Source organism: Klebsiella sp. AqSCr (genome assembly GCF_008452795.1).
GTDB lineage: Bacteria > Pseudomonadota > Gammaproteobacteria > Enterobacterales > Enterobacteriaceae > Klebsiella > Klebsiella pneumoniae.
Map to the genome: position 1 here is coordinate 1 of NZ_MJDM01000002.1, position 57,671 is coordinate 57,671.

A 57,671-nucleotide genomic window follows, 5' to 3' on the forward strand; every position below is an offset into this window, starting at 1 on the left:
GGGGCGGCGGCGACTGGCCGCCCCCTGTGCGCTCCCTGCGCCATAAGAGACAGAACGCAGACGATTAACCGGGAGCGCAATGTGCGCTGAAATCACATGCGACAAACGCTTTACCCGGATTAATAGAGTTGCATACCAATAACATTATCTCCGGCACCCCGCAGGCGCATATACCCCAGGCCCGGCAAGCGCAGCGCCGCCGGGGAGGAACCTCCGGCACTGTACCCGTCTTGTGCCGGATGGCGCTACGCTTATCCGGCCTACGGCATCCTCCCGTAAGCCTATACTGCGCCGCCGAGTAACAAACGCCAGGCAGCCTATCTCACGCCTTCTGCTTGGCCTCGGACTCCTGGCTGCTGTTCAGCGCCAGCGAGACCGCCAGCGTCTGGGCCAGACACAGGGAAGCAACCTGCGAGCGGAAGCCATCCACCTGCGCTTCACGCACCACAAAGCAGACATCGCTGAAGGCCGCCAGCGGGCTGACCTGGCTGTCGGTAATGGCGATCTGCCGCGCTTTGCGCTGCGCGCCCAGCTCCACCAGCTCGACCACTTCCCGGGCGTACGGCGAGAAGCTCACCGCCACCACCACGTCTTTCGGGCCGACCAGACTCAGCTGCTCGGTGAACATGCCGCCGAGGCCGTCGATCAGAAAGGCTTTGCGATCGAGGTGACGCAGCGCATAGGTCAGATAGGAGGCGACGCTAAACGACCGGCGCAGACCAATGACGTAAATATTTTCCGCCTCGCCCAGCAGGGCCACCGCGCGCTCCAGATCATCGCTGGAGGTCTGCATCGCCAGCTGCTGCAGCGCCTGGTTGTTCACCATCGTGAACATATTGAGGATTTCCGTCGGCGTTTCCGGCGGGCTGGACTCATCGCTGGTGGTCTGGCGGAAAAGACGGGCGCGCTCGGTATAGTTGGCGGTCTCTTCCATCAAATGTTGCTTGAACATCTGTTTCATTTCGTTAAAGCCGCTGAAGCCGAAGGCGTTGGCAAAACGAATCAACGTGGAAGGGGGAACATCCGCCTGTTGCGCAATGGAGGCCACGGTATCGAAAGCCACGCTATTGCTGTTATCAAGGATATAGCGGGCGACCTGTTTCAGGCGTTTGCTTAACGTATCGTAGCGACGCCTGATTTCATCCTGCAGGATGGTCAGCTGTGTTGGGTTATTGGCCATAAAGTGCGCTCTGAGAAAATGGAAGGAATATGGCTTCCAGTGTACCAAATGAAGCGAATTTTTCATTTATTGCGACGAAATACGCGATTCATTTCACGAAGAAACAGAAAAACGCCCGCTCCGCAAGGTGACGGAGACGGGCGTCGGGGGATCAGCGGCGGGCTTCGCGCCATTAGCCAATAAGCGTCAGGTAGTTGCGTTTCACTTCCTCTATCAGGGCCTCATCGCTGAGCTCACCCTGCATCCAGCGCCGCGACGGCTGGCCAAAGATGGTGCGCCCGACGGCGAAACCTTTGATCATCGGGTGTGCGGCCGCCTCGGCGAAACCGGCGCGCAGTTTGTCGGAAGGCGCGTCAAGCCCGAGGATCAGGATCCCGCGGCTCCACGGATCTTCACGCTCGATAAGCGCGGTGATCTGCTGCCAGCTGGCGCTGGAGAGCGGCGGCAGCTTCCACCAGTCCGGCTTGATCCCCAGCTGATAGAAGTGTTCCAGCATAGTGTGGTAATGGCGCTCGTCTTTGTCCGGGCCATTTTCCGGCAGGATCACCTCCAGCAGCAGTTCATGGCCTGACTTGTTACAGGCCTGCCAGACCTCGAGCAGCAGGGCATCCTGCTCTGCACGCAGCGCCGCCGGGTCGTCCGGGTGATAGAAGACCAGGCATTTGACGACATGCTCCAGCGGCCAGTCGATCAGCTGCGAGCCGATGTTGCCATGCTCCAGACGCAGCGGTCGCGAGCTGGGCAGTTCGATAGGGCGCCCGATCCACCAGCCCTTGCCGGTAATGGCGTTGAGCGCACGCTGGCCGTAGGTACCGTCGGCCAGAATGCCGCTGCGCTGATCGAGACCTGCCTCCTGCGCCGCCGCTTCGGCCGCGGCCAACAACAGCAGCTTGAGCTGCGGAATGCAGGCTTCGTCGCGCCCGGTCTCCCGCGCCAGATCGGCCAGCTGTTTACGATGGTCAAAGGCGAAAATGCACAGCTCCGGCCACTGCTGACGGCGGCTGGTGACCCGGTGCAGGTGGTTGAGGCGCTCGTCGACGTCCGGGCGCGGCACCGATTCGGCGCGCTGCAGGTAGTCATCGAGTTCGACTTTGGTCGGCATCGCCGGCGCGCAGCCGTGGCGGGAGACCACCAGCGCCCCGCAGGCGTTGGCGTAACGGCAAGCCTGCTCCCAGCCTTCGTCGTTGAGCCAGCCGCGCAGCAGACCCGACATAAAGGCATCCCCGGCGCCCAGCACGTTGAGAACCTCCACGCGCACGCCCTGCTGTAGCGGCACCTGGTCCCAGCTGTCCGGGATGTCGCCTTCCAGCACCACGCAGCCCATCGGCCCGCGCTTGCAGACGAGAGTGGCTTTGGTGGCATTGCGCACATTTTTCAGCGCGGTCAGGGTATCGGTGCTGCCCCCGGCAATATGAAACTCTTCTTCGGTTCCCACCACCAAATCGAACAGATGCAGCACTTCCTGCAGCTGGCTGGTGACCGGTCCGGACTCAATGAAACGGGTTTCGCCATCGCCGAGCGAGGTGAGCCCCCACAGCACCGGACGGTAATCGATATCCAGCGCGGTGCGCAGGCCGTGACGGCGGGCGTACTCCAGCGCCTTCAGCACCGCGGCGCGGGTGTTGGCGTGCGACAGGTGGGTGCCAGTCACCGCCAGCGCCCGGGAGGAGGCAATATACTCCTCGCTAATGTCGTCAGGCGTTAAGGCCATATCGGCGCAGTTATCGCGGTAGAAAATCAGGGGGAAGGTCTCCTGATCCTTAATCCCCAGCATCACCAGCGCGGTCAGGCGAGATTTGTCGGTAATCAGATACTCGGTATCCACCCCGGCGCGGTTGAGCGTTTCGCGCAGGAAACGGCCGTTGTGTTCATCGCCAACGCGCGCCAGCATGGCCGATTTCAGCCCCTGAATCGCGGTGCCAAAGGCCACGTTGCCGGAGGAGCCGCCGAGATATTTCGCGAAACTGGCAACGTCTTCTAGCCGCGAACCAATCTGCTGGGCATAGAGGTCGACGGCCACCCGACCTATACAGATGACGTCGAGCCGCTTTACTGCTGCATTCATAGCTAGGATTTCCTTTTTGGTGTCTGCTGCCTGGAAGGGTCGGGATCCCGACGTCGACTCCGTGAACAGCCTGAGGGTTATTGGTTACCCTTAGTTTGAGAAATAAATATTTCATTTGCAAACTCGTTCGAAATTAAAAAACCAAAAGTGTGAGGGATCTACCACTCTGCCGCACTGAGCCTCGCGCGAGCGCGGATCGCCCCCTCTGTCGACCCGGGGGAAAATGAAACGCCAAATGTCATCCATTTACCTATGATTTTTAAGGGGATGTTGCCGTCTGGTGCGGCAAAAAAGGGCCCGAAAACGTGTCTGGAATGTAAGTGAAACGTATGAAATGGGTAGAGAGTTTGATCCTTCTCGCAAAATGAAATATTTCTTCTGTATTTGTATTTAATGAAAAAAATGTTTGCCTATAATCCACAGGTATTCCAGTGACGTGAACGACGGCCCCGGCGGCATCGGCGCGACGCCACACACAAATACTGAACAATAAGGATTGTGCATCATGGGCAAACTGAGACTGACAACGGCGCAGGCGCTGGTGAAGTTCCTCGATAACCAGTACCTGGAAGTGGATGGCGTAGAGCTGAAGTTCGTGAAAGGCATTTTCGCGATTTTCGGCCATGGCAACGTCCTGGGGCTGGGGCAGGCGCTGGAGCAGGACAGCGGCGATATGCGCGTCTATCAGGGGCGCAACGAGCAGGGGATGGCCCACGCGGCCACCGGTTTTGCCCGCCAGGCCCTGCGCCGGCAGATTATCGCCTGCACCTCCTCCATCGGTCCGGGAGCGGCCAACATGATCACCGCCGCCGGCACCGCCAGCGCCAACCGCATCCCACTGCTGCTGCTGCCGGGCGATGTCTTCGCCACCCGCCAGCCGGATCCGGTGCTCCAGCAGATTGAACAGAGCTACGATCTCAGCATCAGCACCAATGACGCTTTCCGCGCAGTCAGCAAATACTGGGACCGCATTACCCGCCCGGAACAGCTGATGAGCGCCTGCATCAACGCCATGCGCGTCCTGACCGACCCGGCGGAAACCGGCGCGGTAACGCTGTGCCTGCCGCAGGACGTGCAGGGCGAAGCCTGGGATTACCCGGAATCCTTCTTTGCGCGCCGCGTGCACCGTCTCGACCGCCGCCCGGCCAGCGCCGCGCAGCTGGCGGACGCCGTGGCGGCCATCAAAGGCAGCCGTAAACCGCTGATCGTCTGCGGCGGCGGGGTGAAATACTCCGGCGCGGGCGAAGCGCTGTCCCGTTTCGCCGAGCGCTACGGGGTGCCCTTCGCCGAAACCCAGGCCGGGAAGGGGACGGTGGTCTCGTCTCACCCCCTGAACGTCGGCGGCGTCGGCGAGACGGGCTGTCTGGCGGCGAACCTGCTGGCGAAAGAGGCCGACCTGGTGATCGGCGTCGGCACCCGCTTCAGCGATTTTACCACCGCCTCGAAATGGATTTTCCAGCACCCGGAGGTCCGTTTCCTGAATATTAACGTCAGCAACTTCGACGCCTGGAAGCTGGACGGCATTGCCATGCTGGCGGACGCCCGGGAAGCGATGACCGCTCTCGACGCGGCGCTGGCGGACAGCGGCTGGCAGGCCGGCTGGGGCGCGCAGATCGAGAGCGTGCAGAGCCGTCAGTTAAAAGAGACCCAGCGCGTCTACCAGGCGGTGTGGCAGGAGAAATCCTTTGTGCCGGAGATCGACGATCATCTCGATCGTGAATCGGTGTATCGCGAGTTCCGCCAGATCACCGACTCCACCCTGACCCAGAGCAGCGTTCTTGGGGTACTGAATGAAACGCTGCCGGCCGAGGCGGTGATCGTCGCGGCGGCGGGCAGCCTGCCAGGCGATCTGCAGCGCGTCTGGCGCAACCGCGCGGAAAACACCTACCACGTGGAGTACGGCTACTCCTGCATGGGATACGAAGTCAACGCGGCGCTGGGCGTGAAGCTGGCGCAGCCGCAGAGCGAAGTCTACTCCCTGGTCGGCGATGGCTCGTTCATGATGCTGCACTCTGAGCTGGTCACCTCCCTGCAGGAGCGGGCGAAGATCAACGTCGTGCTGTTCGACAACATGGCCAACGGCTGCATCAACAACCTGCAGATGGAGCACGGGATGGACAGCTTCGGCACCGAGTTCCGCTACCGCCAGCCGGAAACCGGCCAGCTGCAGGGCGGCCTGGTGCCGGTGGACTTCGCCACCATCGCCGCCGGCTACGGCTGCAAAACCTGGCGCGTCACCACCCTGGACGAACTGCGCCACGCGCTGGACGCCGCCCGTCGCGAAACGGTCAGCACCCTGATTGATATTAAAGTGCTGCCGAAGACCATGGTGCACAAATACGGCAGCTGGTGGAACGTCGGGGTCGCCCAGACGGCGCTCTCTGAGCGGATCCGCAAAGTGGCGCAAATGATTAATGAAAAGCGCGCCCAGGCGCGTGATTACTAAAACGAACATCCACTCTGAATCCTACAGACTTACGGAGAAAACCATTATGTCGCTCAAATTAGGTGTCATCGGCGCTGGCGCTATCGGTAAAGAACACATCCGTCGCTGCACCCAGGTTCTGCAGGGGGCCACCGTTGTGGCGGTGTCTGATATCAATGCCGACAACGCCCGCGCGGCGGTCGCGCTGCCGGGCGTGCAGGCGGAAGTCTACGCCGACGGCCACGACGTGATTAACGCCAGCGATGTCGATGCCATCCTGGTCACCTCCTGGGACCCGACCCACGAAGAGTACACCCTGGCCGCCATCGCCGCCGGTAAGCCGGTATTCTGCGAAAAACCGCTGGCGATGACCGCGGAAGGCTGCCGCCGCATCGTCGATGCCGAAATGAAGGCCGGCCGTCGTCTGGTGCAGGTTGGCTTTATGCGCCCGTACGACGAAGGCTATCTGGCGCTGAAAAAAGTGATCGACGATGGCGATATCGGCGCGCCGCTGATGCTGCGCTGCGCCCACCGCAACCAGTCGGTCGGCGAGAACTACACCACCGATATGGCGATCACCAACACCCTGATCCACGAGCTGGACGTGCTGCGCTGGGTGCTGAACGATGACTACCGTTCCGTGCAGGTGCGCTTCCCGCGCTCCACCTCGCACACCCATGCGCGCCTGAAAGATCCGCAGATCGTCTCCTTTGAAACCAAAAAAGGCACCCTGATCGACGTCGAAGTGTTCGTGAACTGCCAGTACGGGTATGACATCCAGTGCGAAGTGGTCGGCGAAACCGGGATTGCCCGTCTGCCGGAGCCGTCGGCCGTCCAGATGCGCAAGTCCGCCAGCCTGTCGACCGCCATTCTCACCGACTGGAAAGACCGCTTTATCAAAGCCTACGACGTCGAGCTGCAGGCCTTTATCAACGACGTCAAAGCCGGCCAGCTGCACGGCCCGTCGGCCTGGGACGGCTACGCGGCGTCGGTGGCGGCGGACGCCTGCATTAAAGCGCAGGGAACCAGCGAGCCGGTTGAAGTGACGCTGCCTGAGTGCCCGGCATTCTACAAACGTTAAGCGCGTTTTGCTGACGGAACTTCTTTGCACAGGTAACGACGATGAAAATTGCCTTTGATGTGGATGTCATTAAGGACCTCGGGATCACCCGCATGGTCCATCAGGTAGCGGAGTGGGGCTACAAGTACATTGAACAGTCGCCGCACCCGCAGATTAACCCGTTCTACAAGCACCCGCGCGCCAGCCGGGAGATCATGGCGGAGTACAAGCAGGCGCTGCGCGATACCGGCCTTGAGCTGTCGTCGTTTATCTGCGTCTACCGCTGGTCCGGCCCGGACGAACTGCGCCGTCAGGCGGCGGTGAAAAACTGGAAACGGCTGGTGGAAATCGCGGTGGAGATGGACGTTCAGGTGATCAACACCGAGTTCTCCGGCGATCCGAATCAGCCTGAGATCTGCGATGAAATGTTCTATCGCTCAATGGAAGAGCTGTTGCCGATTTTTGAGCGGGAAGGCATCCGCGTGGAGATCCAGGCGCATCCCTGGGATTTCTGCGAAGAGAACAATGAAACCGTCGATATCGTGAAGTCGTTCCGCAGCGATAACGTGAAGTACGTCTACAGCGTGCCGCACACCTTTTTCTACGACAAAGGCGTCGGCGACGTGGCGAGCATGCTGCGCTATGCCGGGAGCGATCTCTCCCATGTCCTGATTGCGGACACCCGCAACCATACGAAACATTGCCGCTATATCGTTAACCCGCCGGGCGTGGATGCCGTGGTGCACCAGCACGTAGGCGTCGGGGAAGGGGATGTGGATTTCGACGCGCTATTCCGCACCCTGCGCGAAATGAAATTCGCCGAGCAGACCTTCAAGGTCGGCGGGGAGCCGATTGTCGCCACCTCGCTGTTTGGCTACCCGGAAAAATTGAAATACCAGGCAGTGGAAACCCGTGAACTTATTGAACGTGAATTGCTGCGCCAGTAAGGCGCAGCGGCAGGAGCCCTACTATGAACAAAGATAACGTCAAACTGGCTATCGCCCCGATCGGCTGGACTAACGATGATATGCCGGAGCTCGGCAGCGAAAACACTTTCCAGCAGATCGTCAGCGAAATGGCGCTGGCCGGCTTTACCGGCAGCGAAGTCGGCAGCAAATATCCGCGCGACCCGGCGGTTCTCAAGCCGATGCTGGACATCCGCGGCATTCAGATCTGCAACGCCTGGTTCAGTACCTTTTTCGCCAACGGCCAGCGGGAAAAAACCATTGATGAATTCGTCAATCACATGAACTTCCTTCATGCGATGGGGGCGAAAGTGATTGGCTGCTCCGAGCAGAGCGGCAGCATCCAGGGGCTGGATAAACCGATCCTCGGCGATGCGAAGCCGTGCTTCAGCGACGAAGAGTGGCAGCGGGTGGCGGAAGGCTATAACACCCTCGGCCGCCTGGCGGCGGAGAAGGGGATGCAGGTCTGTCTGCACCACCACATGGGCACCGGCATTCAGACCACCGCGGAAATCGACAAATTTATGTCGCTGGTGGACGAGCGCGTCTTCCTGCTGTTCGACACCGGCCACGCCTGGTATTCCGAAGGCGGCGAAGCGCCGATGCTGGCGATCCTCAAAAAGTATCTGCCGCGCATCAACCACGTTCACCTGAAAGACGTCCGTCCGCCGGTGATCGACCAGGTGCGCCGCGACGGCCTGTCGTTCCTCGACGGCGTGAAAAAAGGCACCTTCACCGTCCCGGGCGACGGGGTGATCGATTTCCGTCCGGTGTTCAAGCTGCTGGACGATTTTGGCTATAAAGGCTGGATGGTGGTGGAAGCCGAGCAGGATCCTGCCCTGGCCAATCCTTTCGAATACGCCGTCAAAGCGCGCAAATATATCCGCGAAACGGCAGGGATCTAATCGTTGTGACATTTTCAGGCCATACCGGGTATGGCCTGCTTTTTTCCTTTCTCAACCGGACCCAGGGCTTAACCACAGCGCCGGACAGTTCCCTCTCCCTCAGGGAGAGGGCCGGGGTGAGGATGACGATGACGGGTAACGCGTCACTTCACTTCCGCCAGCGCGGTCTTATCCACATACGGTTTCATCAGCGCGTCGGCTTCCTTCTGCGCCGCCTGCACCGCCGCTTCCGGCGTCACTTTGGCATCATTGACCACCGCCGCCAGCTGGTTCTCCATCGCCTTACGCACCGCCACGGTCTCCCAGGTGGAGTACCATGGATGGGCGTACTTCAGCTGCTCAAGGGCGATCGCCGCCCGCGGATCCTGCTGCAGATAGGCCTTCATCTCCGGCGTATCGTATGACGCCTTGCGCGGCGAGAAGTAGCCGGTGAAGCGGCTCCACGCGCCGTTCACCTCGGGGCTCACCAGATAGGTCAGGAACTGATACGCCGCTTTCTTCTGCGCCTCGTTGATGCCTTTAAAGCTCACCAGGCTGGCGCCGCCGATCGGCACCGCACGCTGCTCTTTGGCCGGCAGCATCGCTACCCCAAGCTCAAAATCTTTGCTGTTCTCGCGCATAAAGCCCAGCGCGCCGGTGCTGAGCATCGCCATCCCGAGCTTGCCGGAGAAGAACGCGGCGCTGATCTGCTTCGAGTTCAAGACCCCGGACGGCATCACCTTGTCCTTGTAGATCAGATCCTGCCAGAAGCGCAGGGCGCCGATGGCGGTCGGCGAGTTGTAATAGACCTCGCCCGGATAGTCTTCGTTAAAGTATTTCCCGCCGTTGGCGCGCACCAGCGCCGAGAAGATCCAGCCGCCGTAGTCGTCGTTGGTCGACGGCAGCATGATCCCCCACTGGCCTTTGCTTTCGTCGGTCAGCTTTTTGGCATCGGCCAGCAGCTCGGCCCAGGTCTGCGGCGGCTGTTTGATCCCGGCCCGATCGAACATCGTCTTGTTGTAGTAGAGGATCGGCGTCGAGTTATGGAACGGGATCGCATAGGTGGTGCCCATCACCTGGGCATTCTTATGCATCGCGGGCCAGAATTCCTTGTGCAGAAAATCGCCGGCCTTTTGATCGCCATATTTAAACAGCTCATCCATCGGCAGGATCTCATCCTTCAGCGCCAGATCGGTGGTGAAGTTGGCGGACATGATCACCAGCGCCGGCGGCTGGCCGGCCTTCTGCGCCGATTCGGCTTTGATCTTGGTGGTGTCGTAGTTGCCGGTGAAGATCCCGCGCACTTCGACATCCTGCTGCGAGTCGTTGAATTGCTTAATGACGCGGGTCATCTCCATGGTTAGCTTGCCGTCCACCGGCGCCGGGAACATGAAGTCTATTTTCTCTTTCGCCAGCGCCGCGCCGCTCAGGGCGAGGCTGAGCCCAACCGCGACTAGCGTGAGGGGTTTAAACATGATCTGTCTCCATCAGTAAGCACCTGTCCACAGGCTATTTTATTTGCCAGTTTGGCCCTGGGCAGTGCTCAGAATCCTCACGTACTACGTGTACGCTCCGGTTCTTCCGCGCTGTCCGCGTCCAAACTGACTGCAACAATTACGCCTGATGTACCGGCGCTAAATTATGCTGGGTCTCAGCATGAAAAAGATGCACATCGGCAGGCGAAAAGCCGATCGGTAGCGACTCGCCTTTCTCCGGCACCGTGCCGCGGTGGCGGCGGCTAAAGCGCAGGGTGCCGATCGGGGTGCTGACGTGGAGCAGATAATCGGCCCCCATCAGTTCTCGTTGCAGAACGGTGGCCGGCAGGCGCAGATGGCCCTCCTCCACGCGGTCGGTAATATGTTCCGGGCGAACGCCCAGCCAGATGCGGGTCTGATCCCGGTGGCGCGGCGGCAGCGGATGGCGCTGTTCTCCCAACAGTACTTCACCGTTGGCGCAGGGCAGCGACAGGAGGTTCATCGCCGGCGAACCGATAAACCCGGCGACGAACAGATTGGCCGGATTGGCATACAGATACTCCGGGCGCCCGACCTGCTGTACGTGGCCGCCGTTCATCACCACGATGCGGTCGGCCATCGACATCGCCTCGGTCTGATCGTGGGTCACATAGATGGTGCTGGTTTTCAGCTGCTGGTGGAGCGCCATAATGCTGTCGCGCACTTCGCTGCGCAGGCGGGCGTCGAGGTTGGAGAGCGGCTCGTCCATCAGGAACAGCCGCGGATTGCGCACAATCGCCCGGGCCATCGCCACCCGCTGGCGCTGGCCGCCGGAGAGCTTCGCCGGTTTGCGGTCAAGCAGCGCCTCCAGCTGCAGCATCTGCGCCACTTTATCCACCCGCGGCTGCCAGCTGCTTTTCTCTTCCTTGCGCACCTTCATGCCGAAGGTGATGTTGTCGCGCACCGACAGATGGGGGAACAGGGCATAGTTCTGGAAGATCATCGCGAAGTTGCGCTCGCGCGGCGTGGCGGCGGTGATGTTCTCATCATGCAGCCAGATTTGGCCTTCGCTGACCGGTTCCAGCCCGGCGAGCAGGCGTAGCAGGGTGCTTTTCCCGCAGCCCGACGGGCCGACCAGCACCACGAATTCGCCTTCGTGAATATCCAGCGACAGGGCGCTGAGCGCCGGTTTGCCGTCGAAACGTTTACTGATGTTTTGCAGACTGAGCATGGCGGTTAGCGCTCTTCCGTTGGGCAACTGATGTTTTCGTCGTACAGCCACGGCCCGGCGTAGTGGGCCAGCGAGTGCTGGTAGCTCACCCACTGCTCGCCGACCTGACGGTGCATCAGGCACGAGGCCGGGGAGAGGTCGTAATAGGGCCGGGTGTCTTCGTGGCAGTACGGCACCTGATGGACGGTGCCGGGAATGGTGGAGATCAGCGCCTGGCGATACTGGGTCATGGTCAGGCTGTGGTTGTGGCCGCAGAAGATGCGCGTCAGTGACGGGAAACGCTCCACCAGCGCCAGCAGACGGTGGCCGTTTTCGCAGGCGATCGGGTCCATCTGCGCATTGCCCAGCGGCAGCGGCGGGTGGTGCATAAAGATCGTTGCCGGTTTGTCGCCGCCCTCGAACAGTTGCGCCTCCAGCCAGCTGATGGTCTCGTCGGTCAGCCAGCCTTTTGACGTGCCGGCATGACTGGAGTCGATAAACAGCAGGCGGGTGGCGAAGTCATCCACCGCATAGCGCATATTTTGCGGATCGTTGCCCAGCTGCGGGCACAGCGGGTGAAGATGCTCAAGAAAATGGGCTTTGTCGTCGTGGTTGCCGGGGATCAGATACAGCGGATAGTTCAGGCTGCCGAGGATCTGGCGGGCCACCTGATACTCCTCCGGGCGGCCGCAGTTGACGATATCCCCGCTCACCACCACCGCGTCCGGGCGCTCGCGCAGCGCGTTAAGCTGGGAGACCACGTCGGCGTTGGCGGCATTGACGTCGATAAAGCCGTACAGCTTCTCGCCGCGGCTGCGGAAATGGGTATCGGAAATGTGCGCTAACAGCATGAATCACTCCTTATTTGATCCCGGAGAAGCCGAAGCTCCGCAGGAACTGTTTCTGAAAAAGGATGAACGCCAGCATCAGCGGCAGGCAGACCATCAGCGTCCCGGCGCCGATGGTGCCCCACTGGCCGCCGGATTCGGCGCCCATGGCGAAGGAGACCAGCCCGACGGTCAGCACCTGCTTATCGGGATCGTTGAGCATCATCAGCGGCCACAGGTACTCGTTCCAGTGGTAGGTAATGCTGACGGTGGCGAAGGCCAGCACCGACGGCCAGGACATCGGCAGCAGTACGCGGAACAGCACCTGCCACCAGCGGCAGCCCTCCATCAGCGCCGCCTCCTCCAGCTCTTTCGGGATGGCGAGGAACGCCTGACGCATCAGGAACACGCCGAACGCCGAGGTGAAGTAGGGCATCATCACCCCGGTAAGGGTGTTGAGCAGGCCGAAAGTTTTCAGGGTCAGCATGTTCGGCACCATCATCACCACCGGCATGATCATCAGCTGCACCAGGAACAGGAGAAACAGCGTCTGCTTGCCGCGAAACTCGTGGCAGGCGAAGACGTACCCGGCGGTGGTGATGGTCAACAGTTGCACGCAGAAGGTGCCGAAGGTGAAGATAAGGGTGTTGGCGTACAGGCTCAGCCAGTCGGCGCTCTGCCAGGCGTCGCGGAAGTTATCGAGGGTCAGCGGCAGGCGCGGCAGCAGCGACGCCATATCGTCGCCGAAGGTGGTGGCGCTGAACGAGGTCGCCAGCATCCAGATAAACGGGCTGACCCACAGCAGCGCCAGGCAGCACATTAATACTGTGAGCGTAAAGGGCGACGAGCGGCGCAGGCGCAGCCACAGCGGACGGGCGGCGGCGGGCGTGCGGACCAGCAGCGGCGAGATTTCAGCGCTCATAGTGGGCTCCTTTCTCCAGCAGTTTCAGGTTAATCAGCGAGAAGGCGAACAGCCCGGCCAGCGTCAGGAAGGTGGCGGCGGAGGCTTTACCGAGGTCGTGGGTATCCCAGGCGAGATTCTGGATGTAATAGAGCAGCACGGTGGTGGCGTTGTCCGGCCCGCCGCGGGTCATCACCGCCACGTGGTCGATCTGGGTGATGGAGTAGATCAGCGCGGTGGTGATCACAAAGCTCAGGGTCGGGCGCAGCAGCGGTAGCGTGACCTTAAAAAAGACCTGCGTGCGGGTAGCCCCCTCCATCAGCGCCGCTTCCCGCGTCGAGGCCGGAATGCTCTGCAGCCCGGCGAGGAAAAACAGCATGTAGTAGCCGGCGAACTTCCACACGCCGATCAACGCCAGGGCCAGCAGCGCGCTGTTGCTGCGTCCCAGCCAGTTGTTGTTCATTGGGCCAAACAGCTTCGCCAGATAGTGGTCGAGCAGGCCGAGGCCGGGCATAAAGATAAACAGCCACAGCGCGGCGGCGCTGACCATCGGGATAATCATCGGGAAGAAAAAGGCGGTGCGCAGCCAGCGGTTGACGCGATGGTTCTCGCTCAGGGCGACCGCCAGCAGCAGGGCGAGGGTCACCCCAGGCACCACCGTCAGCAGGATATAGAGCAGATTATTGACCAGCGACTGCCAGAAAACGCCGTCGGCAAACAGGCGGGCGAAGTTATCCAGCCCGACGTACTGCGCGCCGTCGCTGGCCATGCGGGTATCAAACAGGCTGTCATACACCGAACGCCCCAGCGGGAACCAGGTAAACAGCAGTAAAAACAGCAGGGAAGGCGACAGGATCAGCCAGGGAAGCCAGGTCTTTCTCATGGTGACGCGCATCTCGTTCAGCCATTTATCGAAGCCCGGATTGTGGGAAGAAATAACTACAGAGGCATGGCGGGGAGATGACGGTTTGATGAAGCGACGGGGAAAACGCCGGGCGAACGGGCTGCCCGGCGGGAGAGAACCATCAGAAGTCGGCTTTCAGCACCGCGCGGTAGCGGGCTTTGCCTTCGCGAACGTGCTTCAGCGCTTCGTTAATTTGCGACATCGGGAACAGCTCGGTGGTCGGGGCCACTTTGCTGCGCCCGGCAAACTTCATCAGCGTGCGCAGTTCGGACGGATTACCGGTCGCCGAGCCGGAGATGCTGCGGTCGCCGCCGATCAGGGTAAAGGCCGGCACCGGGAACGGCTTCATCACCGCGCCGACGGTGTGGAAATTGCCGCCGTAAGCCAGCGCCTCGAAGTACGGCTGCCAGTCGAGGTCCACCGCCACGGTGTTGATGATCAGGTCAAACTGACCGGCCAGCGCTTTTAAGGCTTCAGGATCGCGGCTGTTGACCACGCGATCGGCGCCCATCGCCAGCACTTCCTGCTCTTTGGCCGGGTTGGAGCTGAAGGCGGTCACTTCCGCACCCATCGCCCGCAGCAGCTTAATAGCGATATGGCCGAGGCCGCCGATGCCGATCACCCCGACGCGGCTGGTGGCGGTGACGTGGTGGGTCAGCAGCGGTTTAAAGACGGTGATGCCGCCGCACAGCATCGGGCCGGCGGACGCCAGATCGATGCTCTCCGGCAGGGGGATCACCCACTGCCAGTCGGCGCGCAGCTTATTGGCGAAGCCGCCGCGGTTGAGAATGGTCGGCACCGAGCCTTCCAGACAGTTGATCTGGTTGCCGCTGATGCAGGCGTCGCAATGGCCGCAGCTGCGCGCCGTCCAGCCGATGCCGACCTTCTGGCCAATCTTCAGCCCTTTATCCTGCGCCGCGCTGCCCAGCGCCGCCACCCGGCCAATCACTTCGTGACCGGCCACCAGCGGGTAGCTCGACATCCCCCATTCGTTGTCGATCATCGACAGGTCCGAATGGCAGATCCCGCAGTATTCCACTTCAACTTCGACATCTTCCGGCTGCAGCTCGCCGGCATCGTATTCCCACAGCGACAGATCGGCGCCCGCTTCTTTGGCGGCGTAGCTTTTAATGATGCTCATGTTCATTTCCTTGGGGTTGGCGTGATAACCCAGAAAGTGTAGAGCATGGTATTCCCCGGCGCTTGGCAATCGGAGGGGTCGCGAAGCGGGCGGGCCAGCCGCCCGTTAAGGTCAGCGGCTGGTGAGCGGCCACTGATTAAGGCGGATGCCGCGCTGCGGGGCGTTCTCGGCAAAATCATCCAGCACTGCGCGCACGTCCGGGTCGAGGTAGCCGACGCTATCGTGCTCGACGATCACCACGCTCTTTTCCGGAATTTTCGCCAGCAGGGCCAGCAGATGCGGATTGTGCATAAAGGTCAGATTCTGCTGGATGCGCAGCACGTAGTGGTCATCGTAGCGCGCCAGCTGCAGCGAGTGGCGATGGCTGCGCCAGAGGCTGAATGCCATCTGGGTGGCAAGGCCAATCCCGATCCCCGCCAGCATGCCGAAGGCGATAATCCCGCCGATGGTGGCGAGGAACGGGACGTACTGCGCCGCCCCCTGGCGGAACTGCTCGATGAACAGCCGCGGGGTCGCCAGCTTATAGCCGGTATACAGCAGCACGGCGGCGAGACTGGCGAGCGGGATTAAGGTTAGCAGGCCGCTGAACCACAGGCCGCAGATCAACAGCAGTACGCCGTGGATAAAGATCGACAGTTTGCTCTGCGCGCCATTGCTGACGTTCACCGAGCTGCGGACGATCACCGCGGTGATCGGCATCGCCCCCAGCACGCCGGAGAGCAGATTGCCCACGCCCTGGGCGACCATTTCGCGGTTCGGCGAAGGCGGCGGATTTTGCGGACGCAGCTTTTTCAGCGCCTCCTGGCTCAGCAGGGTTTCGAGGCTGGCGACCAGCGCCAGGGTTACCGCCACCACCCACACCGACGGGTTGCGCCACGCGCTCCACGCCGGAGATTCCAGCTCGCCCAGCAGGTCGCCGAGGCTGCCGAACGCCGGCAGGGTAATACGCGGCAGAGCGGCCAGCTGCTGCGGCGCAAAATGGGTCAGCAGCAGGGTGGTCACGCAGCCGAGCAGGACGGCGATCAGCGGCCCGGGGATCCAGCGCAGGCTCTTCACCCGGCGGATAAGCGGCGAGCCCCACAGCCAGAGCACCAGCAGGCCGCCCGCGGCGACGGCGATAGCACTGAGGGAGAAGGTGGCGTTACCCTTCACGATATCAACGAGCCCGGTCTCTTCTGCGCTGCCGAGCGCAACGGGGATCTGCTGCATAATCAGCAGGATGCCGATCGCCGCCAGCATGCCTTTGATGACGCTGGCGGGAACCAGCGAGATAAAGCGCCCGGCCCGCAAGATGCCGAACAGCAGCTGCAGCACGCCGGCCAGCACCAGCGCCATCAGGAAGAGGGAGAAGGAACCCAGGGATTCAATGGCGGCGACGACGATGGTGACCAGTCCGGCGGCGGGGCCGCTGACGGCGAAGCGGGAGGGGCTGAGGGCGGTGACGACCAGGCCGCCGATGATGCCGGTCAGCAGGCCGACGAAAGGCGGTAAGCCGCTGGCCTGGGCGATGCCGAGGCACAGCGGCAGGGCGACAAGGAAGACGACGATGCCGGCGAGAGAGTCCTGACGAAGCGTGTTCATGGGGCGTGCTCCTGCGGTGAGAGGTGTTCGACGAGGGTGGTTAAATGGCCGGAAGCCAGATCGTAGACGCAGCCGTGCAGGCTGAGCGGCCGCCCGCTGGCGAGCACCGTCTGCACCGGCTTACTCTCCAGCAGACGGGTGAACTGGGCGCGAACGTTGGCTTCCACCAGGGCGTCCAGCGCATGGCGAGAGGGCTCCGCGTCGGTGCTGGCGCCGGCGCCGGGGGAAGCCTCAACACCACACCCATCGGCAATCTGCGCAATTTCTTGATGCAGGGTGCGGCGCAACTGGCCGATGCGGCGAGCCAGCGCCGAGGACTCCTGCGCCAGCGGCAGGGTGGGCAGGGAGAGCGCCGCCTGCACACCGCCGCAGCCGTAGTGGCCGCAAAGCACCACCCGCTCCACCTCAAGGTAGTGGAGGGCATACTGCAGGACGCTCATGACGTTGTCGTCGGCGGGGTCGAGCATGTTGGCGATATTGCGGTGGACAAAGAGCTCGCCGGGCTGACTGCCGGTGAGCACCTCGGCGGGCACGCGGCTGTCGGAGCAGCCGATCCACAGCGAGTGGGGCCGCTGCCCGTCGACCCATTTTTCGAAATAATCCGGATCATGCTGACACTTCTGCAGCGCCCAGCTGCGGTTGCGGGCCAGCAAAGGTTTTAACGTCGTCACAAGTATTCTCCTGAGTTAATTCATCGAATGAATATGTCCATCAAGACTCGTACAGCGACTAGTAAAATTAGTGTTTACCGGAACCCTTCACGCCTGAGGAAAATCCTGGAATAAACGGCAAAAAGAAAACTTTTCATTAATGTAAAGTTATAAAAATATTGATGAAATTAATATTTTGCTGCGAGGCGGATGAATAACTAAAAGGCATTGGCTAAAACTTTCTGGAATATATGGGAATGGTGGAGGTTGGGATTGTGGGAATAGTTGGGGAGTGGATATTGGGCATTTGTTTGAGGAGAGATGGATTGTGATGGGGATGCGGGTGAGAGTGGGGTGAGAATAATTTGAGATGAATTTGAGTGGGATTTGGGAGTGCTGGGGGAGAAGGGGAAACGGCTGGCAGGTGGAGTTGGATTTGCGGGAGGGTGAGAGGAGGGGGCTGGTGGCAGTCGCGCTATGGAACGGCAGCAAAAGGTGACGCCGCGCAGGATAGCGCTGTTTTTTTCAACACTTAGCGTAATGACGGCACGCTGTCGCTTGCATGACCGCCGCCGACAGGTATAATCCAGAACGTTTCCGCATCCCCTTCAGTGCCGAAGTGGCGAAATCGGTAGACGCAGTTGATTCAAAATCAACCGTAGAAATACGTGCCGGTTCGAGTCCGGCCTTCGGCACCATCGGAACATCAATAGACGTCGACGGACGTCTTTTTTGTGCCTGAAATCCGCGCTACGCAAGGCTTTTCGCGATTCTCCTTTCAACAGAAGTCAATTTGAGTCAACCTGTAAGCATCCCGGTAAACCGGACCATTCACATTTAGAGATCTTCCGGCATACTGAATATATCCTTGGAGGAGATCGCCATACGCAAAGCCCGATTCACCGAACACCAGATCATCGCCGTTCTGAAGTCCGTCGAAGCCGGACGCACCGTCAAAGATGTGTGCCGCGAAGCCGGGATTTCTGAGGCCTCGTACTACAACTGGAAAGCGAAGTTCGGCGGTATGGAAGCCTCTGATATCAAAAAGATGAAGGACCTCGAAGATGAAAACCGCCGGTTGAAACAGATGTTTGCGGACCTGAGCCTCGAGTGCCGCGCATTGAAAGACGTTATTGAAAAAAAGCTTTAAAACCAGCGATAAAGCGTGAGTTGGTCAGCTATCTGACCGCGCAGTTTGCCATGAGCTTACGTCAGGCATGCAGGATATTGTCGCTGAGCAGGACGGTATTTCGTTATCAGCCGGATACGCAACGTGATGAGCCAGTCATTATGGCGCTGACCGTGGCGGCTGAACGCTATCCGCGATACGGATATAAAAGGTTTTTTCAGGTCCTTCGCAGGCAGGGCAACGCCTGGAACCATAAGCGCGTTCACCGGATTTACTTCCTGCTGAAACTGAATTTTCGCCGTAAGGGAAAACAGCACCTGCCGGTGCGCAATCCGGCTCCGCTGGCAACGCCAGAGGCGATGAACCAGAGCTGGTCCATCGATTTTATGCACGATGCGCTGGTGTGCGGCAGACGTTTCAGAACCTTCAACGTGGTGGATGGTTATAACCGGGAAGCGCTGGCGATCGAAATTGACCTGAATATCCCGGCGCAGCGGGTTGTCAGAGTGCTGGGCAGGATCGTGGCAAACCGCGGATATCCGCTGAAGATGCGGATGGATAACGGTCCGGAGCTGGTCTTGCTGACGCTGGCACAATGGGCAGAAGAGCATGGTGTGATGCTGGAGTTTATCAGGCCCGGCAAGCCAACGCAGAATGCCTTTATCGAACGGTTCAACCGGACATACAGAACAGAAATACTGGATTTTTATCTGTTCAGAACACTGAATGAAGCACGGGAAATTACAGAGCGCTGGCTGGCTGAATATAACGGCGAGCGCCCCCACGAATCCCTGAATAACCTGACGCCGGAAGAATACCGGCTGATGGCTGAAACCCCGGAAATCTCAAAAAGTGCGTGGAACTAAAACGGGTGCGCTTACATTCTGACTCTCACCATTTTATCTTTTATATTGCCCATTTATAGGTATGAATACATTTCTGTTTGAGAATATTTTATATTATATACAGCTATTGTGGATATGTTCCTTTACTTTATTGCTTTTTGGAGAATGATACCATGCCCTGTGGAATGTAAATTACTAAGTAAGATACTACAGGCTCAATATAATGATTTATCTGAGCGATTTATTGATAACAGGGCGCTCAAAATATGCTTTTGAACGCCCGTTTCTAATAAGGTTCATGGTTTATCTGATTGGAGAGTGTTTTGCACAGCCTAATGCTGCAGCCTCTGCCAGCCAATTCAACCCTTCATCGTTTATGCGCTTCATGATTTCTTCTAATTTTGCATTATTAGGATTTTCGAATGCTTGTAGCATCATGGAGTAAAGCTGTGCAGAGCATAGAAGGCACATCCTACTTAATTCTGATGCAATATTAATACTGTTAAAGGATTCATCTTCAGTGCGAAATTGTTCACCATGTACTAAAGCCGAACGAGTTTTGTATAGTTCTAGAGCTTTAGTGTAAACATGATGCTCTTCATCACAATTGAAAGCTTTCAACACATCCCTAACCCGACCGGCAAACAATTTTGTACGCCCTGCTTCGAATTTACCGAAGAACAACCGCTCAATTGCAGATACGTATTTTACGATACTCGAATGTACATTTGAATCTGTAACCGCGTCCCCAAACCAATTGATAGCGTCAATAAGGCGCTGGTGAAGGTGAGTAGTTTCTACTGGATTGACTATGGATATCAAAGCAGAACCGAGGATGTCTAATTCTAAATTTGCCCTTATCAATGCTTCATGCCAGTTTATTACACCAACCGGTTCTAAAGAATCAGCGCAGAGACTTGCGTGAATCACACCATGTACATCAGCGTGCAAATGTGCCGAGCGCAGAGCTCCGCTGCGTGACCATGCTAGCCTAATTTCCCTTGTCGGTTTAGCTCCCAAGAGGATACGGATGATGTGAAGCGCCATCTCTGTAGCTTGGAGCGCTCGTTCTTTAGAGATTGCTTCATCACAATCACTCACTTTCACACAAGCAATCCATGGATAGTCTTTGTAGGCTTTGACTGCTCGGGACTGTAATTTACGCACTAGTTGTCTTGATTCATCTTTAGTGTGCGTGCGTTCTTGTGGGAAACCTTGAGCAATCGCTTCCTTTACGCACTGAATATGCGCCTTCGTGTTAACATGAATACTATGTTTTAGTACTGATTTTTTATCATCGAAGAACTTGGAGCGACGGACGAATGTGACAGGACCAACGCTGAATTCAGTAGGTGTATCCCCAGGGAAAAGCACACACGGTAGGTAGTGTTCGATAACTACAAGCTTTTCTCTCAAAATCGTTAAAGCGTCTTTAAGAAGCAGCATTGCGGTTTCCTGATCAACTCCACGTGCCTCCTGTAATACTCTTTTAACAAAAGCATTTATTACGGCTTCCTTTGCGAGTTTGCGGCCTACTCGTCGCCCAAGACCGTGATCCAATTCGATAGTGAGGTCTACAAGCTCATTCAGCTTGTTCCAGGCAAGAGAACCACAATGGATATGTCCATTTCCTTTCGGATGGGGAATATTACAAAAGGCATCTTTGGGATTCTTTCGTAAGTAAGCCATAAGCTCAACGGGTGTCATTTTTGCAAAGCGCGAGAGCTGTCGACAAATAAATTCAATGGCTTTCAGTGCTCGTTTAGCTATTTTTTCCTCAGGTAAGCTCATTTAATGAATATCCACTCCGCTGAAAATAATTTGAGTAACTTATTAGATAAAACGAACAGCCATTATATCTTGTTAGGAGTCAAATTGTATTGATTTTACTACAAAAACATATGCTTTTGACCAGCGTGTTAATTAGTCGATTTTTTCACAAAAAAAACAATTATCAACGGCCAGTGCTTTGGTATTATCAGTCTTGAGTTTATGGCTGGGTGAATAAGTACTATCTAGGTTGCATTACAAATGCTTTTTGAATGCTCCCGTCGCTACTGAACCCGCGAGCCCACTCAGCATCACTCCAGGTATTACAATATATCTTGATTCCAGAAAAACTGGCACCGCCAGCCACGCCAGCCACGCCAGCCACGCCAGCCCCGTTGCCGCGAGGCTGGAGCCGATCATACGCCTTGCATGATGATAAACAAACCCGGACTCATGGCCTGCGCCGAATCGCCGTAAGTCGCGGCGTACCAGCCCGTCAATCAGCCCTATAACAATGATCAGCACAAACTGTGGTAGCGCCTGCAATAAAATAGCCAGCGCAGCAGAAAGGTAAGGGTAACTTACTCGCAGACAGTAACGCACAGCGGATCACCGTAGTGATGGTTTCCGTCCAGAACAACCCGCTTTGCCCGTTGAGCGAATGAACCAGCGCCGCAATCCCTTGCTGCAACGTATCGCTGACAATCGCGAGGTCTTCTACTAACCACATCGGTGCGCCAGCAGAGCTTTTCCACCACTGCCATGTCACCTGCAATACCTGCTCACTGTGACTGGCACAGGTGTTCCGCCAGAAAAACGCCTCGCCCAGCCACTCCAGCGTTATCGCCAGCATCCACGCGCCGAGGCAAAAGCCGACCAGCACGCCGGGAAGTAATGCTATCCAGCCGAGCAGTCCGGGGCGACGCACGGGGCCTGGTGGCGCATGTTCGGGCATCAGTGCAGCGGCAGAGTAATGTAGCGGCAGAGGAACCGTGCCTCGTGTGCCTCATCCAGTCGTATCTGAAAAATGTCGTGTTCGCCTTGCGGCGATGTAGCTTCGCGCCATGCCTGAAAGCCCTGCAAATTCATGCGAGCGATAATCTGGTCGGGCGTTTCTCCCTGCGTCAGCGCTTCCACCGCCTGTTGCAGGGGAAGAGGCAGTGTTTGTGCAGGCCACATCACTTCAACGCTCACGAGCTGGCGGTGTGTCCGGGGTATCATCGGTCTGTTTCTCCGTGGTTTCGCTGTCATTCAGCCATAAAATAGGGTCATTTTTCGCCGTTACAACTGTCTCCGGGCGGTCCCACCATATGGGCGTGCTGTCGTACTGTTTTTCCATATAGTGGGCTATGTGTGTGATGCTTTCCGGCATCAGCGGATCGTGTGCTGCGTCCGGTAATGGGATGCGTAGCTTCCAGAGCTGACCACCTTCCAGCAGAGCGAACGCCTGCCCTTTGGGAAGCTGTACCAGTGAGGCGGGTTCCAGTAACGGCACCTGTATGCTGCTCATCCGATCCTGGGTGTTGCTGGAAAAACCGATGTTGCCCTGTGCGTCGGCGCTGTCGGCAACGCCGGAACTGATGCTGTTGCTGAGCACATCCACCTGCGGCAGTTGCTTCGTCAACAATTCGACGGTGGCAGATTCCCGCACCCGCATCATGATCCGATTGTTGAAGTTGCCGACGACCTGGTCCGCTTTGGCGCGGTCGCCGATGCGGGCTTCGATATCGGAGAGCGTCTGGGTGTAGGCCGTAACCTCTACACCTGCGCCGCCGCCTTTATTTATTAGCGGAATAAATTCATCGCCCATCAGTTCACTGAACTCATCGCAGTGCAGGTTGATGGCCGGGTTCTCTTCCGTCTGCGGCAGGCCATCCATCACGCCGTGCTTGTAGATATGTCCGGCGACGCTGACCAAATCGGCGAACATTGAGTTGCCGACAGCGGCGGCAATTTCTGCGTCAGACAATGCATCCAGCCCGACATAAATGTAAGCGTACAGCGTGAACCGTCTGGTCATAATCTGAAGCATCCGACAAAGTGGTGTCCACCAAATAAGTAGTGGGAACCAAAGTGTTAGATATGCAGAAAAATATGACTCCCGGCAGGCGTAAAGGCTGCCCTAATTATTCTCCTGAGTTTAAACAGCAACTCGTTGCTGCCTCCTGCGAACCCGGGATATCCATCTCAAAACTGGCGCTTGAAAATGGCATTAATGCCAATCTGCTCTTTAAATGGCGCCAGCAGTGGCGCGAGGGAAAGCTGCTATTACCTTCCTCTGAGAGTCCTCAGTTACTTCCTGTGACTCTCGATGCCACCGCCGTACAACCAGAACCGCCCGCTGAGGACTCAGAGCTCAGCATCTGCTGTGAGGTAACGTTCCGGCACGGGACACTCCGCCTCAACGGCACTGTCAGCGAAAAGCTTCTGACTCTGCTGATACAGGAACTGAAGCGATGATCCCGCTACCAACAGGCACCAAAATCTGGCTGGTTGCCGGTATTACCGATATGAGAAACGGCTTCAACGGGCTGGCTGCAAAAGTGCAGACGGCGCTGAAAGACGAACCGATGTCCGGCCATGTCTTCATCTTCCGGGGCCGCAGCGGCAGTCAGGTTAAACTTCTGTGGTCCACCGGCGACGGGCTGTGCCTGCTGACCAAACGGCTGGAGCGCGGGCGCTTCGCCTGGCCGTCAGCTCGCGATGGCAAAGTGTTCCTGACCCCGGCGCAGCTGGCAATGCTGCTGGAAGGCATCGACTGGCGACAGCCGAAGCGGTTGCTGACCTCCCTGACCATGCTGTAGGCTTCTTTATCCTGGTTGTCGCAGAATAAGCCTGGTAAAATGCTGGCTTATGAATGACATCTCTTCTGACGACATCCTTCTGCTGAAACAGCGCCTTGCCGAACAGGAAGCGCTGAACCGTGCCCTGCTGGAAAAGCTGGCAGACCGGGAGCGCGAAATAGACCATCTGCAGGCGCAGCTGGATAAACTTCGCCGGATGAACTTCGGCAGCCGTTCCGAAAAAGTCTCCCGCCGTATCGCACAAATGGAAGCCGATCTGAACCGGCTTCAGAAAGAGAGCGATACGCTGACCGGTCGGGTGGATGACCCGGCAGTACAGCGCACTCTGCGTCAGACCCGCACCCGCAAACCGTTCCCCGAATCACTCCCCCGCGATGAAAAACGCCTGCGGCCAGCGGGTTCCTGCTGCCCGGAGTGTGGTGGTGCGCTGAGTTACCTGGGTGAGGATGCCGCTGAACAGCTGGAGCTGATGCGCAGCGCCTTCCGGGTGATCCGGACCGTACGGGAAAAACATGCCTGCACAAAATGTGATGCCATCGTGCAGGCCCCCGCGCCTTCGCGCCCCATTGAGCGGGGTATCGCCGGACCGGGGCTGATGGCCCGCGTGCTGACCTCAAAGTATGCAGAGCACACACCGCTGTATCGTCAGTCTGAAATATACGGTCGCCAGGGCGTGGAACTGAGCCGTTCACTGCTGTCGGGCTGGGTGGATGCATGCTGCCGGCTGCTGTCCCCGCTGGAGGAGGCGCTTCAGGACTATGTCCTGACTGACGGTAAACTCCATGCCGATGATACCCCGGTCCAGGTGCTGTTGCCGGGCAATAAGAAGACGAAGACCGGGCGGTTGTGGACGTATGTTCGTGATGACCGCAACGCCGGGTCAGCGCTGGCACCGGCGGTGTGGTTCGCCTACAGCCCCGACAGAAAAGGCATCCATCCGCAGACCCATCTTGCGGGGTTCAGCGGTGTGCTACAGGCGGATGCGTACGCCGGGTTCAACGAGCTGTACCGCGATGGCCGGATAACGGAAGCCGCCTGCTGGGCTCACGCCCGCCGTAAAATCCACGATGTGCACGTTCGCACGCCGTCAGCCCTGACGGAGGAAGCCCTGAAGCGTATCGGCGAACTGTATGCCGTGGAGGCGGAAATAAGAGGAATGCTGGCGGAACAACGGCTTGCTGAACGTCAGCGGAAAACGAAACCGCTGCTTAGTACCCTGGAAAGCTGGTTGCGTGAAAAAATGAAAACGCTGTCGCGACACTCGGAGCTGGCAAAGGCGTTCACGTACACCCTGAACCAGTGGCCGGCCCTGACGTACTATGCAGAAAACGGCTGGGCCGAAGCCGATAATAACATCGCTGAAAATGCGCTGCGGATGGTCAGTCTGGGTCGTAAAAACTGGTTGTTCTTCGGCTCAGACCACGGTGGTGAGCGGGGAGCGTTGCTGTACAGTCTGATCGGGACGTGCAAACTGAACGGCGTGGATCCAGAAAGCTACCTTCGCCATGTCCTTGACGTCATAGCTGACTGGCCGGTCAACCGGGTCAGCGAGCTGCTACCCTGGCGCATCACACTGCCAACTGAATAACACATCCCCGTCAATACGGTTCTCGCTGTACGCTTACACATAAATAATCGCCTGCTGCCAGTTAAATACCGGGCGCGGGTCGTTAAGGTCGCCGTAGTCCGGGGCCAGCAGTTGGGAGATTTTTCTGGTGGTCAGTTTTCCCAGCAGTGGCAGCAGCGAGGCGACGATCTTATCGAAATAGGTTTTGTCATAGCGCACGGCAGTACGTAGACCGTCGAGGATCGTGTCGTGTAATCGGGTGGTTGAAAGGTACTGCTCCAGCGCGACGACGTAGCTGTCCCTTCCCTGAAGATTACGTGGCGTGTTTTTCTCAGTGATGCCACCGGCAATCCGTACCACGTTGTCCCATGCCTGGCGGTCGTGGCTGGTCAAAAAGACGCGGGCGTAGTCGATAAATAGTTCGTCGATGTTGATAACGTGGCGGGCGATACGGGCGTAGTCCGGGCGCTGGCCCAGTGCCACCAGGGCGCGGGTGATGATGTTGACGAAGCGCCAGTCGAACCTCCTATACTCAAACTTTAGGGCAGAATCGTCTACCGGAGTGGTGGGGGCAGTCCAGGGTGGCCAAATTCAGTGTGCCACTACATATTGTCTAAAATGAGGGAGGAAGGAAAAGGCTGGATCTCGCCAGCCTTTGACGGTCATTTCACTTTCTTGAAGATGAGCAGGATCAAAGGGACGCAGACAGCGAAACCAATGATGGAGGCTAAAGCCGAATCAGAGTGATTTTGCGCTAGCTCCTTAACAAACCAGGTACATTGAGAAGGGGTAAATTCTCCGCCTTGACTCATTGTCTCTGTAAAGTTAAGAGCGAAGACCAGATCGAAATAAAGCACGATAGCGTAATACGCTGCACAGATCAGCGCGATACTCACCCATCTGATCCAGAACTTCTTATTCATCATCGTAAGTGCTTCCCAATGAACCGCCTACTGTACCGCCTGAGTAGGGGGAAGTTGAGCCAGCAACAGCAGCGGAATCGGCAGCAGATTGTTGGATTTTTGCACTCCCTCCCATTGATTGAGGGCTTTTGTTCTCGGTGTTAGGGTACTGCTGTTTGAATGTATTAGTCATTTCGACAACGAGGATTGATGAGAAGTCTGCACTCTTTGATTCAAGATATCTTTGCAGTGAAACCGGAATAGTAAAATCTTCTTCTATGTCGATTGGTAGCTGTGTTGTCGTGGATGTGTAACCGTGTTCGAATACCTTTGAGCCAGCAAACTTGAGCCCCTCGACTGAGTGAGTGGTACAGTTGCTACCAGTGACATCATATTTATCAATGGTTCGGCCTCTTCGCTTTGTACCATCTTGCATGTTTGGCGTTTGAATTGGTGTTACTCCGCCATTCCAAAGGTTTTCGAAGAATTTACGGATTATTTTAGGATCTGCATCATCAATGCGGAAAGCGCGAGCCCCCATTTCATAAAGTTCGTATCGGTAATACTTACGCGCATCTTCATCCTGGAAAAAGTCTAAAATCCCATCCCCAGTGAAGGTACTTTTATCAGTGCGTCCATAGCGTCCATAGGTGTAGAGGAAGATATTGTTATTCTCATGCACTGAAACGAAAACATGACCTGCACTTGTCGTTTCAGTCCATATATAAACGCCGTTCAGCAGCGGGTTATCTTCTGACTTGCAGGTGTCAGTCACATTATCAGCTTGGGGATCATAAATCGGGCGGGGGAGAACGGGAAATTCGACGACTTGAGATTGGGCTGTGTCGGCTTTCGCTGCCCCTGTAGAAAATTCATAAGTGTCATCGATGGAAGGAATAAAACGTGATTTGCAGGGACAGGAACTACGGCTGTGCAGTGTTCCGGCTACTCTTTTACCATGTATTTCGTCACTATCAAGGCCACCGCAGATACGATAATGCCCTGGATGTTTGCCGCAGGTTACTTTATGGCCTTCACATGCCATATCTTTATCGAAAAATTGATGGTTGGGGCATCCTTCAAGAATCCTGCCACCGCAAGCGGTCTTATCACCCCTAAATAAAAAATGACCAATAGCCATTCGTCCTTATCCTTATTTTTGCTTTTAAGTCCATGTGGGAAGTGTAAGTTTTTGGTGTTGGCGAGTAAATGAGCAAATGTAATAAAATCAAAGTGTGTTAATCAATGGGATCATGTCGTCAGCTATGGATAGTGTTTATCCGCACGGTCAGTTGCAGACGAGATTTCCACAATTGCCCGCATTCCAACAGAGCAAGAGCCTGTCTCTTGTGAAGCTGGATCAGGGCGGCGGTATCGCGGACCGGTAAATTACTTGTGGTTACCTGTTAGCCGGTGTTGCTGGTAAAGCTGGTGACGCTGGAACTTATCTAGCGAGTATGTTCTTTCACCTTTGGTGGTTGCTTAGAATATGGCACCGCTTGGCCTACAGTCTGGAGAACACTGGACGGAACAGGAGGTCGTAAGTTGTTCCAGAAACGGCTGTTGCGGGTTAAGTGTCGACTAACAGATAGCTGTCATAATGGTCGGCTTCCGGCGTGAGAACGGAAGCTACAACCAATTCTTTGAAAATAAATAAAAGCAGGGCTAACGCCAATCGTTTCATTACATACTTCCGCGTACTACGGCGGGGGTGTTGATCTCCTCCCTGAAAACAGTGCCGGGCTAAACTGAAGTCTCCGGTCTTTCTTCCATCTCACAGAGAGGCACATCGCCATGAAAAAGACCCGCTATACCGAAGAACAGATTGCGTTTGCTCTGAAACAGGCCGAAACCGGCACCCGCGACGGGGAAGTCTGCCGAAAGATGGGCATTTCTGAAGCCACTTTTTATAACTGGAAGAAGAAATTCGCCGGTCTGGGCGTGACCGAACTGCGGCGTCTGCGGCAACTGGAGGATGAAAATCTGCGGCTGAAGAAACTGGTGGCTGACCTGAGTCTGGACAAGGAGATGCTGCAGGAGGTACTGAAACAAAAGTTCTGAGGCCGGCTCAGAAACGTCAGGCGGTGCATTTTCTGCGGGGGGCTTACCGTATCAGTGTCCGACGGGGATGCGGACTGCTGATGCAGAGCAGAACCGTTTACCACTGGCAGAGCCGGCGGGATGATCGGGCGATAACCCTGCGTATCCGGGAAATAGCGGAAACCCGGATCCGCTACGGTTGCCCGCGTATTCATATTCAGCTGTGGCGGGAAGGCTGGCCTGTTAACCACAAGAAAACACACCGGATTTACTGTCTGGAAAGCCTCAACCTGCGCAAAAAGCGCCCCCGCATGCATGTCAGTGCAGCACATCGTCAGCAACGTCCGGTCCTGACCGGTATCGATCAGTGCTGGAGTATGGATTTCGTGTCGGATAATCTGTTTAACGGAACACGTTTCCGGGCGCTGACTGTAGTGGATAATTTTAATCGGGAGTGTGTGGCGATCCATGCCGGAAAGTCACTGTAAGGTGAGGATGTGGTCGGTGTGATGGAAAGGTTGCGGGTGCTGGGCAAGCGTCTGCCGGTACGTATTCAGACAGATAACGGCAGCGAGTTTATTTTGAAAAGTCTGGATAAATGGGCGTATGAACACGGTGTCACAATGGACTTATCCCGCCCCGGAAAACCAACGGATAATCCGTTTATTGAATCATTTAACGGCAGTCTGCGGGATGAATGCCTGAACATTCACTGGTTTCTCTCGCTGGAAGATGCGCAGGACAAACTCGACAACTGGCGCAGGGAATATAATCATGAGAGAACGCATTCATCATTAAATGACATGACTCCGGCTGAATTCATCCGAAGTCTCCGGAAAGACGAAGATCTCTGATTTAGCACTGCACTGAATTTGGGCCAGGGTCAAATCTGGCCGGGAACTCAAAAATGCATGCAACTAAAACAGGGTTATTTACAGACAAATTTAAAATTAGCTGAAAGTTAATATTATTTTTGCGGAGCCCTTTCGGGCCCCGAATATTACTTTATTTTAACATTGATTTCACTTTCCGGGCAACCCGGCGAACCAGGCTGGTGCCTCGTTTTGCGCCTTGGACATGAATTGCTTCATACAGAGCATTAAAACGGTCATGGGCCCAGCCATCTCTTTGCTGAGAAATAAGACCATCAACCTTATTATTTAAAAGTTGTAACTCGTTACTGACAGAATGACCACTATTGATGCTCCGCAAGCGATTCACTTCACTCTCAAGTTCTTGAATCTTCTCGAGGTAGGAAGGTATCAACCCCATTGCATAGTTATATTTAACATTCTCATCCATAAAAGGACGGAAACTGCGGTAGTTATTTTTACTCTTATTTCCACTTAACAACATGCCGGAGTTTGCAACTCTATACCAAAATAGAGGTTCCGGGACGATTTGCAATTTATATCCCTGTAATGATATTTTGGCAAAAAACTCCCAGTCTTCATGACCTAAACCGTAATCTTCAGTAAATCCGCCAACTTTTTCGAAAACCTCTTTTCTGATCAGCGCATTAGCATCGCCAAAGCAGTTACTAAAGCTGGCGATATTTAAATCAGGCCCTAACGGAAGCCAGCAGTGCGTCATTTTACGGAACGGAGAAGGGAACTCCTCACCAAAAATAAGATCGCTTGGTGTGGTTAACACATCGGCCCCAGAGTTTAATGCTGCAGTAACAAACGTTTCTACCTCAAAAGGCTTAGCAACATTATCATCGTCCATAAACATCAGATATTCGCCAGAGGCGTGTCGCGCAGCCAAATTCCTTGCAGCACCCAGATAGTTATTAGAACTACGGACAATTTTCCAGCCTCGAGAGTTAAAATCATTCTCGATGAGATTTAAATAACGATGAGAATCTTCTGTCGTACTTCCATCATCAACCAAGATGACCTCAATATTTTGGTACGTCTGAGATTTTATTGATGCGAGTGCTTGCTGAAGCAAATGGTGACGTTCGAAGTGAGTTATACACACGCTAACTAACGGGCTGTTAGCTTCATTGATTTTCTTGAATGCGCGGTTGTTTTTTCGTTCAACTGCGACAAACCAAGCTTCTTTAATATTGTCTTGTGATTCAGCAAGCCCTGGTTTTATATTTATATTTTTTAAGCGATAGTGGATTTTCCCGTATAAATCGACAGGTGTAGGAATAAATAGAACTTCCGCATGATGCTCCTGCGGAATAAGCTCTGGAATTCCACCAACGTTTGAAGCGAGGAAATTAACGTTATTAATCAAGCATTCATAAACAGTATAGGGTGAGTTTTCTACAAGTGATGGAATGATGACTAATACATTTTTTCTTTTTATATATTCATTAGCGTTGGTACGATCATAGTCGCTGATGACATTAACTGCGAGTCCCAAATTTTTAGTCTGATTCATAATATAAGTAAATGAATCAGTTTTCCCCATAGTGACATTTTTTCCGAGGAAGGTTACTCCAGAAATGCTCTCTTTATCTTCATCAGATAGTTTTCTTAATGCACGCAGGAATATGTCAAGTCCTTTACGGGTTTCAAGGCGGCCGAAAAATACAAGCTCAACGCCAGAAGCTGGCTTTTCATTTATTTTAACTGTAACATCATCTCTCGTCACAAACCCTTGAAATGGCTCGCAATTTAAAATTACATGACGTTCTTCAGGAACATTCCAGTGCTTACTCAACATCCAATCAATTAAATACTGAGACGGACTAACAACTTCATCCGCCATTTCAACCACCATTTTCTCCATATAATAGAGTTCAAGATGGTTCTGATCATATGGAAGCTGGTAATTACCTTCATCAGCCCATAACGTTGAACTGTGAGTATTTACAATGAACTTTGTATTTTCAAAATCCGTTCCATTCTTTTTGCTTAATAAAGTGTAATAAAGATCTGCCTGCCACTCACAAGAAATAACAGTGTCATAGATGTTATTTTCTTTCAACCAGAGATAAATTGAATAACTTTTCCTTCTAAAATACGGTGCATCAATATTAATCTCTTTTATCAGTCCGGTTCTTAGCAGATTGATACCAAAGGTACTATAAATACGTGACCAGTCGCTAAATTTCGATACAGATGATTCAGAATAGTCGCCACATGTATACAATACATCAACATCATACCCCTTTTTTGCCAAAGTAGTGGCAAGGGCAGTGAAAGCAGTACCAATACCGCCGTTACGGACAGGCCCCTCAATGTCCGGCGTCATTATAAGAATTTTCTTCATTGTAACCCTTCCTTTGTAACCTAGACTTTTCTATGATATTAGTGAATTGAAGTAGTGTAAGATAGCAGTCGGTAGCTTCTGTTAAACAGGATAAAAAATGACCAATATGAAGTTAAAATTTGATTTGCTTCTAAAATCTTATCATCTATCTCATCGATTTGTCTATAAGGCAAACCCTGGTAATGCTGGTGATGGTGTAATTGCATCTGCGACGTATGACTTTTTTGAACGAAATGCTCTTACCTATATCCCTTACAGAGATGGCGAGTGCTACAGTTCTGAAACTGATATTTTAATTTTTGGAGGCGGAGGAAACCTGATAGAAGGATTGTATTCTGAAGGTCATGACTTTATCCAGAATAATATTGGGAAATTTCATAAAGTAATAATAATGCCGTCGACAATCAGAGGGTATAGCGATTTATTCATCAACAATATTGATAAGTTTGTTGTTTTTTGTCGCGAAAATATCACCTTCGATTATATTAAATCTCTCAACTACGAACCAAACAAGAACGTATTCATTACTGATGATATGGCATTTTATCTCGATCTTAATAAATACCTGTCACTTAAACCCGTCTATAAAAAACAGGCCAACTGCTTCAGAACGGACTCCGAATCTCTAACTGGAGACTACAAAGAAAACAATCATGATATTTCGCTCACCTGGAATGGCGATTATTGGGATAATGAATTTCTGGCGCGTAATTCTACCCGTTGCATGATAAACTTTCTTGAAGAGTATAAAGTTGTCAATACCGACAGGCTGCATGTGGCAATTTTAGCATCTCTGCTTGGCAAAGAAGTCAACTTCTATCCTAACTCATATTACAAAAATGAAGCTGTTTACAATTATTCACTTTTTAATCGTTATCCAAAAACATGCTTTATTACGGCTAGTTGAAAAAGGCAGCGTATAATAATACGCTGCCTGAAAGCCATATAACTGTTACAGCATTGTTAATTATTACCTGCCAGCTTTTAGGTGACTATTCATTCGCACGCCTATAGTCTGCAAATCTATCGATTATCGCAGTAAAAAACTTATCAATGAGTTTAGTTGTTGCACCGAGGTTTTAACTTTCCGCATCACTTTTCACGTACAGTATTTTACTGACTCCGTGTTTCTTAAATTCTATTGTATGCTGACAGATTTTCCCACTTGCGTCGTCACGACTGGAGCAACACTGGATACTGCTGATCCCATTTCGCTTCCAGTTCATCCAGCACCGTTTCTGCGGCTTCTTTCGACCCCGCGCGATATACCGGTTTCAGATCAGCCATAAAAGCTTTATGGTCATTTGAGGCCACGTATTTAATCGAGTTACTGATTTGGTGAATGACGCACAACTGAACCTCTGTCTGCGGATAAATGCTGTTTATCGCCTCCGGGAAGCCGGTCAGCCCGCGCACGCAGGCGATCAGGATGTCTTCAATGCCCCAGTTTTGCAGGTCGCTTAATATAGACAGCCAGAAGTTAGCGCCTTTACTTTCTTATAGATACCGGCCCAGAGTTTCTTTCTTGCCTGCCAGATTCAGCGCCAGAACGGTATAAACCGTTTTGCTCTGATAACGGCCATTCTCACGGACTTTATAGTGAATACGTTCAGCCAGACGAAGGGGTAAACCTTTTCCAGCGGGTGCTGTTGCCACTGTTTTAGTTCAGGGGTAACTTTATCGTACTACACTGATGGTGGCGGTTGACATGCTGAAAGCATATAAATCTTCGAACTCTCGGCTAATGTCCTGGTAGCTAATCCCCTGCGCAAACAGCAGAATGATCTTGCGTTCAATAATAAATGCGATGATGCTCGCAAAATCCTTGCCGATCAACCCACCAGATGCGGCGGTTCTACGTGGATCGCGATTTAACTATCACTGCTAGTTATTTGTTCGAAAAGCCCATAGCTTTCTATTTATACTCAAGCTTCGCGCCATCAGATAGCTATGTCTTATGAAAAAACTACCGGACCATTTATCCAGGGAATGCATCATCGCCGCCATTCGCGCTTACGATGCAGGCGTTGCGCATCAGTTTAAAAGCGCGCGTCTGTATGAGATCGAGTTTGAGGGGCGTCGGTATCCTTCAAAAGCCATCGTCGGGTTAGCGGCCACGCTTGCGACAGGCACGGAATTTACCCCGGCGGATTTCAGCGGAGGGATTAAATCCAAATGCGTGCGTCTGTTACTGGATCAAGGATTTACGATCGCGTCGCAGGGCGCTGGCGATGACGAGGTTGCGCTTTTCCCCGATGAGGGACAGACGACTATGGAGTTCGTGGAAGGGGCGGCGATGCAGGTGGTGGTCAATCGCTATGAGCGCGACCGTCAGGCTCGTCAGGCGGCGCTTCGCCTGTATGGCTGCCGGTGTCAGGTATGCGGTCTGGATATGGCCAGCCGCTATGGCGAAATCGGCCAGGGCTTTATCCATATCCACCATCTCATTCCGCTGGCCGGGATCAAGCAGGACTACCGTCTGAACCCTGAAACCGATCTGATCCCGGTATGTCCCAATTGCCATGCAATGCTGCACCGGCGAGATCCGCCGTTTACTCCCGAAGAGCTGAAGGCCCGGCTGCGCCCCGCAGACTGACATCCTACAGCGCTCGCTTTAATTACATCACACACAGCACAAACCCCACGCTACCTTACCGGTAGCGTGGGCTCATACTCTCTTACTTATCCCGCGTCTCGCCAGCCTCCCAGCTGTAGCTCCCATCGGCCGCTAACGCATCGCCCAGCTCCTGATACTCGAACTGATAAAACTCAGCCTGGGTGCCGTACCCGGCGTAGTCTACTGCCGCCAGGCCGACGAACGCCCCGGTAAAGAACCCGCCGTAGCTCTGCAACACATAGTCATCGGACAGTACCGCGGCATCCAGCAGGACCGGGATCTCGGTGAACGACACGCCATCGAAGCTGTATTCATAGCTGTAGGTCTGCTTGCGGACCTTGGTCCGGAACCAGACGTATTCCACGCCGTCCGGCACCTTGATGGCGTTATCTTTCAGGTACGACGTGTATTTTCCGCGGTTATTTTCGCCGACTTCGATGACCTTGCCGTTAATTTCATTCCAGGTCAGGAAGACGAAGCTCCAGTGGCGGTCGTTATAGTAGTTTGTTAATCCGGCCATCTGCTGGTAGCTGAAGGGTTCGAATTTCACCTTCACCGCGGCGTCAAAATAGAAGGCCTGCCAGCGGCGGGCAATCAGCGACAGGTCATGCGTATTGGCTAACGAACCCTGGCCGATTAAGGTTAATTTGCCGTCGCCGGTGGTGCCCATTTTGGCCGTAAACGGCACCCGCAGGGTATTCCAGTTCGGGTCGAGCGCTGGGGAGGTAAAGTCATCCTGCTGGCTATTATCGCTGGCGCTTTCGGTGAAGATGGCATCTTTCGGCCCTTCGACGAAGGTTTTCCCGCCGTGACCGCCTTCAATACGCGGCCAGCCCTCGTCGTCCCAGTATACTTTCTGGATCGCGGTTTCCCGGCCGAGGGTTGACCAGCCGCGCGGGTCGTAGATGGATTCCCCCGGGCGATTCCACGGCCGGGCGCAGAGCGAGGCGTAATACCATTCGCCTTCCGGAGTGGAGACCAGCGCGCCATGGCCCTGTTTCTGGATGTAGCTGTCCGGCGTGTCGACGTTGGTTAAGAACACGTCGCCCGGTTCGGTTTCGAAGCTGTCGGCCTCGAGGGTTTTCGACCGCGCCACCACCTCCTGGTGGGTAAACACGGTGCCGCCCTGGGCGGCAAACAGATAGTAGTAGCCGTTCAGTTTATAGAGGTGCGGCCCCTCGACCAGCGCCACGGCGGTGCCGCGGTAGATGGTGCGCGCGGTTTCCGGCATTAACTTCAGCGTGTTGGTATCCAGCTCCGTTAAGGTAATGCCATCGAAGGGGTGATGGTACTCCCGGTGATCCCAGGTTTGCTGGACGATATATTTCCGGCCATCGTCGTCATGGAACAGCGAGGCGTCAAACCCGACGCCGTTCAGCTTGATCGGGTCGCTCCACGGGCCCCGAATATCCTTCGCCGTGGTCAGGTAGTTGGTCATGTCTTTAAAGGCGCCTTCCGTGACCTTCACATCGGTATACACCAACCAGAATTGCCCATCGGCCCAGGAGAGCGCCGGCGCCCAAATGCCGCCGGAGGAGGGGTTGCCCTTCATATCCAGCAGGGTGGTGGTGGAGAGCGGCGAAGGCAGCAGGTTCCAGTTTTTCAGGTCTTTCGACTCATGTAAACGCACGCCCGGAAACCACTCAAACGTCGAGTTGGCAATATAGTACGTATCCTCGACGCGAATAATACTGGGGTCGGCATTAAAGCCGCGTAATATCGGGTTTTGAATAAGTGACATTTCATTACACCTTTTAAAATGGAAAGTTAAGGATCGGTCTGATTTATAATTTTTTTAACTACACGCGGATCTCATCCAGCTGACGGTTGATGTCGGTCACATGTTTATCGGAGATCGGATAAACCTGCATGATCACCATCGAAATAGCGGCCAGCGCAATTGGGATCCACACCGCGGTCATAATGATCCCGTCGATGGCGCTGGCGCTCTGCACGGCGCCGCTTTCATTAAATCCATACACCGCCAGCAGCCACAGCGGGATAGCGCCGCCGATGGTGAAGCCGATCTTGAAGAAGAGTCCCATAATGGCATTGATAATGGCGGCATTGCGTTTGCCCGATTTTAATTCGCCGTACGCGATAACTTCCGGTACCAGCGCCCACATAAAGCCGGTGGCGGAGGTTAAGCCCCACTGTTTAATAAAGGTGGCGATGTAGGCCAGCCACAGGGCGTCGTGCATCCCTTCGCGGGACCAGGCGTAGGTCAGCAGTTCGCCGACGATGAACATGGCGAGGAACAGATGGAAGAAGCCTTTTTTACCAAAGATTTTTTTCAGTTTCGGCCAGAACACCGGGAAGGCGATGCCGGGAATAGACGCGACGAGGCCCACGGCGCCCATCCATTCGGAGTGGCCGACGACGAACTGGTTGAAGAAGCCGTTAACGGTGTTCATGAAGAACATGAAGGTAAAGGCCAGCATAAAGAACATGCCGAGAATAACCAGCGGACGGTTATGTCTGAGCTCGTGGAAAAGGTCGGTAGTTTTGACGTTGGCGGTCTGCTCGGCGGTCGCGACAACGCGTTCTTTGGTGCATTTGTAGCAGATAAACAGGGCCACCGCGCCGATGATCATATAGATGGCGTACACGCCGAACCAGGCGTAGTTCGCTGACGGATCGGTATAGTTGCCGAGATTCAGCTCAAGGCCAAAAAAGCCGGTGTCTTTCAGGCTGCGATCTTTCGGCGCCGCCATCTGCACAAACATCGGGAACAGGGTATAGACCAGCAGGTTGGCGCTGTTGGCCAGCATCATGCGGGTACTGGTCAGCTTATCGATCGATTCCGGGTCGCGGGTCAGCGACGCATTCAGCGAGCCATAGGGAATATTGACTAAGGAATAAACTAAGTCCAGTGCCAGATAAATAATAAAGGCGAAAGCCACCGAACCTTTCACCCCAGGGATTGGCGCGAACAGTAATGCCGACAGGATCACCAGCGGCACGCCGGCTCGTAACAGCCAGGGGCGATATTTCCCTGCTTTTGAGGTTCGTTTATCCACGTAGGTTCCGACCATCGGATCCCAAAACACATTAATGATACGGACAAAAAGAAAAATAAAGCCTGCCGTTGCCGTGCTGATGGTATTTACCGTCAGCATATGCAAAGCCAGAAAACCCCCAATTGTGCCGAAAACCAGGTTTTGCGCAAAGTCGCCCATGCCATAACCAATTCGTTCTCCACGGGTTAATTTATGATATTCATCATGCCGACTGTGCATTATGTTTTTACTCATTCTAAGCAGACTCCGGTTTGTTTTGTGTAGGTGAAACACTTTCTGACACAGTTGACCTGGAAGAATCTATTACGTTTTTAAATTACGTAATTATGTTTTTTTACTTCTGTGATCCTCGAAGCAAAGGCCTGTATCGCCTGCGTTGAACCGTTATCCGCCGCTAATTTTTGGGCAGGCAGGCATTGCGACAAAACCGGCATTTTAATTTGGTATGGATACCTGAATTCCCCAGGAAGTGTACTCTATACGCGCGCGAAGCGAGATATTTAAAATAGTTTTATTTGCGAGATGGCTCACATTTGAGCATTTTCTCAATCGCCGAGTGAAATAACGTAATTGAGCAACCGACGATGAGAATACACGATGTGTCACAGTTGTTAATTTTCCTGTTTCTCAATTTCGGAGTTCATCATGCAAACCTATTTCGACCAGGTTGATCGCGTTCGCTTTGCCGGACCCAAAACCGATAATCCGCTGGCGTTTCGCCACTATAATCCGGATGAAATCGTGCTGGGAAAACGCATGGCAGATCATCTGCGTTTTGCCGCCTGTTATTGGCATAACTTCTGCTGGAATGGCGCTGATATGTTTGGCGCCGGCTCGTTTGAGCGTCCCTGGCAGGCCGCGGGCGATGCGCTGGAAATGGCCAAACGCAAAGCGGACGTGGCGTTTGAATTTTTCTACAAGCTCAACGTGCCGTATTACTGCTTCCATGATGTCGACGTCTCGCCAGAAGGCGCGTCGCTGAAAGAGTATTTGCATAATTTCGCCGTGATGACCGAAGTGCTGGCGGAGAAACAGCAGCAAACCGGCGTGAAACTGCTGTGGGGCACCGCCAACTGCTTTACCCACCCGCGCTACGGCGCCGGGGCGGCGACCAACCCCGATCCGGAGGTATTTGCCTGGGCGGCCACGCAGGTAGTGACCGCCATGAATGCCACCCACCAGCTCGGCGGCGAAAACTATGTGCTGTGGGGCGGCCGCGAAGGTTACGAGTCCCTGCTGAATACCGACCTGCGTCAGGAGCGTGAGCAGATTGGCCGCTTCCTGCAGATGGTGGTGGAGCACAAGCATAAGATTGGCTTTGGCGGCACGCTGCTTATCGAGCCGAAACCGCAGGAGCCCACTAAGCATCAGTACGATTACGATGTCGCGACGGTGTATGGTTTCCTGAAGCAGTTTGGTCTGGAAAATGAGATCAAGGTGAACATTGAAGCTAACCACGCCACCCTGGCGGGGCACTCTTTCCATCATGAAATCGCCAGCGCCATCGCGCTGGGCATTTTCGGCTCCGTTGATGCCAACCGCGGCGATGCGCAGCTCGGCTGGGATACCGATCAGTTCCCGAACAGCGTGGAAGAGAATACCCTGGTGATGTACGAGATCCTCAAAGCCGGGGGATTCACCACCGGCGGCCTGAACTTTGACGCCAAAGTTCGTCGGCAGAGCACCGACAAATACGACATGTTCTATGGCCATATTGGCGCCATGGACGTGATGGCGCTGTCCCTCAAGCTGGCCGCGCGCATGATTGAGGATGGCAAGCTCGATCAGGGTCTGACAAAACGCTATGCCGGCTGGCAGGGCGAGCTGGGGCAGAAAATTATGAGCGGGCAGATGTCGCTGGATAATATTGCCCGATACGCTGAGCAGCATAATCTGAATCCGCAGCCTCAGAGCGGGCGTCAGGAATTACTCGAAAATCTCGTCAATACCTATATCTTTGGTTAATTTTTGCTGACATGCCCCCGCGGGGGCATGTATTGCGCCGTCTATCCGCTGCCGGGAAATAGCGTTTATTGGTTCGTGCTGTGTTTTTTGTCAGTGGCGAAAGACCATTTGTTTAATATCAGCGAAGGAGGAAGGGTAACGATAATTGTGTAACGCCTCTGTGACCGTACAAAATAAAAAATAACTTGTTCTGATGATAGCGACATATTCTGTCAGCTCAGAATAGGCTGGTTATTGTCTGAATAAAATTAACCTATATTGAGAAACTCATGACAATGATAAAAAAACTTCCATTAACCATGGCGGTTATCGCCGCGTTTTTTCCGCTTACCTCTGTAATGGCGCAAGAATTTACTCAGGAACAGATCGACGCCATCGTCGCCAAAGCCGTTGATAAAGCGCTGGCCGACCGCCAGGCGAAAATCGACGCCGCGGCCGACAAAAAGGTCGACGTGATCACCAACCCGCAGACCACCGCCGCCTCGCCGGATATGGCCATTCCGTTCGGCCTCAAGTTCAGCGGCTATGCCCGCTATGGCGCTCACTTCCAGACCGGCGACCAGAAATATGTCGGCGTCGACGGCTCCTATAACGGCGCCTCGGCGATCGGCCGTCTGGGCAACGAAAGCAACGGCGGCGAATTCCAGATCAGCAAGGCCTTCAAAAGCGCGCAGGGGGCTATCTGGGATCTTAACGTGATGTTCGACCACTGGAGCGACGAAGTTAACCTGAAGAAGGCCTACGTCGGGGTCACCAACGTGCTGGAATCCAACCCCAACGCCTATATCTGGGCCGGCCGCGACTTCCACCAGCGTCCGCAACAGGGGATCAACGACTACTTCTGGATGAACCACGACGGCCAGGGCGCCGGGGTAAAGAACTTTGATATCGGCGGCGTGCAGTTCGACGTGGCGGCGGTGTCGCAGGTGAAATCCTGTAGTCCGGAAGTGATGGCCGACGAGACCAACCCGTCGCGCATCACCTGTACCGGCAGCTCCGACACCGGCGACAACGGCCACTACGCGCTGACCACCAAAACCCACAACATCAAGGCCGGGCCGATCGACGTCGAGGTGTACGCCAACTACGGCTTTGACTCAAAGGCGGTGGACAGCGACGCGCGTCTCGAAGCCTGGCAGGGCGGCCTGGTGCTGAGCCACACCAACGACAGCGGGGTGAACAAGGTGATCCTGCGCTACTCCGACAACTCGGATAACAGCGTCTACAACAAAACCGACGACCTGACCACGGTCTACGCCAGCTTCGAGGGCAGCCATAAGTTCACCCAGCAGGCGCAGGTGGAATATCTGCTGGCCTTCCACGACTACGACAACGGCAAAGATAATACCGACAACCGCAAAAACTACGGCGCCATCGTCCGGCCGATGTACTTCTGGAACGACGTGCACTCCACCTGGCTGGAAGCGGGCTACCAGCGCGTGGATTACGAGCAGGGCGGGGATAACCACGGCTGGAAGCTGACGCTGTCGCAGAACATCGCCATCGGCATGGGGCCGGAGTTCCGCCCGATGCTGCGCTTCTACGTGACCGGCGGCCAGGTGGATAACGAGCACACCGCGAAGGTGAACGGCACCCAGGACCAGCAGCTGGATTCGCTGAACGTCGGTGGGATGTTTGAGGCGTGGTTCTGATGCGATAGCGTTGTCGAAGGAGCGTTCCCGGCTGGCGCTACGCTTAGCCGGGCTACGACTGGTGCGCTCCATTTATGCCGGATGGCGGCATACATGCCTTATCCGGCCTACGTTCCTTCCTGCGGGCTCCCCCCCAGGACCGGCAAGCGCAGCGCCGCCGGGCGGTCAGGCTCCATACCTGCGGTAGTGCCGGATGGCGGCATCAATGCCTTATCCGGCCTACGTTCCTTCCCGCAGGCTCACACCCCCAGGACCGGCAAGCGCAGCGCCGCCGGGCAGCTGGCCCATCCCCCCTCAGTTCACCGTCAGGCGCAGGGCCAGATCCTGCGGGTAGGGATCAAAATAGTTCTGCGCCTGCAGGTAGCGATCCGGATACTCGGCCAGATAGTGCTTAAGCAGCGTCAGCGGGGCGAGGATCGGCAGCAGCCCGGCGCGATAGTTGAGGATCACCTCCCGCAGCTCGCCGCGCTGGCGGCTGTTCAGCTGGTCGCGGAAATAACCCTGAATATGCATCAGCACGTTGGTGTGGTTTTTCCGCGAGGCGGGCCGCTTGAGGATCGCCATCAGCTTCTCGCGGTAAACCTCGAAGAAAGCCTCCAGATCCTCCCATTCATGCAGCGAGGCGACGAACGGGCCGATCTCCCGGTAGCCCGCCTGGTGGTGAGCCAGCAGCTGCAGCTTGTAGCGGCTGTGAAAGGCCAGCAGGCCGTGACGGGTCAGGCCGCGGGCGCGCAGGGCGTTGAGTTCATGCAGGGCGAAAACGCGCTCGACAAAATTCTCCCGCAGCAGCGGATCGTGCAGCCGGCCATCCTCTTCCACCGGCAGCCACGGGTAGCGCGCCATCAGGGCACCGGTAAACAGCCCCACGCCTTCCTTACGCCCGCGATTGCCTTTTTCGTCATACAGCCGCACGCGCTCCATCCCGCAGCTCGGCGATTTGGCGCAGACGATAAAGCCCGACAGCTCGCCCAGAGTTGCCAGATGGGCGTTGGCAAAATCAGCCATCTTCTCCGTCACATCCTCGTGCGGGGCGTGGCTGAAGCGCATGCGGATCTCCCCGACCGGAGTCTGCACCAGGCGGAGCGCCGGGCGGGGTACGGGCAGGCCGATCGCCATCTCCGGGCAGACGGGCTTAAACGCCACCCACTGCGCGAGCTCATCCATCACAAAGCCCATACGCTTATGCCCGCCGTCGAATCGCACGGCTGAGCCGGTTAAACATCCGCTGATCCCAATGACAGGTTGCGTGTTCATGGCGCTGTCCTCTCTTCTGCTGTGGTTCGGGTAAAGAAAAGGGTCACGGTGGCGACCGTAATGCCGAATTTCTTCATCTCGGTTTTGTTAAATAAATGGCTGCCGTCCTGCAGGAACATCCAGTCGTCAAAGTGCAGCAGCCACCGGCTGCCGCTGGCCTCGACGTTCATGCTGTAGCGCCAGTGAAAGGCATTGCCTGCCGCCTGGCCGCTGGCCACGCCTTCGATATCGCCGGCGGTGCCCTGATAACGGTTATCGCCGGTGCGGCGAATGCGCCATACCCGCTGCTGCTTCTCACCGTCGTCATAGACAAAGCGCTCATGGAGGGTCAGGGTGTCGCCGACGACGTCGCCATCGATCTCAACATGGAAGCGGCGCAGCTGCTTGCCGCTGCGATCCTGCACCATCCCCCACGCCTCGGTTCGCCCCTGAAAATAGTGAAAGATGTCGAGGGCGGGCTGCTGCTGCCGGTACTCCGTGACCTCGGTGCTGCAGCCGGCGAGGATCAGCATCAGCAGCGCCAGGCCAAGGGTCAGAATGCGTTTCATGGTGTACCTCCGATCAACTGCTGACGCAGTTCGGGATAAGTGGTGCGCGGATCGAGCCAGATGGCGAGAAAGCGGGTGCTGAACGCCGCCGACTGGCGCGGGCCGAGCGGGGTAAAGGCGGTCTGCGCGGCGCTGGCGCGGTACCAGAACTGCCCCTCGCCGCCGCTGACCACGAACGCCAGCTGGCTGCCCGGCGCGACGTCCGGCCAGATCCCCTGCAGCATGCGTAGCCAGGCTTCGCTGCGCGGTTCCTGCTGCAGAATGCCCTGCGCCTGCCACTGGTCGCGGGTGGCCTCCACCAGCGCCTCGCGATCGATGTCGCGCCGGTAGGTGATGATCAGCGCCCGATCCTGCTGCGGGCCGTCATACCGGCCATTGGGCGTACGCAGCTGCGAGTGATAGACGGTGAACGGCCCCCAGGTGAGGGTCGCCTCGCCGACGCGGCGCCACGTCAGCCAGTCGGCGGCGTGGGCCGCCGGGGCGAGGATGGTCAGCCACAGCAGTAACAGGGCGAATCTCATTTTTGCCTCCCCATCCCCAGATGGAATAACAGCATGAGCACCAGCCAGCCGCAGGCCATGGCGGCCACGCCAAGCGCCGTCGGCACCAGCAGGGTCATAGCTCCGAGGCGAGCGCCGATCAGGTAGGCCACCGGGCCGCCGACGGTGGCGGCCGTGGCCAGCACCCAGCCGGGAAGCGTCACGGTGCGGGTCAGTCGGGTCCAGACGACGGCGAACATCAGCCACAGGGCCACCATCCACAGGGGCAGCAGGCTGTCGCCGCGAAAATCGATCAGTCCCGCCAGCGCCCAGCAGGCGTCCAGACCGCAGCCCGCCGCGGCCAACAGCAGGGCGGGCGGACGACTGGCCGCCGGCAACCGCAGCCAGGCGAAAATGGCCAGCGTCAGCCAGATCAGCAGACCGCGCTCGCGCAACATCACCACCAGCGTCCAGTAAACATCGAACGCGAGGGCCATCAGCAGATGCTGCGCCGGGCGTGTCATACCCGCTCCGCGGTGAGCTGCACCACGCTGATGGTGCGGGCGTTAAATCCGGCTTCGCAGTAGCCGAAGTAGTAGAGCCACATCCGGCGGAAGCGCTCATCAAAGCCGAGCTTTTCAATATCCAGCCAGGCGTGGGTAAAGCGCTGTCGCCAGTGCGCCAGGGTGCGGGCATAGTCCGGGCCCATGTCGAACAGGTTGCGTACCACAAAATCGGTGTGGCGGGTCATCAGCTCGCTCATTGCCGTGATGCTGGGCAAAAAGCCGCCGGGGAAGATGTAGCGCTGGATAAAATCGACGCTTTTGCTGTAGTCGCGATAGCGCTGATCCTGGATGGTGATCGCCTGCAGGGCCATTCTGCCGCCCGGGCGCAGGCGCGCCTGGCAGGTGCGGAAGAAGGCCGGGAGGTAGCGCTGGCCCACCGCCTCAATCATCTCCACCGACACCAGTTTGTCGTACTCGCCGCGCAGATCGCGGTAGTCGCAGAGCAGCACCTCGACGCGATCCTGCAGCCCGGCGCGGGCCATGCGCTCGGTAGCCCAGCGGTGCTGCTCCCGGGAAAGGGTGGTGGTGGTGACCTGGCAGCCGTAATGGCGGGCGGCGTACTCGGCCAGCGCCCCCCAACCGGTGCCAATCTCCAGCAGATGATCGCCGGGAGTGAGCGCAAGCTGGTCGCACAGGCGCGCCATCTTGGCCCGCTGGGCCTGGGTCAGATCCTGCTGGTCATCGGTAAACAACGCGCTGGAGTAGAGCAGGTCGTCATCCAGAAAGTAGGCATAAAATTCGTTGCCGAGGTCGTAATGGGCGGCGATGTTCTCCCGCGCCTGGGCGCGGGTGTTGCGGCGGGTCCAGTGGCGCAGGTGGGCGACGGGCTTGCCCAGCAGACGAAAGCCGCGCTCCAGACGCCCCAGCACCTCGCCGTTGCGCGCGAGGATCTGCAGCAGCGCCGTCAGCTGGTGGCTCTCCCAGTCGCCGTCCATCCAGGCCTCGGCCGCCGCCAGGCTGCCGCCGGTCAGCAGACGCCAGTACACCTCCGGCGCGCAGACCCGCGCCTCGGCGCGCAGCGCGGCGGCGGGGTCGCCAAAATGAAAAGTCTGCGCCCCTTCGCGCACGGTGAGCGAGCCTTCGCGGAGGCCGCTCAACAGACGAAAGAGCAGCCAGCGCGCGAGCCGCACGTTGCGCGGCACATCGGGTTCAAGCGCAAAGACGGGATCGGTCATGAGCGTTCACTCCTGCTGACAGGATGGTTGTACAGCGGCACGCGCTTCAGCCACAGCCGCAGCGCCTGCCAGTAGATGGCGAGGACGGTTTTCAGGGTCATCAGCGGCAGACGCAGCAGCAGCCCGCGCAGGTTGGCGCGGGTCAACGGCACGCGGCTCAGGGCCAGGGTGGCGTCGAACATCTTGCTGGCCTGATGGTTTTCAATATGCATGTGCAGCGTTTTGCCGGGCGCGTTGAAGCGCCAGTGATAGACCATGTCCATCGGGTTAAAGGGCGAAACGTGAAAGGCTTTCTCCAGCGGGCGCGCCTGCTGGCCGTCCACCGCGTAGTAATGACGCTCATTCCACGGCGTGTTGCGCACTTCGGCCAGCACCCAGCGCAGGGTGTCGGCTTCGTCATAGCAGTAGTAAAAGTTGACCGGATTAAAATGGAAGCCGAAGTAGCGCAGCTGGGTCAGGAGCATCACGCGGCCCGCCGGGCGGCAGCCGGTCAGGCTCTCCAGCCGGTTCAGCGCCTGGGCCTTCAGCGGCGCGCCCAGCGGATAATCGGCATCGTACCAGGCGGCGGCGGCCAGGCGGTTGCGGCGGATGCCCGCCTCAGGCAGCCTGTCCAGTTCGTCGAGGTCGAGCCAGGCCATAAACAGGCGGTAGACGAAGTGGTGCGCTTTCGGCTGCAGGCGACGGTGGCGCAGGACGCCCTGATAGAGGCAGCTGTTCATTTCAGTGGCCCTCCGCCGCGGCGATGCCCTGCACCACGTCGAGCGCGCTGCGCACCCCATCCTCATGAAAGCCGTTGTACCAGTAGGCCCCGCAGTACCAGCTCCGCTGCTGGCCGTTAATCTCTTCGCGCCGCAGCTGGGCCGACCAGCTTTGCGGGTTAAACAGCGGATGCTCATAGACGAAGCGCTGCCAGACGTAGCGATCGTCCACCGGCGCGTCCGGGTTCAGGGTAACGCAGAACAGCGGCGCGCCCGCGGGCAGCCCCTGGAGAATATTCATGTTGTAGGTGACGCAGGCCCGGGCCCGATCCCCGTCGCTCAGGCGATAGTTCCAGCTGGCCCAGGCGCGCTGGCGCTCCGGCAGCCAGCGCGGATCGCTGTGCAGCACCACCTCGTTACGCTGCCAGCCGATGTCCCCGAGGACTTCTCGTTCGGAATCGGTGGGCGCCGCCAGCATCGCCAGGGCCTGCGCGGAGTGGCAGGCGAAGATCACCTGGTCAAAATGCGCCTCCCCGGACGCCAGCCGCAGGGTGACCCCCGCCGGGTGGCGGTCCACCTGCTGCACCGGCGCGTTGAGCCGCAGGTCCAGGCGATCGCCGAGCCTGGCGAGCAGGGAGCGAACGTATTCCCGGGAACCGCCGGGCACCACGTACCATTGCGGACGATCGCGAATATCCAGCAGACCGTGGTTTTCAAAGAAGCGCAAAAACAGCGGCAGCGGGAAGCGACGCATCTCCTGCAGCGACGACGACCAGATGGCCGCCCCCATCGGCAGAATATAGTGGCGGGCGAAGAAGGGGCTGAAACGGTGGCGGGTGAGGAAGCTCTCCAGCGTCGCGCCTGGATCCAGCGCCTCGGTCAGCGCCAGTTTCGCCAGGCGGTTGAAGCGGACGATCTCGCTCAGCAGTCCCCAGAAGGCCGGCTTCAGCAGATTGCGCCGCTGGGCGAAGAGCGAGGTCAGGCTGTGGCCGTTGTATTCCAGGCCGCTGGCCGGGTTGTGGACCGAGAAGCTCATCTGCGTTTTTTGCCTGCCGATCCCCAGCTCGCTGAGCAGGCCCATAAAGCGCGGATAGGTGCGATCGTTGTAGACGATAAATCCGGTATCGATGGCCCAGGTGCCCTGCGGCGTGGCGACATCCACGGTGGCGGTGTGGCCGCCCGGCGTGGCGCCCGCTTCGAACAGCGTTACCTGATGGTGTCCGGCCAGTCGCCAGGCGCAGGTCAACCCGGCGATGCCGCTGCCGATGATGGCGATGTTCATGAGCGCACCATCCTGCGCAACAGTAGGCGCTGGATACCCGATGGCAGACTGGCCAGCAGCCGCAGGGCCAGGCTGAAACCGGTGGGGAAGGCGATGTGGTTTTTGCCCTTCGCCAGACCGTGGCGGATCGCCGCCACCGCCCGATCCACGCTCACCCGGCCGGGCATGGCGAAGTCGTTTTGGCGCGTCAGCGGGGTGTCGACGAAGCCCGGAGAGACCACCGTGACGGCCACCCCTTTCGGCTCCCAGTCCAGACGCAGGCTATTGGCAAACCAGCTCAGCGCCGCCTTGGAGGCGCCATAGGCTTCCGCGCGCGGGAAGGGCAGCCAGTGCGCCATGGAGCTGACCAGCACCACCCGATCGCCTGCCTCCAGCTGCGTCTGCAGCGCTGCCAGGCAGTTCACCGGCCCGAGGAAGTTGGTGGCCATCACCCGCTCCACGAGGGCGGCATCCACCTGTCCGTGGTCGAGGTATTCGCAGGTCCCGGCGCAGAGAATGATCAGGTCGGCAAAACAGCCTGTCAGCGCCTGGCGACAGGCGTCCCTGTCTGTCATATCGAACAGGCGTACGCTGATGTTGGGGCTGAGCTGCTGGAGCGCTGCCAGGCGCGACGCATCGCGCCCGCAGGCGATGACCAGATGGCCATCCGCCGCGAAGGATTTCGCCAGGCCGGCGCCGATCCCGGAGCTGGCGCCGGTGATGAGCACCGTCATCATGAGCGCACCCTCCGCTTCACGCCGCGCACCGCCCAGCCCAGCAGGGGAAGATGCTCGTAGATCATCTCCCCGGCGTCGTAGTAGTCGCGCTGATGGAGAACCTGCTCCCCGGCGATGTCCACCACCGAGCAGCCCGGCAGGGCCAGGGTTTCTCCGCCGGCAATGCGCGGATGCGACCAGTGCATGGTCCAGGTCACGGCGAACCGCTGGCCGTCGCAAAGCGGCGTGTCGATGGTGAACCGGCACTGCTCCACGTTGGCCAGCAGATGGGTAAAGTAGCGCTGAATGGCGAACAGCCCCTGATGCTGACCAAAAGGATCGCTCAGCGTCGCGTCCGGATGGTACAGCGTGGCCAGCGCCGCGGGCGGCTGTGCATCCAGCCCGGCGTAGTACTCAACGAAACGACGAATCACGGACGGCGAGGTGCTCATGGATCACATCCTGGCTAGATACGGTAGCGTAATGGCATACTTAAAACTTACACAAATAAAATTATTTGTCCAAGTTTGTAGAAAAATATATTTTATTTGTGTTAAAAATCATGTTGTTATGATTGGTGTTTTAAGGAGTGAAAATCGCGGGTGGTGCAAAGGGCAAGCGTGAGCCCGCCGCGCCACCGGGCGCTGGCGTCTCAGAGAGGGGATGTAGGTTAAAACATGGGGGTTAGAGCGGAATTATCTCGAGGGAGACGACCTGCTGCTGCCAGAGTTCGACCTGCCTCTGGCGGGCGGCGGAAAGTTTGCCGCTGGTGACCAGCAGCCAGTTGCGCTGGGGAAAAATCTCCGGCGCCAGGGCGGCGGGAGGCACCGGCAGGACGTCGATGCGATGGCCCTGGCCGGTACGTTTGAGCGCCTCAAGCCAGATTTCACAGGCGTCGGTCAGGTGCCAGCCGGTGATCAGAAAGTTGTCCCCGGGCGCCTTCTTGTCGCCTTCGAGGCAAAACGAGGTATAGGCGATGATGATGCCGTCGAGAATTTCGCGCAGCGTCATGATGGCCGGCACGTTGGCGGAGACCTGGCTGCGCAGCGGACGCAGCACCTCGGTTACCAGCTCCTGGCGCGGATATTCGCGCCCGGCGTCGTAGATCAGCTGGCGCAAGGACTCGATTTTTCCCTCTTTCAGCCGCTGCAGCATGGTCTCCTGCAGCGTCAGCCAGTTGTTGGTGCGCCGCGCGCCGGGGCGCGACAGCAGGGGTTTCACCTGGCTGACCGGCACCCCTTTTTTCACCCAGTCGAGGATCTTCAGCGCCTGCTGGACGTCGTCATCGCTGTACAGACGGTGTCCACCATCGGTGCGCAGCGGCTTAAGCAGGCCGTAGCGGCGCTGCCAGGCGCGAAGCGTGGTCGCATTTATCCCGCATAGTCGGGCAAATTCGCCGATGGAGTAAGGCATGGAGGCCACCTGTTAACAAAGAATATTCTCAATATACTACGAATCACGACGGCTGGCGTGAAGTGTAGTGGCTTTGCACTACACTTTCCCCAACCGCGTAAATGAAAGGAGTTCTCATGAAGCTATGGCCTGTTGTCACCGGCGTCGCTATCGCGTTAACCCTGGTGGCCTGCAAATCGCCCACGCCGCCGAAGGGCGTTCAGCCGATTAGCGGGTTTGACGCCAGCCGGTACCTTGGAAAATGGTATGAGGTCGCCCGCCTGGAGAATCGCTTCGAGCGAGGCCTGGAGCAGGTGACCGCCACCTACGGCGCCCGCAGCGACGGAGGGATCAGCGTCGTCAACCGCGGTTATGACCCGGTCAAAAAACGCTGGAATGAGAGCGACGGGAAAGCCTATTTCACCGGCGCCCCCACCACTGCGGCGCTGAAGGTGTCGTTCTTCGGGCCGTTCTACGGCGGCTATAACGTGATCCGCCTGGACGACGACTACCAGTACGCGCTGGTCAGCGGCCCCAACCGCGACTATCTGTGGATCCTGTCGCGAACCCCCACCATTCCGGCGGCGGTGAAGCAGGATTACCTGAATACCGCGCGCGAGCTGGGCTTTGACGTCGATCGCCTGGTGTGGATCCGCCAGACGCCGCGCTAGCCTCGCCGCTTAGCGGCTGAGCAGATGGGTATAAACCACGTACAGCCCGGCCAGCGCCGCCACGTTGAGCGCTACGCTGATGAAAAACCGCGTCCGGAAGGGCTGCTTTTGCGTTTTATGGCGAAAGCACTGCTGGCCGAGGATGGCCCCCGGCCAGCCTCCCGCCAGGCCCAGCACCAGCAGCGTGGTTTCCGGCACCCGGCGCCAGGCTTTGCGCGCCGCCAGCTTGTCGGCGCCATAGATAAGCCATGTCAGAAGGCTGCTCAGTAAAAACCACATCGCCAGCGGGTAGGGCAGCAGGGCGCTGCCCACGGCGGTGAGCAGCAGCAGGGAATAACATACCAGGTTCAGATTCATAGGGACGTTCACGCCGGCCAGAAGAATGGCGCCACTATAGCCAATTTCCCGGACCGGCGTAAACGCGGCGGGCTATTGGCTACGCTTGCCCCGATGCCGATACAGCCACATCAGCTTATACGCCGCCGGAATGATAAACAGCGACAGCAGCGGGGCGGTGATCATCCCGCCAATCATCGGCGCGGCGATACGGCTCATGACTTCCGAACCGGCGCCGGTGCCCCATAAAATCGGCAGCAGGCCGGCGATAATCACTGCCACGGTCATCGCCTTCGGCCGCACGCGCAGCACCGCCCCCCGGTACAGCGCCTCGTCGAGCTTATCGACGCTGAAAGTCTGCGGATTCTCCAGCGATGGCTCCGCCTCGATGGCATGGCGCAGGTACATCAGCATCACCACGCCAAACTCCGCCGCCACCCCGGCGAGGGCGATAAAGCCGGTCCCGGTGGCCACCGACAGATGGAACCCCATCCAGTAGAGGAACCAGATCCCGCCCACAAGGGCGAACGGCACGCTGGTGATAATCAGCAGTGCTTCGCCGACGCGGCGGAACGCCAGATACAGCAGCACGAAGATAATCATCAGCGTCATCGGCACCATCAGCTTCAGCTTCTGATTGGCGCGCTCCAGCAGCTCAAACTGCCCGGAGTAGGACACACTGATGCCCGGCTTCAGCTTTACCTCCTTGCCGATGGCCTGCTGCAGATCGTGCACTACCGACACCATGTCGCGGTCGCGGGCGTCGATGTAGATCCAACTGGTCGGGCGGGCGTTCTCGGTCTTCAGCATGGATGGTCCGGTGACCACTTTCACCTCAGCCACGTCGCCGAGGACAATCTGTTGCTTCAGCGGCGCGAGGATCGGCAGCTGGCGCAGGGTCTCCGGGCTGTCGCGATAGCTCTGCGGGTAGCGGATGTTGATCGGATAGCGCTCGACGCCCTCCACTGTTTCGCCAACCATCGCCCCGCCGATGGCGGACGAGACGAACAACTGCACGTCGCCGACGGTCATCCCGTAGCGGGCCGCCTTCTCACGATGAATATCAATGTCGAGGTAGCGCCCGCCGACCAGCCGCTCGGCTAATGCCGACGTGACTCCCGGCACGCTGCGCGCCACCCCTTCAATTTGTTCGGCGATGGCGTCGATATCGGCCAGGTTAGTGCCGGAAACCTTAATGCCAATCGGGCTCTTGATGCCGGTGGAGAGCATGTCGATGCGGTTGCGGATCGGCGGCACCCACAGGTTCGCCAGTCCCGGCAGGCGCACGGTTTTATCCAGCTCCTCGACGATCTTCTCCATGGTCATCCCCGGTCGCCATTGATCCTGCGGCTTGAGCTGAATGGTGGTCTCCACCATCTCCAGCGGCGCCGAGTCGGTGGCGGTTTCGGCTTTGCCGGTTTTGCCGAACACCCGCGCCACTTCCGGCACCGTCATGATCAGCTTATCGGTTTTCTGCAGCATATCCGCCGCCTGCGCAGCGGAGATCCCCGGCAGCGTGGACGGCATATACAGCAGGTCGCCCTCGTTGATCTGCGGCAGAAACTCGCCGCCGACCCGGTTAAGCGGCCAGACAACCGTCAGGATCGACAGGAGCGCGATCAGCAGGGTGGTCTTCGGCCAGTGCAGGACCTTCAGCAGCAGCGGTTGATAAATGCGGATCAAAAAGCGGTTCAGCGGATTGCTGCTCTCCGCCGGGATCCTGCCGCGGATCCAGAAGCCCATCAGGATCGGGATCGCCACGATCGCCAGCAGCGCCGCCCCGGCCATCGACCAGGTTTTGGTGAAGGCCAGCGGGCCGAACAGTTTGCCCTCCTGGCCTTCGAGGGTGAAAATCGGGATAAACGACAGGGTGATGATCAGCAGGCTGATAAACAGCGCCGGGCCAACCTCCACCGAGGCCTCGGTAATGATTTTCCAGCGGATGTCGTTGCTGAGCTTCTCTCCCGGGTGCTGATGCTCCCACTCCTCCAGCCGCTTATGGGCGTTCTCAATCATCACGATGGCGGCATCGACCATCGCCCCCACCGCAATGGCGATCCCGCCCAGCGACATGATGTTGGCGTTGAGCCCCTGGAAATGCATCATGATAAAGGCGAAGCACAGGCCGAGCGGCAGGGAGATAATCGCCACCAGCGCCGAGCGCACGTGCCACAGGAACAGGGCGCAGACCAGGGCGACGACGATAAACTCTTCCAGCAGCTTGTAGCTGAGGTTATCGATGGCGCGGTCGATAAGCTGGCTGCGGTCGTAGGTGGTGACCACTTCCACCCCTTCCGGCAGGCTGCTTTGCAGCGACGCCAGCTTCTCTTTGACCGCCGAGATCACCTCGCGGGCGTTCTTGCCGGAGCGCAGGATCACCACGCCGCCGGCCACTTCGCCCTCGCCGTTAAGCTCGGCGATACCGCGGCGCATCTCCGGGCCAATCTGCACCCGCGCGACGTCGCCGAGATAGACCGGCACGCCGTTATCCCCGGTTTTCAGCACGATATTTTTGAAGTCGTCGAGCGTCTGCAGGTAGCCGCTGGCGCGCACCATATATTCGGCTTCCGCCAGTTCGACGGAAGAGCCGCCCGCCTCCTGGTTAGAGGCGTCCAGCGCCGATTTCACTTCGCCGAGACTGATGCCGTACTGGGTCAGCTTCATCGGGTCGACGACAATCTGATACTCCTTGACCACGCCGCCCACCGACGCCACTTCCGAGACGTTAGGAATGGTTTTCAGCTCATATTTTAAGAACCAGTCCTGCAACGAGCGCAGTTCGGCAAGGTCGTGTTTGCCGCTGCGGTCGACCAGCGCGTATTCGAAGACCCAGCCGACGCCGGTGGCGTCCGGGCCCATTTCGGCGCTGACCCCGGCGGGAAGTTTGCCCTGCACCTGGTTGAGATACTCCAGCACCCGCGAGCGCGCCCAGTAAGGATCGGTGCCGTCTTCAAAAATCACGTACACGTAGGAGTCGCCAAACTGCGAGAAGCCGCGCACCGTTTTGGCGCCGGGGACCGACAGCATGGTGGTGGTCAGCGGCCAGGTGACCTGGTTTTCGACGATCTGCGGCGCCTGTCCCGGATAGCGGGTTTTGACGATCACCTGTACATCAGAGAGATCCGGCAGGGCGTCTACCGGGGTGTGGATGATGGTCCAGGTTCCCCAGATGCTGAGAAACAGCGCCGCCATCATCACCAGGAAGCGGTTGGCCACCGAGCGGCGGATAATCCATTCAATCATGGTTCCGTTCCTTAGTGCGCGTGGGCGGCAGAGGCCGCGGCATCAGGGGCCTGCGCGCGCATGCGCTCCAGCGCGCCGGCGATATTGGCCTCCGAGTCGATCAGGAACAGGCCGCTGGCGACGACTTTCTCACCCTCCTGCAGCCCGCTGCGAATGGCCGTGACGCCGGCGGATTCATGGAATACCTGCACGATTTTCGGCACGAAGCGGCCCTCGTTATCGACGGTGATCACTCGCTGCTCGCTGCCGCTGTCGATCAGCGCTTTGGAGGGGATCAGCAGCATCGGGGCGCTTTCGCTGGTAAGCTGCAGATAGGCGTTCATCCCCGGCTTCAGCGCTTCATCCGGGTTGTTGACCTGCAGGCGCAGCTGCAGGGTGCGGGTGGCGCTATCGACGCTGGGGAGAAGGGTCCATTTGCTGATGCGGAAGGTTTTGCCCGGCCAGGCGGGAACCTGAATGGCGAACTGCGAGGCGTCTTTAATTAGCCAGGCGATGGACTCGGGGACCGCCACGCTGACCCACACCGGGTCCATGCCCTGAATTTTCGCCACCACATTATCTTTGGCGATATTCATTCCGGCGCGCAGATCGAAGGCGGTAATAACGCCATCGATCGGTGCTTTGAGAGTAAAGCGGGTCTGGATTTTACGCGTGGTTTTCAGGCGGCGGATATCGTCATCCGGCATTCCGGCGAGACGTAGACGCTCGAGGATCCCCTCGACCTGCGTAGCGGTGCCCCCGGTCTCCTGTAATAGCAGATATTCGCTCTGCGCTTCCACCCAGTCCGGGATGGTCAGCTCGAGTAACGGCGTGCCTTGTTTCACTTTGTCGCCGACGGTCAACGGATAGACTTTATTGATAAAGCCCGCCGCCCGCGCCTGCATAATCACATACTGGTACTCGTTAAAGCTGATGTTGGCCGGGAAGGTCTGGGCGTAGCGCAGCGGCCCGCGGGTGACGGCGGCGGTTTTTACGCCGAGATTTTGGGTCTGCGTCGGGTCGATACGCACCCCCGGCGCACCGGCGGCAGCACTCTCCTCATCAGCGTATTTCGGCACCAGATCCATATCCATAAACGGCGATTTACCCGGTTTATCAAAGCGAGTATTCGGGTACATCGGGTCGTACCAGAACAGCACTTTACGCTGCTGCTCGGCCGCCGGAGCGGCAGAGTGGGTCGGCGTCAGTCGGGTATACAGCGCCGCGGTAAGCGCGCCGCCAATCAGCATGCTGCCGAGGATCAGCGCCGTATTTTTCAGTGTCAGGGATGCCATGTGTCGTCCATTCAGTTGTTGAGGGGCCTACCGTCGCCGGGCCGTTATTGGGCGCGGATATCCTGCAGCAGCGACAGATTGCCCTGCTGAACGAAGGTGAAATCCACGCTGTCGCCATCCTTCACATTGTTGAGCTGCGTCTGCGGGGTGATGGTGAAGCGCATGGTCATCGGCGGCCAGTTCACCGCCGGGATGGCCTCGTGGGCGATAGTGATTTTTTTGTTATCCATATCAATAGCTTTAATGACGCCTTTGCCGCTGATGCTTTGCGCCTGCGCGGCGGCGTGCTGCTCGTGCATCGCCATACCTGCGTGCGGGGCGGCGGCCTGGGCGGCGAACACCGCGCCAGAGAGCAGGGTGAACAGGGCGATTTTAGATAGTGAATTCATGTTCGGGACTCCTTGGGTTATTCCATCCAGCCGCCGCCGAGAGCGGTGAACAGGGTGATTTCATTTGCCTGACGGGAATAGTTGAGTTCCAGCAGGGTTTGTCGGGTGGTGAAAATGTCGCGCTGGGCGCTCAGGACTTCGATGTAGCTGACCGCGCCGTGACGATAGAGCGCGGTGGCGCGCTGCAGGGTGATATTTAGTGAAGCGAGATAGCGCTGCTGGGCGGCAATCTGATCGGCCAGGCTCTGGCGCTGGGCCAGCGCGTCGGCCACCTCTTTAAAGGCGGACTGTATTTTTTGTTCATAGTTGACCACCTGCTGCTGCTGGCGGATTTCCGCCAGATCGAGGTTGGCCTGATTACGCCCGGCGTTGAAAATTGGCAGTTCAATTTTGGGGATAAAGTTCCACATCGCGCCGCCGGCGTTAAACAGGCTGGAGAGCTCGCTGCTGCTGCCGGAGAGCGAGCTGGTTAGGGTGATCGACGGGAAGAAGGCCGCCCGTGCGGCGCCGATGTTGGCGTTGGCCGCTTGCAGGCTGTGTTCGGCTTCCAGAATATCCGGCCGCTGCAGCAGGATCGCTGAGGAGAGCGATGGCGGCAGGGTTACGCCTTGCAGGTCTACCGCGCTGCTGGCGCTATCGTCCGGCAGATGTTGATAGCTGCCGAGCAGTAGCTGCAGGGCGTTATTGGCCTGCGCCAGCTGGCCCTGACGTTTGGCGATATCGGCGCGGGTGCTTTCGATCATGCCGCGCGCCTGTTCCAGCGCCAGCACGGTGGTGCTCCCGGTCAGCAGCTGTTTTTCAACGAAGGCGTAAGACTGCTGATAGTTCTGTAAGGTATCGTTGGCCACCTGCAGCTGCGCTGCCGCCAGTCGCTGGTTGAAGTAGCTTTGTGAAACGTTAGCAATCAACAGGATATGCACTGCGCGCCGCGCCTCTTCGCTGGCGAAGAAGTTCTGTCGGTCGGCCTCGCTAAGGTTTTTCAGCCGGCCAAAGAAGTCGAGGTCATAGCTGAGATTCAGGCCGGCGGCATAATCGCTGCTGGTGGTGGTGTCGCCTTTAAGCTTGCCGCCATAGGTGGTGCTGCCGTCACCGTTCAATTGCGGGTAGCGGTCGGCGTCGGTAACCCGGTACTGGGCGCGGGCTTCCTGCACTTTCAGCGTCGCCATCCGCAGATCGCGGTTGTTGGCCAGCGCGGTGCTAATCAGGCTTTTCACCTGCGGGTCGACGAAAAAGGTGCGCCAGCCGGTCTCCTGGTAGCCCGCTGTCGCAGTAACCAGCTTGTTCTGGCTGAGAGAGAACTGCTGCGGTACCGGCGCTGCGGGGCGCTGGTAGTCCGGAGCGAGCGACAGACAGCCGGTTAAGGCAAATATCACGCTGAGGGTAAGTAGCTGTATTGAACGCATGGCGGCAGACGGTTTCGACGATTTATCCATGGCGGCTACTTTACGTAGCGGGCTCTGTTCAGGGCGTGACGGGAAAATGACAAAGCTGTCATTTTCCTGATATTTCATTGCTATCCGGAGGCGCTCCTCTAAAATTGAATACCCGCACAAAGCGCACGTGAAGGAGCCTGCCGTGAAGATTTTGATTGTCGAAGATGAGAAGAAAACCGGAGAGTACCTGACCAAAGGGCTCACCGAGGCCGGCTTCGTCGTCGACCTGGCCGATAACGGCCTCAACGGCTATCACCTGGCGATGACCAGCGATTACGATCTGCTGATCCTCGACATCATGCTGCCGGATGTGAACGGTTGGGATATCGTGCGCATGCTGCGCGCCGCCGGGAAAGGCATGCCGATCCTGCTGCTTACCGCGTTGGGCACCATTGAGCATCGGGTGAAGGGGCTGGAGCTGGGCGCTGACGACTATCTGGTAAAACCGTTCGCCTTTGCGGAGCTGCTGGCGCGGGTGCGTACTCTGCTGCGCCGCGGGGCGGCGGTCATCGTCGAAAGCCAGTTTCAGGCGGCCGATCTCAGCGTCGATTTGGTCAGCCGCAAGGTGACGCGCGGCGCCACCCGCATCACCCTGACCAGTAAGGAATTCACGCTGCTGGAGTTCTTCCTGCGTCATCAGGGCGAGGTGCTGCCGCGGTCGTTAATTGCCTCGCAGGTCTGGGATATGAATTTTGACAGTGACACTAACGCCATCGACGTGGCGGTGAAGCGGCTGCGCGCTAAAATCGATAACGACTTCGAGCCGAAGCTGATCCAGACCGTGCGCGGCGTAGGCTATATGCTTGAGGTGCCGGATGGCCGCTAAGCGCCCCTTTTCCCTGGCCACCCGGCTGACCTTCTTTATTAGCCTCGCCACCATCATTGCCTTCTTCGCCTTCACCTGGATCATGATCCATTCGGTGAAGGCCCACTTTGAAGAGCGCGACGTTCACGATCTCAGACAGCTCAGCACCACCCTGGAGACGGTCCTCGACCACGCTGACTACCCACCGGCGCGGCGGCTGGAGATCGTGAAGAATATCATTGCGGGCTACGCCAACGTCTTCATCTGCCTGGACGATGGCCAGGGCAATATTCTGTTCCAGTCGCCCAACGGGCCGGATCTCAGCCATATGCTGAGTACGCCGGGGCTGGCGATGCAGCTCCGCGACGGGAATGTGATTTCATGGACCGATCCGCAGCCGCGGGCAATGGCGCACGATAATCATCCACTGGAGACCCGCGCCTGGCGGCTGATCATGCTGCCGCTGGGCAAGCAGGCGGACGGTAAACCGGCGTACCACCTGCTGATGGCCTTATCCATCGATTTTCACCTGCACTATATTAATGAGCTGAAAGCGAAGCTGATCTCCGCGGCGTCGATAATCAGCCTGCTGATCATCGCCATTGTGCTGTTTGTGGTCTACCAGGGGCATAAGCCGATCCGCCA

At 57.3% G+C, this 57,671-nt stretch carries 47 protein-coding genes, 1 tRNA gene and 5 pseudogenes (1 of these 53 running past the window's edge); 17 read left to right on the plus strand and 36 right to left on the minus strand.

Annotated elements, in window-relative coordinates; genetic code table 11:
- Positions 1 to 322: 322 nt before the first annotated feature.
- Together BHE81_RS01700 and BHE81_RS01705 are read right to left on the minus strand one after the other, a co-directional pair.
- Positions 323 to 1,180: a MurR/RpiR family transcriptional regulator gene (locus BHE81_RS01700; protein ID WP_004152190.1), complete on the minus strand. Its 858-nt coding sequence runs from the start codon at positions 1,178 to 1,180 to the stop codon at positions 323 to 325.
- A gap of 172 nt (positions 1,181 to 1,352) precedes the next feature.
- The gene (locus BHE81_RS01705) at positions 1,353 to 3,245 is read right to left on the minus strand and encodes a bifunctional 5-dehydro-2-deoxygluconokinase/5-dehydro-2-deoxyphosphogluconate aldolase (protein ID WP_102007679.1); all 1,893 of its coding nucleotides are present in this window, start codon (positions 3,243 to 3,245) and stop codon (positions 1,353 to 1,355) included.
- A 505-nt stretch (positions 3,246 to 3,750) separates the two neighbouring features.
- Here BHE81_RS01705 and iolD point away from each other — a divergent pair.
- Genes iolD through iolE form a run of 4 tightly spaced genes read left to right on the plus strand, consistent with a single transcriptional unit; the run spans position 3,751 to position 8,600 of the window.
- Positions 3,751 to 5,691: a 3D-(3,5/4)-trihydroxycyclohexane-1,2-dione acylhydrolase (decyclizing) gene (gene iolD, locus BHE81_RS01710; RefSeq protein WP_004186736.1), complete on the plus strand. Its 1,941-nt coding sequence runs from the start codon at positions 3,751 to 3,753 to the stop codon at positions 5,689 to 5,691.
- A 46-nt stretch (positions 5,692 to 5,737) separates the two neighbouring features.
- Positions 5,738 to 6,751: a Gfo/Idh/MocA family protein gene (locus BHE81_RS01715; protein ID WP_110246468.1), complete on the plus strand. Its 1,014-nt coding sequence runs from the start codon at positions 5,738 to 5,740 to the stop codon at positions 6,749 to 6,751.
- Between the two features lie 41 nt (positions 6,752 to 6,792).
- Positions 6,793 to 7,677, plus strand: a complete 885-nt coding sequence (locus BHE81_RS01720; protein WP_110246467.1) for a sugar phosphate isomerase/epimerase family protein — start codon at positions 6,793 to 6,795, stop codon at positions 7,675 to 7,677.
- A 23-nt stretch (positions 7,678 to 7,700) separates the two neighbouring features.
- A complete protein-coding gene (iolE, locus tag BHE81_RS01725; protein ID WP_002886970.1) occupies positions 7,701 to 8,600 on the plus strand; it encodes a myo-inosose-2 dehydratase in 900 nt (299 codons plus the stop codon).
- A gap of 143 nt (positions 8,601 to 8,743) precedes the next feature.
- Here the strand turns inward: iolE and BHE81_RS01730 are convergent, their stop codons facing one another.
- The 8 genes from BHE81_RS01730 to BHE81_RS01765 all read right to left on the minus strand — a co-directional run bounded on the left by BHE81_RS01730 (position 8,744) and on the right by BHE81_RS01765 (position 17,268).
- On the minus strand, positions 8,744 to 10,054 hold the full coding sequence (locus BHE81_RS01730) for an ABC transporter substrate-binding protein (protein ID WP_021441086.1): 1,311 nt from the start codon (positions 10,052 to 10,054) through the stop codon (positions 8,744 to 8,746).
- Between the two features lie 139 nt (positions 10,055 to 10,193).
- Positions 10,194 to 11,264 carry an ABC transporter ATP-binding protein gene (locus BHE81_RS01735; protein ID WP_021441087.1) on the minus strand — a complete coding sequence of 357 codons (1,071 nt, stop codon included), beginning with the start codon at positions 11,262 to 11,264 and terminating at the stop codon, positions 10,194 to 10,196.
- 5 nt (positions 11,265 to 11,269) lie between these two features.
- Positions 11,270 to 12,094 carry a phosphodiesterase gene (locus BHE81_RS01740; RefSeq protein WP_002886979.1) on the minus strand — a complete coding sequence of 275 codons (825 nt, stop codon included), beginning with the start codon at positions 12,092 to 12,094 and terminating at the stop codon, positions 11,270 to 11,272.
- A gap of 10 nt (positions 12,095 to 12,104) precedes the next feature.
- Positions 12,105 to 12,992 carry a carbohydrate ABC transporter permease gene (locus tag BHE81_RS01745; protein WP_004177643.1) on the minus strand — a complete coding sequence of 296 codons (888 nt, stop codon included), beginning with the start codon at positions 12,990 to 12,992 and terminating at the stop codon, positions 12,105 to 12,107.
- Positions 12,982 to 13,866, minus strand: coding sequence for a carbohydrate ABC transporter permease (locus BHE81_RS01750; protein WP_012737244.1), 885 nt, complete (start codon positions 13,864 to 13,866; stop codon positions 12,982 to 12,984). The genes BHE81_RS01745 and BHE81_RS01750 overlap by 11 nt, the downstream gene beginning before the upstream one ends.
- Positions 13,867 to 13,996: 130 nt before the next feature.
- Positions 13,997 to 15,016 (minus strand): NADPH-dependent aldehyde reductase Ahr, encoded by a 1,020-nt coding sequence (gene ahr / locus BHE81_RS01755; protein WP_004178400.1) that lies wholly within the window; start codon positions 15,014 to 15,016, stop codon positions 13,997 to 13,999.
- 111 nt (positions 15,017 to 15,127) lie between these two features.
- Positions 15,128 to 16,597 (minus strand): SulP family inorganic anion transporter, encoded by a 1,470-nt coding sequence (locus BHE81_RS01760; RefSeq protein WP_149888780.1) that lies wholly within the window; start codon positions 16,595 to 16,597, stop codon positions 15,128 to 15,130.
- Positions 16,594 to 17,268, minus strand: a complete 675-nt coding sequence (locus BHE81_RS01765) for a carbonic anhydrase (RefSeq protein ID WP_032428490.1) — start codon at positions 17,266 to 17,268, stop codon at positions 16,594 to 16,596. The genes BHE81_RS01760 and BHE81_RS01765 overlap by 4 nt, the downstream gene beginning before the upstream one ends.
- A gap of 592 nt (positions 17,269 to 17,860) precedes the next feature.
- On the opposite strand from BHE81_RS01765, the gene BHE81_RS01770 reads away from it, so the two are divergent.
- Positions 17,861 to 17,945: transfer RNA gene (locus BHE81_RS01770), tRNA-Leu, on the plus strand.
- Positions 17,946 to 18,130: 185 nt separating this feature from the next.
- Positions 18,131 to 19,242 (plus strand): IS3 family transposase gene (locus BHE81_RS01775; protein ID WP_104467992.1). Its coding sequence is split into 2 segments (ribosomal slippage): positions 18,131 to 18,392 and positions 18,392 to 19,242, totalling 1,113 coding nucleotides; the frame shifts between segments, so codons are not numbered across the junction.
- A gap of 282 nt (positions 19,243 to 19,524) precedes the next feature.
- Here the strand turns inward: BHE81_RS01775 and BHE81_RS01780 are convergent.
- From BHE81_RS01780 to BHE81_RS01795, 4 genes and pseudogenes are all read right to left on the minus strand, one after another.
- A complete protein-coding gene (locus tag BHE81_RS01780) occupies positions 19,525 to 21,012 on the minus strand; it encodes a HEPN domain-containing protein (protein ID WP_021441098.1) in 1,488 nt (495 codons plus the stop codon).
- A gap of 234 nt (positions 21,013 to 21,246) precedes the next feature.
- A pseudogene (locus tag BHE81_RS01785) lies at positions 21,247 to 21,946 on the minus strand (DUF4400 domain-containing protein).
- Positions 21,946 to 22,212, minus strand: a complete 267-nt coding sequence (locus tag BHE81_RS01790; RefSeq protein ID WP_004178415.1) for a hypothetical protein — start codon at positions 22,210 to 22,212, stop codon at positions 21,946 to 21,948. The pseudogene BHE81_RS01785 and the gene BHE81_RS01790 overlap by 1 nt, the downstream one beginning before the upstream one ends.
- Positions 22,175 to 22,987, minus strand: a pseudogene (locus BHE81_RS01795) (TraM recognition domain-containing protein); the annotation flags it as partial. The gene BHE81_RS01790 and the pseudogene BHE81_RS01795, both read right to left, overlap by 38 nt.
- An 86-nt stretch (positions 22,988 to 23,073) precedes the next feature.
- Between BHE81_RS01795 and tnpA the strand changes: the two are divergent.
- From tnpA to tnpC, 3 genes are read left to right on the plus strand one after another with little or no spacing between them, the layout of a single operon-like run.
- Entirely contained in the window at positions 23,074 to 23,451 is a 378-nt protein-coding gene (gene tnpA / locus BHE81_RS01800; RefSeq protein WP_004114613.1) for an IS66-like element accessory protein TnpA, read from the plus strand.
- On the plus strand, positions 23,448 to 23,795 hold the full coding sequence (gene tnpB, locus BHE81_RS01805) for an IS66 family insertion sequence element accessory protein TnpB (RefSeq protein ID WP_004114612.1): 348 nt from the start codon (positions 23,448 to 23,450) through the stop codon (positions 23,793 to 23,795). The genes tnpA and tnpB overlap by 4 nt, the downstream gene beginning before the upstream one ends.
- Before the next feature lie 49 nt (positions 23,796 to 23,844).
- Positions 23,845 to 25,383, plus strand: coding sequence for an IS66 family transposase (gene tnpC / locus BHE81_RS01810; RefSeq protein ID WP_016808813.1), 1,539 nt, complete (start codon positions 23,845 to 23,847; stop codon positions 25,381 to 25,383).
- A 45-nt stretch (positions 25,384 to 25,428) separates the two neighbouring features.
- Here the strand turns inward: tnpC and BHE81_RS01815 are convergent.
- The 3 genes and pseudogenes from BHE81_RS01815 to BHE81_RS01825 all read right to left on the minus strand — a co-directional run.
- Positions 25,429 to 25,893, minus strand: a pseudogene (locus BHE81_RS01815) (conjugative coupling factor TraD, PFGI-1 class); the annotation flags it as partial.
- 131 nt (positions 25,894 to 26,024) lie between these two features.
- Positions 26,025 to 26,288 (minus strand): hypothetical protein, encoded by a 264-nt coding sequence (locus BHE81_RS01820; RefSeq protein ID WP_004192273.1) that lies wholly within the window; start codon positions 26,286 to 26,288, stop codon positions 26,025 to 26,027.
- A complete protein-coding gene (locus BHE81_RS01825) occupies positions 26,278 to 27,405 on the minus strand; it encodes a PAAR domain-containing protein (RefSeq protein WP_021441102.1) in 1,128 nt (375 codons plus the stop codon). Before BHE81_RS01825 ends, BHE81_RS01820 begins: the two co-directional genes overlap by 11 nt.
- A gap of 653 nt (positions 27,406 to 28,058) precedes the next feature.
- Here BHE81_RS01825 and BHE81_RS01835 point away from each other — a divergent pair.
- Positions 28,059 to 29,158, plus strand: a pseudogene (locus tag BHE81_RS01835) (IS3 family transposase).
- Positions 29,159 to 29,309: 151 nt separating this feature from the next.
- Here BHE81_RS01835 and BHE81_RS01840 read toward each other — a convergent pair.
- Positions 29,310 to 31,532 (minus strand): glycosyltransferase, encoded by a 2,223-nt coding sequence (locus BHE81_RS01840; RefSeq protein ID WP_021441105.1) that lies wholly within the window; start codon positions 31,530 to 31,532, stop codon positions 29,310 to 29,312.
- 97 nt (positions 31,533 to 31,629) lie between these two features.
- Here BHE81_RS01840 and BHE81_RS01845 point away from each other — a divergent pair, with 97 nt between their 5' ends.
- Complete coding sequence (locus tag BHE81_RS01845; protein ID WP_000183578.1) at positions 31,630 to 32,439, plus strand: polysaccharide pyruvyl transferase family protein; 810 nt, start codon at positions 31,630 to 31,632, stop codon at positions 32,437 to 32,439.
- Between the two features lie 269 nt (positions 32,440 to 32,708).
- Here BHE81_RS01845 and BHE81_RS01850 read toward each other — a convergent pair.
- Positions 32,709 to 33,329: pseudogene (locus BHE81_RS01850) on the minus strand (IS256 family transposase); the annotation flags it as partial.
- Between the two features lie 160 nt (positions 33,330 to 33,489).
- On the opposite strand from BHE81_RS01850, the gene BHE81_RS01855 reads away from it, so the two are divergent.
- Positions 33,490 to 34,128 (plus strand): HNH endonuclease, encoded by a 639-nt coding sequence (locus tag BHE81_RS01855; protein WP_021441107.1) that lies wholly within the window; start codon positions 33,490 to 33,492, stop codon positions 34,126 to 34,128.
- Positions 34,129 to 34,210: 82 nt separating this feature from the next.
- Here BHE81_RS01855 and BHE81_RS01860 read toward each other — a convergent pair whose 3' ends face one another.
- On the minus strand, positions 34,211 to 35,890 hold the full coding sequence (locus BHE81_RS01860) for a glycoside hydrolase family 43 protein (protein WP_021441108.1): 1,680 nt from the start codon (positions 35,888 to 35,890) through the stop codon (positions 34,211 to 34,213).
- A gap of 58 nt (positions 35,891 to 35,948) precedes the next feature.
- Positions 35,949 to 37,388, minus strand: a complete 1,440-nt coding sequence (locus tag BHE81_RS01865; protein WP_072157864.1) for an MFS transporter — start codon at positions 37,386 to 37,388, stop codon at positions 35,949 to 35,951.
- Positions 37,389 to 37,814: 426 nt separating this feature from the next.
- Here BHE81_RS01865 and xylA point away from each other — a divergent pair, with 426 nt between their 5' ends.
- A complete protein-coding gene (gene xylA, locus BHE81_RS01870; protein ID WP_021441109.1) occupies positions 37,815 to 39,134 on the plus strand; it encodes a xylose isomerase in 1,320 nt (439 codons plus the stop codon).
- 269 nt (positions 39,135 to 39,403) lie between these two features.
- Entirely contained in the window at positions 39,404 to 40,786 is a 1,383-nt protein-coding gene (locus BHE81_RS01875) for a carbohydrate porin (RefSeq protein ID WP_032428496.1), read from the plus strand.
- Between the two features lie 294 nt (positions 40,787 to 41,080).
- Here BHE81_RS01875 and BHE81_RS01880 read toward each other — a convergent pair whose 3' ends face one another.
- The 10 genes from BHE81_RS01880 to BHE81_RS01925 all read right to left on the minus strand — a co-directional run bounded on the left by BHE81_RS01880 (position 41,081) and on the right by BHE81_RS01925 (position 48,896).
- The gene (locus tag BHE81_RS01880) at positions 41,081 to 42,040 is read right to left on the minus strand and encodes a YbgA family protein (protein WP_004206730.1); all 960 of its coding nucleotides are present in this window, start codon (positions 42,038 to 42,040) and stop codon (positions 41,081 to 41,083) included.
- Entirely contained in the window at positions 42,037 to 42,588 is a 552-nt protein-coding gene (locus tag BHE81_RS01885) for a DUF3833 domain-containing protein (protein WP_004177586.1), read from the minus strand. Before BHE81_RS01885 ends, BHE81_RS01880 begins: the two co-directional genes overlap by 4 nt.
- Positions 42,585 to 43,109, minus strand: coding sequence for a hypothetical protein (locus BHE81_RS01890; RefSeq protein WP_004186821.1), 525 nt, complete (start codon positions 43,107 to 43,109; stop codon positions 42,585 to 42,587). The genes BHE81_RS01885 and BHE81_RS01890 overlap by 4 nt, the downstream gene beginning before the upstream one ends.
- On the minus strand, positions 43,106 to 43,591 hold the full coding sequence (locus BHE81_RS01895) for a DUF2878 domain-containing protein (protein ID WP_021441112.1): 486 nt from the start codon (positions 43,589 to 43,591) through the stop codon (positions 43,106 to 43,108). Before BHE81_RS01895 ends, BHE81_RS01890 begins: the two co-directional genes overlap by 4 nt.
- Entirely contained in the window at positions 43,588 to 44,808 is a 1,221-nt protein-coding gene (locus tag BHE81_RS01900; RefSeq protein ID WP_021441113.1) for an SAM-dependent methyltransferase, read from the minus strand. Before BHE81_RS01900 ends, BHE81_RS01895 begins: the two co-directional genes overlap by 4 nt.
- Positions 44,805 to 45,527, minus strand: coding sequence for a DUF1365 domain-containing protein (locus BHE81_RS01905; RefSeq protein ID WP_021441114.1), 723 nt, complete (start codon positions 45,525 to 45,527; stop codon positions 44,805 to 44,807). Before BHE81_RS01905 ends, BHE81_RS01900 begins: the two co-directional genes overlap by 4 nt.
- Before the next feature lies 1 nt (position 45,528).
- Positions 45,529 to 46,788, minus strand: a complete 1,260-nt coding sequence (locus BHE81_RS01910; protein ID WP_004192230.1) for an NAD(P)/FAD-dependent oxidoreductase — start codon at positions 46,786 to 46,788, stop codon at positions 45,529 to 45,531.
- Positions 46,785 to 47,504, minus strand: a complete 720-nt coding sequence (locus BHE81_RS01915; protein WP_004177574.1) for an SDR family NAD(P)-dependent oxidoreductase — start codon at positions 47,502 to 47,504, stop codon at positions 46,785 to 46,787. The genes BHE81_RS01910 and BHE81_RS01915 overlap by 4 nt, the downstream gene beginning before the upstream one ends.
- Positions 47,501 to 47,935, minus strand: a complete 435-nt coding sequence (locus tag BHE81_RS01920) for a nuclear transport factor 2 family protein (RefSeq protein ID WP_002887256.1) — start codon at positions 47,933 to 47,935, stop codon at positions 47,501 to 47,503. Before BHE81_RS01920 ends, BHE81_RS01915 begins: the two co-directional genes overlap by 4 nt.
- A 232-nt stretch (positions 47,936 to 48,167) precedes the next feature.
- Positions 48,168 to 48,896: a MerR family transcriptional regulator gene (locus tag BHE81_RS01925; protein WP_004192228.1), complete on the minus strand. Its 729-nt coding sequence runs from the start codon at positions 48,894 to 48,896 to the stop codon at positions 48,168 to 48,170.
- A 116-nt stretch (positions 48,897 to 49,012) separates the two neighbouring features.
- On the opposite strand from BHE81_RS01925, the gene BHE81_RS01930 reads away from it, so the two are divergent.
- Positions 49,013 to 49,546, plus strand: a complete 534-nt coding sequence (locus tag BHE81_RS01930) for a lipocalin family protein (RefSeq protein WP_002887259.1) — start codon at positions 49,013 to 49,015, stop codon at positions 49,544 to 49,546.
- 9 nt (positions 49,547 to 49,555) lie between these two features.
- Here the strand turns inward: BHE81_RS01930 and BHE81_RS01935 are convergent, their stop codons facing one another.
- The 5 genes from BHE81_RS01935 to BHE81_RS01955 form a co-directional block, all read right to left on the minus strand.
- Positions 49,556 to 49,903: a DUF1294 domain-containing protein gene (locus tag BHE81_RS01935; RefSeq protein ID WP_004177568.1), complete on the minus strand. Its 348-nt coding sequence runs from the start codon at positions 49,901 to 49,903 to the stop codon at positions 49,556 to 49,558.
- Positions 49,904 to 49,975: 72 nt separating this feature from the next.
- Positions 49,976 to 53,125: a CusA/CzcA family heavy metal efflux RND transporter gene (locus BHE81_RS01940; RefSeq protein WP_023343047.1), complete on the minus strand. Its 3,150-nt coding sequence runs from the start codon at positions 53,123 to 53,125 to the stop codon at positions 49,976 to 49,978.
- A gap of 11 nt (positions 53,126 to 53,136) precedes the next feature.
- Positions 53,137 to 54,399, minus strand: coding sequence for an efflux RND transporter periplasmic adaptor subunit (locus BHE81_RS01945; protein WP_023343048.1), 1,263 nt, complete (start codon positions 54,397 to 54,399; stop codon positions 53,137 to 53,139).
- A gap of 44 nt (positions 54,400 to 54,443) precedes the next feature.
- Positions 54,444 to 54,788: a cation efflux system protein CusF gene (gene cusF, locus BHE81_RS01950; protein ID WP_004192220.1), complete on the minus strand. Its 345-nt coding sequence runs from the start codon at positions 54,786 to 54,788 to the stop codon at positions 54,444 to 54,446.
- 17 nt (positions 54,789 to 54,805) lie between these two features.
- Positions 54,806 to 56,191: an efflux transporter outer membrane subunit gene (locus BHE81_RS01955; protein WP_024623207.1), complete on the minus strand. Its 1,386-nt coding sequence runs from the start codon at positions 56,189 to 56,191 to the stop codon at positions 54,806 to 54,808.
- Between the two features lie 172 nt (positions 56,192 to 56,363).
- Between BHE81_RS01955 and cusR the strand changes: the two genes are divergently transcribed.
- A complete protein-coding gene (gene cusR, locus BHE81_RS01960) occupies positions 56,364 to 57,047 on the plus strand; it encodes a copper response regulator transcription factor CusR (RefSeq protein ID WP_002887273.1) in 684 nt (227 codons plus the stop codon).
- Positions 57,037 to 57,671, plus strand: partial view of a Cu(+)/Ag(+) sensor histidine kinase gene (locus BHE81_RS01965; protein WP_023343050.1) — the beginning only. The gene runs 799 nt beyond the window's last position; only the first 635 of its 1,434 coding nucleotides appear in the window; its start codon is at positions 57,037 to 57,039; its stop codon lies beyond the right edge, outside the window. The genes cusR and BHE81_RS01965 overlap by 11 nt, the downstream gene beginning before the upstream one ends.

Coding starts and splice junctions, on each gene's coding strand:
- BHE81_RS01700 (WP_004152190.1), bottom strand. CDS start 1,180: ATGGCCAATAACCCAACACAGCTGACCATCCTGCAGGATGAAATCAGG.
- BHE81_RS01705 (WP_102007679.1), bottom strand. CDS start 3,245: ATGAATGCAGCAGTAAAGCGGCTCGACGTCATCTGTATAGGTCGGGTG.
- iolD (WP_004186736.1), top strand. CDS start 3,751: ATGGGCAAACTGAGACTGACAACGGCGCAGGCGCTGGTGAAGTTCCTC.
- BHE81_RS01715 (WP_110246468.1), top strand. CDS start 5,738: ATGTCGCTCAAATTAGGTGTCATCGGCGCTGGCGCTATCGGTAAAGAA.
- BHE81_RS01720 (WP_110246467.1), top strand. CDS start 6,793: ATGAAAATTGCCTTTGATGTGGATGTCATTAAGGACCTCGGGATCACC.
- iolE (WP_002886970.1), top strand. CDS start 7,701: ATGAACAAAGATAACGTCAAACTGGCTATCGCCCCGATCGGCTGGACT.
- BHE81_RS01730 (WP_021441086.1), bottom strand. CDS start 10,054: ATGTTTAAACCCCTCACGCTAGTCGCGGTTGGGCTCAGCCTCGCCCTG.
- BHE81_RS01735 (WP_021441087.1), bottom strand. CDS start 11,264: ATGCTCAGTCTGCAAAACATCAGTAAACGTTTCGACGGCAAACCGGCG.
- BHE81_RS01740 (WP_002886979.1), bottom strand. CDS start 12,094: ATGCTGTTAGCGCACATTTCCGATACCCATTTCCGCAGCCGCGGCGAG.
- BHE81_RS01745 (WP_004177643.1), bottom strand. CDS start 12,992: ATGAGCGCTGAAATCTCGCCGCTGCTGGTCCGCACGCCCGCCGCCGCC.
- BHE81_RS01750 (WP_012737244.1), bottom strand. CDS start 13,866: ATGCGCGTCACCATGAGAAAGACCTGGCTTCCCTGGCTGATCCTGTCG.
- ahr (WP_004178400.1), bottom strand. CDS start 15,016: ATGAGCATCATTAAAAGCTACGCCGCCAAAGAAGCGGGCGCCGATCTG.
- BHE81_RS01760 (WP_149888780.1), bottom strand. CDS start 16,597: ATGAACACGCTTCGTCAGGACTCTCTCGCCGGCATCGTCGTCTTCCTT.
- BHE81_RS01780 (WP_021441098.1), bottom strand. CDS start 21,012: ATGAGCTTACCTGAGGAAAAAATAGCTAAACGAGCACTGAAAGCCATT.
- BHE81_RS01790 (WP_004178415.1), bottom strand. CDS start 22,212: ATGATACCCCGGACACACCGCCAGCTCGTGAGCGTTGAAGTGATGTGG.
- tnpA (WP_004114613.1), top strand. CDS start 23,074: ATGCAGAAAAATATGACTCCCGGCAGGCGTAAAGGCTGCCCTAATTAT.
- tnpB (WP_004114612.1), top strand. CDS start 23,448: ATGATCCCGCTACCAACAGGCACCAAAATCTGGCTGGTTGCCGGTATT.
- tnpC (WP_016808813.1), top strand. CDS start 23,845: ATGAATGACATCTCTTCTGACGACATCCTTCTGCTGAAACAGCGCCTT.
- BHE81_RS01820 (WP_004192273.1), bottom strand. CDS start 26,288: ATGATGAATAAGAAGTTCTGGATCAGATGGGTGAGTATCGCGCTGATC.
- BHE81_RS01825 (WP_021441102.1), bottom strand. CDS start 27,405: ATGGCTATTGGTCATTTTTTATTTAGGGGTGATAAGACCGCTTGCGGT.
- BHE81_RS01840 (WP_021441105.1), bottom strand. CDS start 31,532: ATGAAGAAAATTCTTATAATGACGCCGGACATTGAGGGGCCTGTCCGT.
- BHE81_RS01845 (WP_000183578.1), top strand. CDS start 31,630: ATGACCAATATGAAGTTAAAATTTGATTTGCTTCTAAAATCTTATCAT.
- BHE81_RS01855 (WP_021441107.1), top strand. CDS start 33,490: ATGAAAAAACTACCGGACCATTTATCCAGGGAATGCATCATCGCCGCC.
- BHE81_RS01860 (WP_021441108.1), bottom strand. CDS start 35,890: ATGTCACTTATTCAAAACCCGATATTACGCGGCTTTAATGCCGACCCC.
- BHE81_RS01865 (WP_072157864.1), bottom strand. CDS start 37,388: ATGCACAGTCGGCATGATGAATATCATAAATTAACCCGTGGAGAACGA.
- xylA (WP_021441109.1), top strand. CDS start 37,815: ATGCAAACCTATTTCGACCAGGTTGATCGCGTTCGCTTTGCCGGACCC.
- BHE81_RS01875 (WP_032428496.1), top strand. CDS start 39,404: ATGACAATGATAAAAAAACTTCCATTAACCATGGCGGTTATCGCCGCG.
- BHE81_RS01880 (WP_004206730.1), bottom strand. CDS start 42,040: ATGAACACGCAACCTGTCATTGGGATCAGCGGATGTTTAACCGGCTCA.
- BHE81_RS01885 (WP_004177586.1), bottom strand. CDS start 42,588: ATGAAACGCATTCTGACCCTTGGCCTGGCGCTGCTGATGCTGATCCTC.
- BHE81_RS01890 (WP_004186821.1), bottom strand. CDS start 43,109: ATGAGATTCGCCCTGTTACTGCTGTGGCTGACCATCCTCGCCCCGGCG.
- BHE81_RS01895 (WP_021441112.1), bottom strand. CDS start 43,591: ATGACACGCCCGGCGCAGCATCTGCTGATGGCCCTCGCGTTCGATGTT.
- BHE81_RS01900 (WP_021441113.1), bottom strand. CDS start 44,808: ATGACCGATCCCGTCTTTGCGCTTGAACCCGATGTGCCGCGCAACGTG.
- BHE81_RS01905 (WP_021441114.1), bottom strand. CDS start 45,527: ATGAACAGCTGCCTCTATCAGGGCGTCCTGCGCCACCGTCGCCTGCAG.
- BHE81_RS01910 (WP_004192230.1), bottom strand. CDS start 46,788: ATGAACATCGCCATCATCGGCAGCGGCATCGCCGGGTTGACCTGCGCC.
- BHE81_RS01915 (WP_004177574.1), bottom strand. CDS start 47,504: ATGATGACGGTGCTCATCACCGGCGCCAGCTCCGGGATCGGCGCCGGC.
- BHE81_RS01920 (WP_002887256.1), bottom strand. CDS start 47,935: ATGAGCACCTCGCCGTCCGTGATTCGTCGTTTCGTTGAGTACTACGCC.
- BHE81_RS01925 (WP_004192228.1), bottom strand. CDS start 48,896: ATGCCTTACTCCATCGGCGAATTTGCCCGACTATGCGGGATAAATGCG.
- BHE81_RS01930 (WP_002887259.1), top strand. CDS start 49,013: ATGAAGCTATGGCCTGTTGTCACCGGCGTCGCTATCGCGTTAACCCTG.
- BHE81_RS01935 (WP_004177568.1), bottom strand. CDS start 49,903: ATGAATCTGAACCTGGTATGTTATTCCCTGCTGCTGCTCACCGCCGTG.
- BHE81_RS01940 (WP_023343047.1), bottom strand. CDS start 53,125: ATGATTGAATGGATTATCCGCCGCTCGGTGGCCAACCGCTTCCTGGTG.
- BHE81_RS01945 (WP_023343048.1), bottom strand. CDS start 54,399: ATGGCATCCCTGACACTGAAAAATACGGCGCTGATCCTCGGCAGCATG.
- cusF (WP_004192220.1), bottom strand. CDS start 54,788: ATGAATTCACTATCTAAAATCGCCCTGTTCACCCTGCTCTCTGGCGCG.
- BHE81_RS01955 (WP_024623207.1), bottom strand. CDS start 56,191: ATGCGTTCAATACAGCTACTTACCCTCAGCGTGATATTTGCCTTAACC.